Source organism: Angustibacter aerolatus (genome assembly GCF_054776675.1).
The window spans coordinates 1-55,762 of record NZ_BAAHBM010000001.1; the positions used below are offsets into that span (position 1 = coordinate 1).

The following is a 55,762-nucleotide window of genomic DNA, read 5'->3' on the forward strand; positions in this document are numbered from 1 at the left end:
CGCTGCGCCAGCCGGGCGGCGAGCCGCGGCGCCGGAGGTGGCTGCGACGTCGGCGGGTTCGGCACGCCCGGACCCTATCCGCCGGGCGCGCGCCCCGGTCGCCCGGCGGGAACGCCCGGCCGCCCGCCGTGGTTCGGTAGGGCGTGACCTCGACGACGTCCGGCACCGCCCGCCGCGCGCGGGTGCGCGCCCCCGAGCTGACCGGCCGCGGCTGGCTGAACACCGGCGACCGGCCGCTGACGCTGGCCGGGCTGCGCGGCAAGATCGTGCTGCTCGACTTCTGGACCTTCTGCTGCGTGAACTGCCTGCACGTGCTCGACGAGCTGCGGCCGCTGGAGGCCGAGTACGCCGACGTGCTGGTGACCGTGGGCGTGCACTCGCCGAAGTTCGAGCACGAGGCGGACGCCGACGCGCTGGTCGCCGCCGTCGAGCGGTACGACGTGCACCACCCGGTGCTCGACGACCCGGAGCTCGGCACGTGGTCGGCGTACGCCGCGCGGGCCTGGCCGACGCTCGCCGTGGTCGACCCCGAGGGCTACGTCGTCGCGCAGCTCAGCGGCGAGGGGCACGCGCACGGGCTGCGGGTGCTGCTCGACGAGCTGGTCGCCGAGCACGAGGCGAAGGGCACGCTGCACCGCGGCGACGGCCCGTACGTACCGCCGCGGCCGCCGGCGACCGCGCTGCGCTTCCCCGGCAAGGCGCTCGCGCTGCCCGGGGGCGCCCTGCTGGTGAGCGACACCGCGCACCACGAGCTGGTCGAGCTGGCCGGCGACCTCACCACCGAGGTGCGGCGGTTCGCCGCGGGCGGGCAGCCGCAGGGGCTCGCGCTGCTGCCGCCGGACGTCGCGGAGCAGGTCGGGTACGACGTCGTGGTGGCCGACGCGGGCGAGCACGTGCTGCTCGGCCTGCGGCTGGCCGACGGCGACGTCCGACGGGTCGCGGGCACCGGGGTGCAGCTGCGCGAGCGGGCCGGGGCCGGTGCCGCGCTGCAGCAGCCGCTGTCGACGCCGTGGGACGTCGCGTGGTTCGACGGGCAGGTCGTCGTGGCGATGGCCGGCACCCACCAGCTGTGGGCGTTCGACCCGGTGGCGGGGACGGTCGGCGTGCTCGCCGGCACCAGCGCCGAGGGCGTGCGCGACGGGCTGGCCGCCGACGCGTGGTTCGCCCAGCCGTCGGGCCTGGCCGCCGACGGCGACGTGCTGTGGGTCGCCGACAGCGAGACGTCGGCGCTGCGCTCGGTGCGGCGCACCGACGCCGGCCTGGAGGTGCTGACGGCGGTGGGCACCGGCCTGTTCGACTTCGGGCACGTCGACGGGCCGGCCGGCGAGGCGCTGCTGCAGCACCCGCTCGGCGTCACGGTGCTGCCCGACGGCTCGGTCGCGGTGAGTGACACCTACAACGGCGCCGTCCGCCGCTACGACCCGGCGGTGGGCGAGGTCAGCACGCTGGCCCGCGACCTGCGCGAGCCGAGCGACGCGGTGGTCGAGGTGGTCGGCGGCGAGGCGCTGCTGGTGGTCGTCGAGTCGGCCGCGCACCGTCTGGTGCGGGTGCCGCTGCCGGTCGCCGCGCAGCGGGTGGACGGCGGGGCGCGGCGCACGCAGCGCCCGGTCACCGAGCTGTCGCCCGGGGCGCTCGACCTGGTGATCGGCTTCGTGCCGCCGACCGGTCAGGCGCTCGACGACCGGTGGGGCGACCCGACGCGGCTCACGGTCAGCGCCACCCCGACGTCGCTGCTGGCGGAGGGCTCGGGCACGGCGCCGGGCCTGCGGCGCGGGCTGCGGTTCGCCGACGGCCCGCGCGAGGGGGTGCTGCACGTGAGCGTGCAGGCCGCGGCGTGCGACGCGCACGGCGACGACGGCGAGGTGCCCGAGGGGGCGGCCTGCCACCTGTACCAGCAGGACTGGGGCATCCCGGTGCGGCTGGTCGAGGGTGCGGCGTCCGAGCTGGTGCTCGACCTGCGCGGCACCTGACCGCCCCGGAGACGGCACGAGGGGCCGGCGCACAGTGCGCCGGCCCCTCGTGGCACCCCCGAGGTGCGGTCGGTCAGAGCGTGTCGCGGCCGTCGTACACGCGGCGCTCCTCGACGACGGCGGCGTCGTCGCGGACGACGCGGCGTCGTCGCGGCGCGAAGATCAGCGCCGTCATCGCGAGACCGATGACGCCCACCACGACGAGGATCCAGCCGATGGTGTTGATGTCGATGCCCGACACGTCGGCGCTCACCGCCAGCGCCAGGACCAGTCCGACGGCGATGAGGAAGATGCTCGCACCGATGCCCATCGTGAACCTCCAGGGGTCGAGCGGACCGTGCTGGCCCGCATGCGCCCCCTAGTGAGGCACACCGGCGTCGCGCCCGCGAGTCGGCGTCACCCGTCCGGGGGAGCGCCTAGAAGGCGTCCTCGGGCACGTCCATCAGCGAGTTGTCGACGGCCTCGGCGATCGCGCGCTCGGCCGAGAGCCGGGGCAGCACGGTGCGCGCGAAGAAGCGGGCCGCGGCGACCTTGCCGGTGTAGAACGCCCGGTCGGCGGTCGACACCTCGCCCTGCAGGGCGGCCAGCGCCACCTCGGCGTGCCGCAGCAGCAGCCAGCCGACCACCAGGTCGCCGGTCGCCAGCAGCAGCCGCGAGGTGTTCTGCCCCACCTTGTAGAGGTTGGTGACGTCGCCGCCGTGCCGCGCGTCGGACGCCATGAGCGACTCGACCATCGTGCCGACGATGCCCTGCACGTCCTCCATCGCCCGCCCGAGCAGCTCGCGCTCGGTCGCCAGCGCCCCGTTGCCGGCGTCGCCCTTGGCCGTCTGCAGGATCTGTGCCGAGAGCGCCCCGAGCGCCTGACCCTTGTCTCGCACGATCTTGCGGAAGAAGAAGTCCTGGCCCTGGATCGCGGTGGTGCCCTCGTAGAGCGTGTCGATCTTCGCGTCGCGCACGTACTGCTCGACCGGGTAGTCCTGCAGGAACCCCGAGCCGCCGAAGGTCTGCAGGGACTCGGTGCCGAGCAGCACCCAGGCGCGCTCCGAGCCGCAGCCCTTCACCAGCGGCAGCAGCAGGTCGTTGACCCGCGCCGCGAGGTCGGCCGGCGAGCCCGCCTCGAACGCCTCCGACCCGCCGGCCGCGTGACCGGCCACGTCGACGGCGTCCTGCTGGCTCGCCGTGTAGAGCACGAGTGCGCGCAGCCCCTCGGCGTACGCCTTCTGCAGCATGAGCGAGCGGCGGACGTCGGGGTGGTGGGTGATCGTGACGCGTGGCGCGGCCTTGTCGGTCATCCGCGTCAGGTCGGCGCCCTGCACCCGCTCCTTCGCGTAGTCGCGGGCGTTGAGGTAGCCGGCTGACAGCGTCGCGATGGCCTTCGTGCCGACCATCATCCGGGCGAACTCGATGATCTTGAACATCTGCGCGATGCCGTCGTGCACCTCGCCGAGCAGCGTGCCGACCGCCGGGATGCCGTCGACCTCGCCGAACCGCACCTCGCAGGTCGTCGAGACCTTCAGGCCCATCTTGTGCTCGACGTTCGTGACGAACGCGCCGTTGCGCTCGCCCAGCTCGCCGGTCGCGAGGTCGACGTGGAACTTCGGCACGATGAACAGGCTCAGGCCCTTGGTGCCCGGCGCGGCGCCCTCGGGGCGGGCGAGGACGAAGTGCACGACGTTGTCGTAGACGTCGGCCTCGGCGCTGGTGATGAACCGCTTGACGCCGGTGACGTGCCAGGTGCCGTCGGGCTGCTGCACCGCCTTCGTGCGGCCGGCGCCGACGTCCGACCCGGCGTCCGGCTCGGTGAGCACCATCGTGGCGCCCCAGCGGTGGTCGACCAGGTGCTGCGCCAGCTGCTTCTGTGGGTCGGTGCCCAGCTGGTAGAGCACCTTCGAGAACGCGAAGCCGGCCGAGTACATGTGCACGCCGGGGTTCGAGCCCAGCACCAGCTCGGCCATCGCCCAGCGCAGCGACGGCGGCACGACGGTGCCGCCCATCTCGGCCGGGATGTCGGTGCGCCACCACTCGGCGTCGAGGTAGGCGCGGTACGACGACTTGAAGGCCTCGGGCAGCTGCACGGTGTGCGTCGCCGGGTCGAACACCGGCGGGTTGCGGTCGCTGTCGAGCAGGCTCTCGGCGAGCTCGTGCTCGGCGAGCCGGGCCACCTCGCGCAGCATCTCGCGCGCGGTGTCGGCGTCGACCTCGTCGTACGGGCCGCTGCCGAGCAGCTCCTGGCGACCGAGCACCTCGAAGAGGTTGAACTCCAGGTCGCGCACGTTCGCGATGTAGTGGCCCATCGGAGCGGTCCTCTCGAGCGTCGTCGCACGTGGGGCCGGCGTGGTTACCGGCGAGTAGCCTCCATGGTGCTACTGGCCGGTAACAAGTGCAAGCCCCTCGGCGACGGCCGGGGCCGACCGGTGCCGCGGGGTCAGGGCAGCCGTCGCGCGCGGCGCACCCGTGCCCCGGCCAGCGCCGGGTCCTGCGGGACGGCGGCGTGCAGCACGACCGGGCCGACGCGCAGCCGGCCGGACGTCGTGGGATCGGCGCGCAGCCCACCCCGCCCGCGCAGCGCGTCGCGGGCCCCGGGTGCCAGCCGGTCGTCCATCCAGGCGCACGGCGAGGTCTCGCCCGCCGCACGGAACGACACCGGCCCCGCCCCGGCGTCCAGCATGAACTCGGTGTGCCGCAACGCGTTCAGGTCGATGCCGCGCACCACCACGTTGCGTCGCGTCAGTCGCGCATCGAGGCTGCCGCGAGCCAGGCCGAGCTCGTCCTCGACGGCCTCCAGCGCCTCGGCCGCCACGAACGACACCGACGACGCCAGCCGCGACACCTTGCCGTAGAACCGGTCGCCGACGATCCCCTGCCCGGCCACCACCTCGACCTCGTCCGGGTACGACGTCGGGTACGGCCCCACGCCGTCGCGCGGGTCGGGCGAGTGGAACCAGTAGTTGTGCCCCGGCGACACCACCAGCGCCTCGATGCTCGGGCCGCTCACGCCGTCCAGTGTCGCCCACCGCGCCGCCTCGCCGGTGTGCGCTAGCCCCGTTCAGTCGGCTGCGGCACCGTGCGAGGGGCTTGCTCGCCCAGGGGACGGTGCGCACGCCGCAGGAAGCCCGACTCCAGTCTGCGCGAGCCACGTTCAGTCGGCTGCCGCACCGTGCGAGGGGCTGCCGCACCGTTCGAGTGGCGCGCACGCCCATGGAACGGTGCCCGAGCCCACTGAACGTGGCTCGCGCCGACCCGAGCCGTCAGGACTTCAGCTCGTTCAGCGCCGACTCCTTGTGCGCGGCCTGCTTGCCGGTCTTCTCGGACTCGACGATGTAGGCCGGCTCGTCGTCGGACGCCTTGAACTTCTGACCGTCGAACTCGAAGTCCTTCGTCTTCTGCTCGACGACCTTGCCCTGGGTGCGGCCCTGCGACGTGCCCCAGCTGACCCGTGTGCCCTTGCTGATGCTCATGCCGGCGACGCTAGGACGGCGGCGCGGGCCGCGCAGGATCAGGCGCGGTCGAGGCGGGCGCGCAGGCCGGTGGCCCGGGCCGCCGGGTGCTGCGTCGCGGCGACGACGGCCTCGGGCGAGCCGACGAGCCGCACGTGCGAGCGGGCGCGGGTGACGGCGGTGTAGAGCGTCTGGCGGGTGCCGAGCGGCGAGCCGGCCGGCGGCAGCACGACGGTCACCCGCTCGAACTGGCTGCCCTGGCTGCGGTGCACGGTCATCGCGTGCACCGAGCGGACGTCGGCCAGCCGCACCAGCGGCACCCGGATCGGCGTGCCGCCGCGACCGAAGACGGCGACCAGCCCGTCAGGGCCGTCGACCACGACGCCGGTGTCGCCGTTGTACAGGCCCGCGTCGTAGTCGTTCGCCATCACCAGCAGCGGCTCGCCCAGGTACCGGCCGTCCGGACGCCGGGTGACGGGGTGGTCGAGCGCGACCCAGGCGGCGGCGAGCTGTCCCCAGCGCTGCACGCCGCGCGGCCCGAGCCGGTGCGCGCACAGCAGCCGGTGCTGCTCGAGCGCCTGCACGGCCGCCGCCGCGTCGCCGCGCACCGCCGCCGCGTGCAGCGCGTCGCCCCCGGCCCGGACGTCGGCCCGCACCCCGGCCAGGTCGGCCGGCGTCGGCTCGGCGACGTCGGCCACCGCGACCAGCTCGACCCCGTCGGCGTCGAGCAGCATCGCGAGCGCGTCGTCGTCGGCCCCGGCCTGCACGGCCCGCGCCAGCTCACCGATCGCGCTGGTGGCGTCGAAGCGGTGGTTGCGGCGCAGCACGGCGACGCCGTCGCGCACCCTGGCGCCCGCGGTGTCGGGGGCGACCTCGCCGTCGACCTCGGGCAGCAGCACCGACAGCGCCGCCCGCTGCGCCGCGGTGCGCGCGACCTGCTCGCCGACCAGGTCACCGAGCACCGCGCCGACCTCGACCGACGCCAGCTGGTCGGGGTCGCCCACCAGCACCAGCCGCGTGCTCGGGCGCAGCGCCTCGAGCAGCCGGGCCATCAGCGTGAGCGACACCATCGACGTCTCGTCGACCACCACGACCTCGACCGGCAGCCGGTTGTCGCGGTGGTGCCTGAAGCGGCTGCGCGCACCCGGCCGCCAGCCCAGCAGCCGGTGCAGCGTGGTCGCCGGCAGGTCGACCGCCGCCGACCGGTCGGGCTCGGGCAGGGTGGCGGTCGCCGACCGCACGGCCTCCTCGAGCCGGGCGGCGGCCTTGCCGGTGGGCGCGGCGAGCGCCACCCGCCACTCGGGGTGCTGCTCGCGCAGCAGCGCCAGCACCCGCGCCACGGTCGTGGTCTTGCCGGTGCCAGGGCCGCCGGCCAGCACGCTCACCCGCGACTCCGCGCAGACCGCCGCGGCCAGCTGCTGGTCGGACTCGTCGTCGCGCGGGAACAGCCGCCGCAGCCCGGCGGCCAGCCGCTCGGCGTCGAGGTCGGCGGGCGGCTCGGCGGTGCGCGCCAGCAGCTCGTCGACCACCAGCTGCTCCTGCCGCTGGTAGCGGGTGAGCCACACCTGACTGCCCTCGACGTGCAGCGGGCCGCCGACCAGGGGGCTGGCCGCCACCCGCGCCGTCCAGTCGTCGCCGGGCCAGGCGAGCTCGGCCGGCTGCTCGGCGCCCGGTGCCGGCACCAGCCCCGTCGCACCCGCGGGGGCGGCATCCGCCTCGAGGTCGCGGCTCGTCGTCTCGCGGGCGGTGCTCAGGTCGAGCACGACGGACCCGGCACGGGTGCTGCGCACGGTCAGCGCGACGGCCAGCAGCACGGCCTCGTCGGGCTCGCCGCCCAGCCGGCCCAGGCGCTGCGCCACGTGCACGTCGGCAGCGCTCAGCACCCCGGCCCGGTTGAAGGCGGCGAGCAGGCCGGTGGCGCGGCGAGCGACCGTGGCGGAGCGCAGCTCGGGCGCGGACGCCGTCATCGCGCGCCCGCCAGCAGGTCGGAGGCGCCGACGACCAGGCCGGTCGGCGGCTGCCAGGTGAAGACGCCGGTCGGCGGCAGGTCGGCCGGCGGCTGCGGCCCGGGCATCCCGCGCAGGAACAGGTAGAGCACGCCGCCGAGGTGGCGGGCCGGGTCGTAGCCGGGCTGCCGCCAGCGCAGGTAGCGGTGCAGCGCCACGCTGTAGAGCAGCGCCTGCAGCGGGTAGTGCGCCTCGATCATCGCCACCTCCAGCGCCTCCGGCCGGTAGTGCCACAGCGTCAGCGGCTCGTCGCGCGGTGCCAGCCGGTTGGTCTTGTGGTCGACCACCACGAACCGCGGCCCCGAGCCGTCGTCGATCCGCAGCACGGCGTCGATGCTGCCGTTCAGGTAGCCGCGCAGCGGCACGTCGTCGAGCTCGGCCAGCGCGTCGGCGTACCCGGCGAGCAGGCCGCTCGGCACCTCGCGGCGCCACAGCGGCACCAGGTCGCGCAGCAGCGCGGTGCCGGTCGGCTGGTCGCCACCGGTCAGGGGCAGCTCGAACGCCAGCTCGGCGAGCTGGTCGCGGGGGGCGACGTCGAGCAGCGACCGGCCGCCGGTCAGCGGGCCGAGCGAGGTGGTGGCGGCCAGCTCGACGGCGTCGGCGAGCAGCTCGACGCCGGGGATGCCCGCCCGGCCGGCCTCTGCGACGACGTGCTCACGCAACGCGCTCGCCCCGTGCTCGGCAACCGACTCGAGGGCGGCGTGCACGGCGGTGCCGAACCCGGTGCCGCCCGGCAGCTCGGCCCACGGCGACGGGATCGCCCGCAGCGCGTCGTCCGAGGCGGGTGAGCGGACGTCGTCGTCGGCGTCCGCCTCGTCGTCGGTCTGCGGCTGCTCGGGCTCGCTGGCCACCGCGGGCTGCAGCTCGTGCGCCGCGGCGGTGAGGGCCGAGTACGACGTGCGCCGCCAGTCGGTGTCGAGCGGGCGGTCGAGCACGGCGACCTCGAGCTCGGGGACCGGTGCGCCGGACGGCGGGAGCGCGGCGGGCGGCCGCGGGCGCACCACCTCGACGTCCACCTCGCCCGCCCCGCGCGCGGCTCGCGGGCGCAGCGCCTGCAGGGCGGCGTCGTCGCCCGGCACGGCGACCTCGTGGTCGGGCACCGGGCCGTCGCCCGGCAGCAGCAGCCGGTGCAGCGCGGACGTCGAGGTGTTCGTCGACGGCGCCCACCACAGCAGCAGCTGCGACTGCGCACGGGTCAGGGCGACGTACGCCAGCCGCAGCTCCTCGTCGGCCTCGTCGGCGTCCTGCTCGCGCACGTGCCGGCCCCACTCCGGCGACCCCTCGCCGCCGACGTCGAGCAGGCGGCGTCCGTCGTCGCCGTGGAACCGCGCGGTGCCCGGGCGCAGGCGGGGGTAGCGGTCCCAGGCGAACGGCACCAGCACCACCGGGAACTCCAGGCCCTTGCTGGTGTGCACGGTCATCACCTGCACCGCGGCCGCGTCGGTCTCGAGCCGGCGGCTGCGCTCGAGCCCGCCGCTGGTGCCGGCCTCGAGGCGCCGCCGCCGCAGCCAGGTGAGCAGGGCGGTCAGGCCGAGCTGGCTCTCGACGGCCGCCTCGTGCAGCGTCTGCGCGACGTGCCGCAGGTCGGTGAGCAGGCGTTCGCCGCCGCGCTGGGCGAGCACCCGCGGCTGCAGCCGACCCGCGGTCGCGACCGCCTCGAACAGGGCGGCGACCCCGCGCTCCTCCAGCAGCTGGGCCCAGGCCCGCAGCAGCAGCGACAGGTCGTCGGCGAGCGCGTCGCCCCGCAGGGCCAGGTCGGCGGCGGTGGCACCGACGAAGCACCCGAGCGCCAGCCGCCGCACCCGGGTCGTGCGGTGCGGCTGCTCGAGCGCTTCGAGCAGCAGCTCCCACTCACCGGCCGCCTGCGTGTCGAACACGCTGCTGCGGGTGGTCAGCACCACGGGGACGCCGGCCGCCTCGAGCGCCGTGCGCACCTTCTGGGCCTGCGGGTTGGTGCGCACCAGCACCGCGACGTCGCCGGGCAGCAGGGGTCGCTCGCCGCCGTCGCGCTCGTGCACCACCCGCTGCTGCAGCAGCTCGACGACCTCGACGGCGAGGTCGTCGGCCACCGCGGCGCGGGCTCGGTCGACCCGCGCCAGCCCCTCGTTCGACAGCGGCAGGCCGTCGCGCGGCAGCACGCGCAGCCGCACCGGTGCGCCCGGGGTCACGAGCCGCCCGGGGTGCGCGCCGGCGACCGGGTCGACCCGGATGCGCTCGTCGCCCAGCGCCAGGCCGCCGACCAGCGCGTCGAGCCCGGCCAGCAGCGCCGCGTCGCTGCGGTGGTTCGTGGGCAGCGTCGACCGGGTGCCGGCCGCCTCGCGCGCGGCGAGGTAGGCGTGCACGTCGGCGCCGCGGAACCCGTAGATCGCCTGCTTGGGGTCGCCGATCAGCACCAGCGTCGCCCGCTCGTGGAACGCGTCGCGCAGGATCTGCCACTGCACCGGGTCGGTGTCCTGGAACTCGTCGACGAGCACCACCGGGTAGCGGGCGGCCAGCCGCTCGCGCGCCCCGAGGCCGGTCACCGGGTCGCGCAGGGCGTCGGCCAGCCGGCGCAGCAGGTCGTCGTAGTCGACGAGGTGCAGCCGGTGCTTGCGCACCTCGAGCTCGGCTCGGACGGCGGCGGCGACCCGGGCGCGCAGCGCGGGCAGGGGCGGGACGCCGGGCGCCGACGGGTCGGGCAGCAGCGCGGTGGTCGGGTCGCGGGTGGCGTCGTGCGCGAGCTGCACGAAGCGCTCGCGGGTGAGCTGCGGCGGCTCGGCGCCGGGCTGGCCCCACTTGCGCAGGTAGAGGTCGTCGGCGATCTCGGTGACCAGGTCGTGCACGTCCTCGACCAGCTCGGCGCCCGGCTCGTGCGCCGACGCCGTGCCCAGCGCCGTCAGCACCTGCTGGCAGAACCCGTGCGTCGTGGTGACCGTCGCCGCGTCGAACCCGGCCAGCGCGCGCTGCAGCCGCAGCCGGCGCTGCTGCACCACCTCGGGGCGCGCGTCGAGCAGGTGCGCCAGCAGGGCGTCGGCGCCGGCGGGCCCGCCGCGCTGCAGGCCGTCGCGCGCCTGCAGCAGCGGCGCGAGCACCCGCTCGCGCAGCTCGCGGGTCGACTCGCGGCTGAAGCTCACGACGAGCAGCTGCTCCATCGTGGCCACGCCCTCGGCGACGTACCGGGCCACCAGCGCGGCGATCGTGTACGTCTTGCCCGTGCCGGCGCTCGCCTCGAGCAGCGTGGTGCCGCGCGGCAGCGGACCGAGCAGGTCGAAGCCGCCCGGGGCGGTGGGCGGCGCGCTCACGGTCGGTCCCGCTCGTGCGCCTGCAGCCGGTCCCACAGCCGCCGCGACAGCAGGCCGAAGCGGTCGGTCTCGTCGGTGGGCCAGCCCGCGCCGGTCTCGCCGGCAGCCGGCGGCTGCGCGGTGAGGACGTCGAGCGCCGGCTCGGCGCCGTGCAGCAGGGCGTGCTCGGCGTCGGCCCCCTCGCCGGGGAACCGCCCGCCGTCCCACTCCTGTGCGGCTGCCAGCCGGGCGCTCGCGACCGAGCTGCCGGTGCCGCGCCGCCGGGTCGCGGCGTACCGCTCGGCGGTCTTCAGCGGCAGCGGCAGCGGCGCGTGCAGACCGGCGCGGTAGAGCCCCACCATCTCGTCGAGCGCCGCGCGGGCCTCGGCGGCGTCGAGCGGGCCGAGGCAGCTGCGGGCGGGGCCGCGCGAACCCCGTCCGACCGTCATCGCCTGCCACGGCCGGGTCGGGTCGTGGACCGCGAGCACCACCAGCTGCACCCAGGCGGCGAGCCGGTGCCGCGGGCCGAGCCGCGAGTACGAGACGGCGAGCAGCGTGTCGCCGTGCACGCCGGTGACCGTGCCGGTCAGCGCGTGGCCGTCGCCCAGCGGCAGGTCGACGTCGACCGCGACCGGGTCGTGCTGCCGGGCGTCGGCGGTCGCCTCGACCAGCCGGTCGACGTCGTGGCCGATGCGCTGCAGCGCGGCCTGCCCGAGCGGCCCCGGGGGCAGGTCGCCGCGCAGCAGCTCGAGCCGCACGCAGTCGGCCACCGGCACGCCGCGCAGCCGCGCGTCGAGCACGCGGTCGCCGATCGCCCAGGTGTCGAGGCCGCCGAGCTCGACCGGCAGCACGTCGCTCGGGTCCTCGTCGGGCTGGGTGAGCGCCACCTGCAGCCGCTGCCGCAGGAACCCGCGCGCCGGGTGCTGGAGCAGGCGCAGCAGCTCGACGAGCTCGACGTCGCCGGCCGGGTGCGGGTCGAGCGGCGCCGGCAGGAACGGCGGGAGGGGTGCGCGCTCGCGGCCGGCCGCCGCGGCCCCGTCGGCCGCGGCCCGGTCGAAGCTGAACGGCCCCGGACGACCCAGCAGGCCCGACCGGAAGTTGCGGACGTCGAACGGTTGCAGCGGGTGCCTGACGACGACGGTCGAGCGGCCGGGTTCGCCCGGCGTCCCGCACGCGCTGCGGTCGACGGCGTCGAGCAGCTCGGCCAGCGGGACGGCCGGTGGCACCGGCTGCCCGGTGCGCTCGTCGGCACCGGTGTAGAGGACGACGAGGTGCTCCTGCGCGGCGGTCAGGGCGTCGAGCAGCAGCTGCCGGTCCTCGCTGCGACCGTCGCGCTCACCCACCCAGGGGTCGCGCGCCAGCACGTCGTCGCCGTCGCGCGTGCCCTGCCGCGGGAACGCGCCGTCGTCGAGCCCGAGCAGCACGACCACCCGGTGCGGCACCGAGCGCATGGGCACCAGCGTGCAGACGGTGAGGGTGCCGGTGCGGAAGCTCGCCCGGGTGGGGCGGCCGGCCAGCAGCTCGGCGAGCACCGTGCGGACGTCGTCGAGCGTCAGCAGGGCGGGCGCGTCACCTGCCGCACCGGCCAGCGCGGCGAGCTCCTGCTGCAGCTGCAGCCGCTGCCAGGCCTCGTTCCACGGCTCCAGCGCCAGCCCGGTGACGGCCTGCTCGAGACCCTCGGCCCACTCGGCCACGGTGTGCGTGCCGGCGAGCAGCTCGCTCGCGGCGTCGAGGCGGTCGACGAGCTCGGCCAGCCGGCCGGCCAGCTCGACGTCGCCGCTGTCGACGTCGTCGACCGGGGCGACGCCCTGCCACGCGGTGTCGCCGCCCTCCATCGCGACGCCGAGCAGCAGGCGGTCGAGGCCGACCCGCCAGGTGCCCTGGTCGAGGCCCTCGAGCTGCCAGGTGCCGCGGTGCTCGCCGTCGAGACCCCAGCGGACGGCGGCGCCGGCCACCCAGTCGCGCAGCCGCTCGAGGTCGTCGTCGTCGAAACCGAACCGGCGGCGCACCGCGGGGTCGCCGGCCAGGTCGAGCACCTGCGGCGCGGTGAGCCGCGCCGTGCCCAGCTCGAGCAGCTGCGACAGCACGGCGAGCAGGCCGTTCGTCTGCCGCAGCGCCCGGTCGGCCAGCCGCACCCGCAGCCGCGAGGCGGGGTGGCCACGGGTCTCGCTGCCGTCACCGAGCGCGAAGGCCGCGGCGACCACCGGGGCGAAGGCCTCGACGTCGGGGCACATCACCAGCACGTCGCGGGGCTCGAGGGTCGGGTCGTCGGCGAGCAGGCCCAGCACCACCTCGCGCAGCACCTCCACCTGGCGCACCCGGCCGTGGCAGGCGTGCACCTGCAGGCTGCGGTCGCCCGGTGCGAGCGGCGCCGGGGCGTCGGGCACCGTGTCGGTGGCCAGCTCGTGCTGCAGCCGACCGAGCAGCGTCGCGGGGGCGGGCGGCCCCTCGTGCAGCTCGGTTCGGTGCCCCGGGGCGACCTCGCGCAACACCTGCTGCAGCTCGCGGACGTCCCGGCCGAGGGAGGCCAGCAGCGGGTTCGTCAGCCGCTCGCCGCCCTCGTCGTCGGCCCGGCGGCGCACGGTCGGGCCCGCGGCCACGACGTCCCACGCCGCGGGGGAGGCGTGGTGCAGCCACACGTGCACGTCGCGGTGCTCGGCGAGCGCGGCCAGCACCTCGGCGCGCGCCCGCGGCAACCGGCTCGCGCCGAAGACCGACAGCCGCGGTGGCAGGTCGACCAGACCGGCGTCGCGGCGCAGCGCCTCGACCGCGGTGCCCAGCAGCTCGGCGGGGGACGGGCCGAGGCGCTCGCGCAGCCGCCGCCACACCTGCGGCTGCCACAGCAGGTCGGGGGCGACGGGCCGGCCGGAGCCGTCGTCGTCGCCGCCCGCGGCCCAGGCGCGCACCAGCTGCGGGCGCGACCACCCGTAGTCGTCGAGCAGCCGGGCGATGCGCTGCACCACCGCGAGGCGGCGCGACCCGGTGCCGCCGGGACCGCCGAGGTGGTGGCGCAGCGGGCCGAACCACTCGTCGTCCGACCGCGCCGCGTCGTCGAGCACCGACAGCAGCGACCAGGTGGAGCGGGCCGGTGCCCAGGCTCCGACCGCCTCGCGGTGCACGTCGGACGCCGCCGCGACCGCGCCGTCGAGCACCTCGGCCGGCGAGGGGAAACGGACGTTCGCGCAGACGCCGTCGCCGTCGGCCGCCCCGAGCACGTGGCTCAGCCGCTGCGCCAGCCAGCGCTCGACGCCCTTCGCCGGCACGGCGACGACCTCGCCGGCGAAGGGGTCGACGAGCGGGGCGCGCAGCACCTCGGCCAGCGCCGAGGCGAGCGCGCTGCCGCTGGCGGACCGGTGGACGACGAGCACCCGCGAAACGTACCCGCCGGCGCCGACAACCCGGCGGGGAACCCGCGGACCGCGACCGGGGCGCCCTCGGACCGTCGTCCGACCGGCCGTGCAGGTCAGGACAGTTGTCATGCTGAGGGTGTCGTCAGCGCGACGTCCGAGTACTTGCTATCCTGCACGGGTGCAGCACGCGAACCCCGCCGGCGCGACGGACTTCTGGTTCTCCGCGCGCAAGGCGGTGTCCCTGATGGAGCGCATCGCCGACCGGACGGCCCGCAACGAGCTCGGCATCGGCTTCACCCAGTACCTCGTGCTGAGCGTCGTCGACGACCGGCCCGGCGAGTTCAACCAGCAGGCCGTGGCCGACCGGCTGGGGCTCACCAAGGGCACGGTCAGCCGGCAGCTCGAGCTGGCCTCGGCCGCGGGGCTGCTCGTGCGCTCGCCGTCGCCCACCTCCCGGCGCGACTGGCTGATCTCGCTCACCCGCAAGGGCCGCGAGCTGGTGCGCCTGGGTGCGCAGACGCTGCCCGAGGCCCAGGGACGGGTCTTCGCCGAGGTCGACGACGCCGAGCTGCGCACCAGCATCGACCTCCTGCACCGACTGGTCGACCGGCTCGACGCGTAGGGCCCTGCCCTCGGCCGATCGGACGTCGCAGGCGCCCCGAGTTGCATCTGGCGTCCGGCTTGCGTAGCGTCGTCCGTGGTTGCAGTTGTGTTCCTCGCTTTCGTTGTCGCAGACGCCCGCTTGGATCTTCCAAGTCGGGCGTCTTCTCGTTTCAGGGCAGTGCCCTCCTCGCAGACGTCGGATCTCATCTCGGCAGCCCACGACGACAGGTCGTCGTCGTGCCCGCTCCTGTTGGAGGACGCATGTCGCAGGGTTCCGTGAAGTGGTTCAACGCCGAGAAGGGCTTCGGTTTCATCGCGCAGGACGGCGGCGGCGCCGACGTCTTCGTGCACTACTCGGCCATCGCGTCGGACGGCTACCGCTCGCTCGACGAGAACCAGCGCGTCGAGTTCGACGTGACGCAGGGCCCCAAGGGCCCGCAGGCGGAGAACGTCCGCCCCGTCTGATCCACGCACAGCACGTCCACGGGGTCGCTCGGTTTCGAGCGGCCCCGTGGTCGTCTCCGCTCGACGAGCGCAGGGCACCGCCCGCGTGCACGGCCGCATGACCGCGGCGAACGAGGGTAGGAGAACCCCTGTGAGCACCGTGATCCCGACCAACCCGTCCGCGCCTGCTGCGGTCGGCTCCCGACCCCGTGACCGGCAGGTGAGCTCGTACGCCGACCTGTCGCGCCGGGTCAAGGCCGCCGGCCTGCTGAACCGCCGCCGCGGCTGGTACGTCGGCCGCATCGCCGCCGTCGCGCTCGCGCTGGCCGGCGTCGTCGCCGGCGTCACGCTCCTCAATCACTCCTGGCTGGTGCTGCTGCTCGCCGGCGCGCTCGCGCTGGTGCTGACGCAGTGCGCGTTCCTCGGCCACGACGGCGCGCATCGGCAGATGTTCGGGTCGAACCGGGCCAACGAGATCGCCGGCCGGGTGCTCGCCGCCGGCGCGGCCGGCCTCAGCTACGGCTGGTGGATGGGCAAGCACAGCAAGCACCACCAGGCGCCGAACCAGCTCGGTGTCGACACCGACGTCGAGTCGAAGGTGCTCTCGTTCCACGACGAGGCCGCCGACGGTCGCCGCGGCGTGCTCAAGTGGGTCACCCGCCGTCAGGGCTGGCTCTTCTTCCCCCTGCTGCTGCTCGAGGGTCTGAACCTGCACGTCGACAGCATGATGACGCTCACGGCCCGCACGTCGGTCAAGCGCCGCTGGGTCGACCTCGCGCTCATCGCCACGCACTGGGCGCTGTACCTGACGTTCCTGTTCCTGCTGCTGCCCCCGGGCAAGGTCGCCGCCTTCGTCGGCGTGCACCTCGCCGTCCTCGGCGTGTACATGGGTGGGGCGTTCGCGCCGAACCACACCGGCATGCCGATCGTCGCCCGCGGCGCCAAGCTCGACTACCTGCGCCGCCAGGTGCTGATGTCGCGCAACGTCAGCGGCGGCGCGCCGGTCAGCTTCCTCATGGGCGGGCTGAACTACCAGATCGAGCACCACCTGTTCCCGAGCATGCCGCGGCCCAACCTGCACAAGGTGCGGCCGATGGTGCGCGACTTCTGCGCCGAGCACGGGATCGATTACACCGAGACCACGCTCCCCGGGGCCTACCGGGCGATCGTCGCCCACCTGAACGAGGTCGGCCTGCGCGCCCGCGACCCGTTCACCTGCCCGGTCGCGCAGCAGCTGCGCACCTGACCCGTCGGCGGTCGGCGCGGTGTGCTGGGATGACGCCGTGCCGACCTCACGACCGCTGCGCAGGCTGGGCTTCCTGACGATCGGCCTGTTCGACCCCGACGACCCCGCGCGCGGGCACGAGGCGACGCTGGCGATGATCGAGCTGGGTGAGCGCCTCGGCTTCGACAGCGCCTGGCTGCGGCACCGGCACCTGCAGCACGGCATCTCGTCGCCGGTCGCGGTGCTCGCCGCCGGCTCGCAGCGCACCAGCCGCATCGAGCTGGGTACAGCGGTGACGCCGCTCGGCTGGGAGAACCCGCTGCGGCTCGCCGAGGACCTCGCCACCGTCGACGTGCTGTCCGGCGGCCGGGTGAACCCGGGCATCAGCGTGGGCCCGCCCATGCACTACGACCGCGTGCGCCCGGCGCTCTACCCCGACACCGGCGACGCCGAGGACTTCTCCTACGAGCGGGTGCGCCGGCTGCTGGGTCACCTGCGCGGCGAGCCGGTCACCGAGGGTGGCCCGCGCACCGAGGGCTTCGAGGTGTTCTCCGACCGCGTGCAGCCGCACTCGCCCGGCCTCGGCGACCGGGTCTGGTACGGCGGCGGCAGCCTCCGGTCGGCGGCCTGGGCGGGCGAGCAGGGACTCAACCTGCTGACCAGCAGCGTCGTGAAGGCGGAGGAGTCCGAGGACTTCGAGCAGGTGCAGCTGGCCCAGGTGCGGGCGTTCCGCGCCGCGCACCCCGCCGGCGAGGCGGCCCGCGTGTCACAGGGCCTCGTGGTCGTGCCCACCGACAGCGCCTCGCCCGCGCAGCGCCGTCGCTACGAGGGGTACGCCGCCGCCCGGCTGCCGCGCACGACGTCGCCGCAGGGCCCGGCACGCATGCTCTTCGCCCCCGACCTCGTCGGCCCGAGCGAGCAGGTCGCCGAGCGGCTGCAGGCGCACGCGGCGTTCCGCGAGATCGACGAGGTGGCGTTCGCGCTGCCGTTCACCTTCGAGCCGGACGACTACGAGCAGATCCTCACCGACGTCGCCCGCCTGCTCGGTCCCGCCCTGGGGTGGACGCCGGACGCGTAGGCCCTGCGCCGGGTACGGTCCGGTCCGTGCGGAGAGCCTGGCGCTTCTGGAAGGTACGTCCCTGGGCGCTGCTGCTGAGCGCCCTGGTCTTCGCCGGCCTGAGCTACGTGCTGTACCGGCTGCTCGGTGAGGTGCACGCCCTGCGGCGCGCCGTCACGAGCACGGTGGTCTGGACCGTGCTGTGGGGGCTGGCGCTGCCGCTGCTGGTCGCCCGGCCGGCTCCGGACGACGCAGAGCACGACCCTGCGCTCCACGAGGCGGACGAGGCGGACGAGCTGCCGCGCACCTGACGGCGCGGCGTCACTCGTCGGGCAGCAGCAGCTCGAGGCCGAGCCAGCGGGCGAGGTCGGCGATCTCGTCGTGCACCGACGCGCGCACGGCCGCGGTGAACGGCGCGTCCTCGTGCAGGGCGTGCACGCGCAGCACCCCCTCCTTGCGGTCGGCCTTCGCGTCGAGCTTGCCGACGAGCCGGTCGCCGACGAGCACCGGCAGCGCGAAGTAGCCCCAGCGCCGCTGGGCGGCCGGCTTGTACATCTCCAGCTGGTAGTCGAAGCCGAACAGGTCGGCCATCCGGGTGCGGTCGTGCACGAGGCGGTCGAGCGGCGAGATCAGCGCCGTGCGACCGCGGAACGGTGCGCCGTCGAGCAGCTCGGGGTGCACCCGCCACTCGCCGCGCACGCCGTCGACGACCGCCGGCTCACCCACGACGCCGACGTCCCACGGCTCGCCGGGCATCTGCGTGGTGCGGGCGCGGGCGATGCCGAGCGACCGCAGCCGCAGGTCGCGACGAAGACGGGCGGCCTCGTCGTACGACAGGTCCGGCCCGTCGGGGTGCACGCGTTCGGTGAGGTCCCACAGCCGGTCGCGGCCGCGGCGGCCGACGACGGCGACCTCGCCGCGCGCGACCATGAGGTCGAGCAGCTTCGCCACGTTCTTGTCGTTCGTCCAGCCCGTCGACCGCCAGGGCCGCGCGCAGGTGTCGGGCAGCTCGCGCGTGCTGAGCGGGCCGCCGGCGCGCAGGCGGTCGAGCAGGTCGCGGCGGCAGGCGTCGTTCGCCTCGACCCACTCGCGCAGGTGCACCTGCCACTCGCGCAGCTCGCCGGGGCCGGGCCAGGCGGCCATCTCCGGGCGGAGCATCGCCATGTCCTCGGCCGGTCGCACGTACCCCAGGTGCTCGACGAGCGCGCCGCCGTCGAGCAGGGCGCGCAGCTCGAGCGGGGAGTACCCCGAGCCCAGCCGGCTCCAGAGCACCAGGTCGGCGTTCGGTGCGACCGCCGCCGTCGGGTCGAGCTGCAGCACGGTGAGGCCGCGCGCGACCTCGAGGACGTCGGCAGGTCGAGGCAGCGCGAGCAGCTGGGCGCGCACCGCGAGCCGTCGGGCGTCGCGCTGCGACAGGCGGTGGACCCCGGTCACGTGCCGACCCTAGGGTCCACCGCCGACGGGCGTCAGCCCTGCAGCGCCTCGCGCACCGCGGCGTCGAGCGGCGTCAGGGGGTGGCCGACCAATCCGGTGAGCACGGCGGGGTCGACGGCCAGCTCGCCGTCGCGGATCGCCCGGTCGACGTCGGCGAAGATCGTGGGCAGCGGGTCGGGCATGCCGGAGCCGGCGAGCACGTCACGGAAGCCCTCGACCGGCAGGTCGGTGTACGTGATGGTCTCGCCGGTGGCCGCCGAGATCGCCGCGGCGACCTGCTCGAGGGTCACCGGCTCGCCGCCGAGCTCGTGCACCCGCCCCCGCTCGGCCGGGTCGAGCAGCACGGCGGCCGCGGCCTCGGCGTACTCGCGGCGCAGCGCGATCGACACGCGGCCCTCGCCTGCGGCGCCGACCAGCCCGTGCTCGCGCAGCGTGTCGACGCGGCCGGTGTAGTTCTCCACGTACCAGGCGTTGCGCAGCACCGTCACGGTCAGGCCCGAGGCCGCGAGCACCTCCTCGGTGCCGCGGTGGTCGGCGGCGAGCAGCATCGACGTCGTGTCGGCGTACGGCGCCGAGGTGTAGACGACGTGCCGGACGCCGGCGCGCTCGGCCGCCTCGATCGCGTTGCGGTGCAGCGCGACCCGGTCGCCCTCGACGACCGACACGATCAGCACCTGCTCGGCGCCTGCGAAGGCGGCGTCGAGCGAGGCCGGGTCGGCGTAGTCGGCGGCCGCGACGCGCACACCGCGCTCGGCGAGGTCGGCGAGCTTGTCGACCGACCGGCCGGTGGCGGTGATCTGCGCGGGGTCGTGGCCGCGGTCGAGCAGCGTGGTGACGACGAGGTGGCCCAGGTGGCCGGTGGCGCCGGTGACGACGACGGACATGCGTGCTCCTGCGAGGTCGTTGGGCCGCTGCCGGCCCGCTCGAACCCGTCAACCCTCGCGGGTGGAGGCCGCTTCCCGCTGCCGCACGGGCACTTCGAGGTGCCTGAGGCACCGGTGGGTCAGTGCAGCCGCACGTCGACGTCGAGCTGCAGCGCCACGACGTCGCCGAGGTCGATCTGCTCGGCCCGGCGCGCGGCGTCCTTCAGCGGCACGACGTACCCGCCGGCACGCGGCCACAGCGACGTCGTCCAGGTGGTGCGGCCGAGCCGCACGGCGACCGGGATCATCCCCCAGCCGTAGCTGACGAGCTCAGAGACCTCGGCCAGCTGCTCGCACTCCGCCTCGGGCACGGCCGCGAAGTGGTAGGGCGCGGGACCGCGCCACTCGAACACCTCTGCCTCGAACCGCAGTCGCACGGTTCGAGGCTAGAGGGTCCGCAGTGCTCAGCGCGTGAAGAGCAGGATCACGATGCCCGTGACGACGAGCGAGATGACGAGTGATCCCAGGCAACCGATGCGGTTCGAGAAGAACAGCATCGGTCAGCGGTTGCGCGGCGCGTCGTAGGCGTCGCGGCTGCCCGACTTGGCCAGGCCGCGCGACACCAGGTAGCCGATGGTGAGGAACGTGATGAGCTGCAGGGCGCGGTCGGCGCTGAAGGGGTCGGCGCTGCCCTTGCCGTTGTCGCCCACGACGAGTGCCGTGATGATCACGGCGACGACGGCGGCGAGGTAGATGAACAGCTCGCTCGTCTTCGTCGAGGCCTTGGTCTCGGTCGTGAGGCGCCGGGTGGTGGCGTGGTCGGTGTGCTCGGCGGCGTGGGTGGTCGCCATGGTGGGACTCCTTGCGGTGTGGTGTCTGCGGGACGGACGGGCGGCGTTCGAGCCGGCCCCTGGCCCGTCGTCGAGGCACTGCTCGCCTCGACACCGGTCGCGCGGATCGCGCAACTCGTGCTCTTGACAGTGGCGCGATCCGCGGGATCGCGCGCGCTGGAGCGGGTGCGATCTCAGTGGACCTCGACGACGTCCGCGCCGAGACCGGTCGCGAGCGCCGTCCCGAGCAGTGCGCCCGGTGTGTACGAACCAGGTGCGGCGGCGCCGGCCGACAGGCGGCGGGCGACCTCGGCGGCGACCGCCGAGGTGAACGCCTGCGCGTCACCCAGCCGCAGCCAGACCTCGCGGGTGCTGCCGTCGTCCCACTCGGCGCGGGCTCGACCCCACGAGAACTCGCTGGGCCGTTCGCGCTCGGGCAGCGGCAGGCGGGCCAGCCGTCGGACGGCGAGCTCGCGCAGCGGGTTCGAGCGCAGCGCCACCCCGAGGGCCGGGAAGGCCGCTCGCAGCAACGGGCTCGCGGGCAGGGCCGACGTCGCGGCCACGACCTCGGGTGCGCCGGTCGCGCGCCACGCCGCGAGCAGCTCGCCGCTCGGCAGGGCCGACGTGGTGACCGTGTCACCGGACGGCGTGGAGAACCGCTGCCGGTCCCCGGCGACGGCCGCGCGCACCAGCCGCCCGCCGTGCACGCGGCGTCCGCCGTCGGGGGCACCGTCGAGGATGATGCCGGCCAGCGCCTCGCCGACCACGCCGCCGGGGGAGGCGAGCGACGCGATCGCGTCGACCCGCACCCGCGCGGGCGGCCGGCGGCCGGCTGCGACGAGCAGCGCCGCGGTCTCGGTGGCCACCACCCCGAACCCCGCGCCGGTCACCAGGGTGCTGCCGTCGGCGAGGGCGCGCTCGTGCTGGTCGAGCACCGCCTGGGTGCCCGACAGCTCGTTGCCCAGGTCGAGGTAGTGCGTGCCGGGCGGGAGGGCCGCGACGACCTGCGCCGCCGTGCGGGCGAACGGCCCGACGGTGCTGACGACGACGCGAGGGGCCGCACGGTGCAGCCGGGCCAGCTGCTCGTCGAAGGGCGCAGCGACGACCTCGGCGCCGGACAGGCCGGCGGTCAGGTCGGCCAGACGATCGCCGTCGCGGCCGACCAGCACCACGTGGTGACCGGTCTCGTGCAGACGGCGGGCGATGCCGCGCCCCGACCGGCCGGTCGCGCCCAGCACCCAGATCTGCTCGTCCACGGGGGTTCCTCTCTCGCGACGACACTGCGTGTCATCACCCTACCGCTGATGACACGTCGTGTCATCTAGGATCGGGTCATGAGCCGCTGGGAGCCGGGTGCGCGCGAGCGGCTCGAGCGTGCCGCGCTCGACCTGTTCGTCGAGCACGGCTTCGACGACGTGACGGTGCCGCAGATCACCGCCCGCGCCGGGCTGACGACGCGCACGTTCTTCCGTCACTTCGCCGACAAGCGCGAGGTGCTCTTCAGCGAGGCCGACCGGATGCCCGCCCTGGTCGCCCAGCTGGTCGCCGAGGCACCCCCCGAGCGGTCACCGGTCGACGTCGTCCGTCTCGGGCTGCCCTCGGTCGCCGAGGCCTTCGAGGGGCGCCTCGAGCAGCTGCAGCGGCGAGCGACCGTGGTCGGCGGGCACGACGGGCTGCGCGAGCGCGAGCTGCGCAAGATGGAGGCTCTGGTCGAGGCGATCGCGAGCGCCTTCCGCGACCGCGGTGTCGAGCCGCTCACCGCGGCCGTCGTCGCCGAGACCGTGGTGGGCGTGGTGAAGGTCGCGCTGCGCCGCTGGATCGACTCCGGCGGAGCCGAACCGCTGGCCGGCACCATGCAGACGGCGCTGCAGCGGGTCGGTTCGTCGTTCGGGCCGCCGCAGGCCGCCGACTAGCCTGAGCGGACGCCGGTCATCAGGAGGGCCCGATGTACACGCCTGCCGCCTTCGCGACGTCGCCCGAGCAGGCGCTCGCGTTCCTGCAGGCTGCCGACTCGGGTGACCTCGTCTCGCTCGGTCCCGACGGGTTGCTCGCCACCCCGCTGCCCCTGCTGCACCGGCCTGGCGCGGACGGCGGGCTCGGGCACGTCGTCATGCACGTGGCCCGCACCAACGCCCACTGGCGGCACGCCGACGGCGTCGACGGGCTGCTGATCGTGCGCGGCGTCGAGGGGTACGTCAGCCCGAGCTGGTACGCGAGCAAGGCCGAGCACGGCCGCGTCGTGCCGACCTGGGACTACGAGGTCGCCCACGTGCGCGGGCGCCTGACGGTGCACGACGACGTCGGGTGGTTGGCCGAGGCGGTGCGCGGGCTGACCGAGCGCCACGAGTCGCGCCGCGCCGAGCCGTGGGCGGTCGACGACGCGCCGGCCCGCTTCGTCGAGGGGCAGCTGCGCGCGATCGTCGGGCTGGAGCTGGCGGTCGAGTCGGTCGAGCTGAAGCTGAAGCTCAGCCAGAACCGCCCGGCCGCGGACGTCCGGGGGGTCGTCACCGGGCTCCGGGCCGACGGCCGGCACCCGCTCGCCGACGCCGTCGCCGAACGGCTCGACGACTAGGCCAGCCGGGTGCGGACGGGCGCGGCCGCTCAGAGCGACTCGCCGCCCGCTGTGCAGCCCCTGCAGTCACGACGACGACGGAACAGCTCGAGGTGCCGTCGCTGGTCACGGAGTTCACCCGTGGGCTCTGACCCCCTCGCAGGGGCGGGCGCGCGCACCCGGACGGCACCCAGACGGATCTCACCGCCGCGCGCCACCGCCCAGCACGCGATCGGTTGCTGCACCGGCTGCGCGACGAGGACCCGGGGCGCTGGACCCACGCGACGACCGCAGCCGGGCACCCGGGCCTCAGGGCCGTCCCGTGGGCCTAGGCTCCGCAAGTGGCCGAACCGGTGGACCTGCGCTCCGCGCTGCGTGGCGTGCTCGACGCGGTGGAGGACGCCTCGCCGGTCGACGCGGTGCAGGCCGCGACCCGCGAGCTGGCGGCCGCGCTCGGCGCGTCGTCCGCGTCGTTCCTGATCGCGGACCTGTCCGGACGGGCGCTGGTGCGGATGTCGCACGTCCGGGCCGGGGAGGAGTCGCCCGGCGACGGCGGCGAGCGGCGCGACGACGAGGAGCGGGCGGTGCGGGTCGGGCTCGACCGGGGGCCGGCGGGTCGGGCGTTCCGCGAGCAGGCCGTGCAGACGCTGCCGCCGGGCTCGGCCGACGGCGCAGGTCGCACGAGCGACGACGGCTGGACGGTGCTCGCCCCGGTCACCGAGCGCGGTGAGGCGCTGGGCCTGCTCGAGCTCGTCGTGCCGGCTGAGCCAAGCCCCGACACGGTCGCCGAGATCGCCCGTACCGCGCACCTGCTCGGCTTCGTCGTCGTCGCCAGCCGGCGGCACACCGACCTCTTCGAGTGGGCGCAGCGCAGCACCCCGTACTCGCTGTCGGCGGAGATCCAGCGACGGCTGCTGCCGGCCGGCTACACCTGCGAGACGGGGCAGTTCACGCTGTCGGCGTGGCTCGAGCCGTCGGCGAGCGTCGGCGGCGACACCTACGACTACAGCCTCGCGCGCGACGTGCTGCACCTGTCGATGACCGATGCGATGGGCCACGGTGTCGACAGCTCGCTGCTCGCCACGCTGTGCGTCGGCAGCCTGCGCTACGCCCGGCGGCACGGTCTCTCGCTGCCCGAGCAGGCCGCGGTGGCGAACGAGGCGCTGTGCGCGCAGCGGACGTCGGTGCCCGGCGACGGGTTCTGCACCGGCCTGCTCGGTCGCCTCGACCTGACCGACGGCGTCCTCGAGCTGGTGAACGCCGGCCACGTCGCGCCGTACCTGCTGCGCGACGGGGCAGCCGTCACCGTCGACCTGGCGCCGGACGTGCCGTTCGGCCTCTTCGCCGAGACCCGCTACCAGGTGCAGCGCCAGCAGCTGCGGCCGGGTGACCGGCTGGTGCTGGTGACCGACGGCATGCTCGAGCGCAACGCGGCCGCCCTCGACCTGCCGGCGGTCATCGAGTCGACCGCCGACGCGCACCCGCGCGAGGCCACCCGCGCGCTCACCGACCTGGTGCTCGACGCCACCGGCCACGCGCTGTCGGACGACGCCACGTTGCTGGTACTCGACTGGCACCCCGAGCACGGCCGCGACCGCGACACCCGGTCCGGCACGGCCGTCTGACGCACTCGACCTGTCTCCGCGTCAGGACGTCATCGCGGTCATCCGGATCGAGACGAGCACGCCCGGCAGCTCGACGCCCAGCCGGGCGACGTAGCGGGTCGGCGGGTCGGTCGGGAACGCGCGGGCGTACTCCTCGTTCAGCCCGGCGAAGTCGGCCGGGTCGGCCAGCAGCACGCCGACCTCGACGACGTCGTCGTACCCGGCGCCGCCCGCCTCGAGCACGGCCAGGCAGTTGGCGACCGCCTGTCGGGTCTGCTCCTGGATGGTCGGGCCGGCGAGCCGGCCGGTCGCGGGGTCGGTGCCGGTCATCCCCGACACGTGCACGTGCGCCCCGACCCGGACGCCCTGGCTGAACAGCGGCGAGCCGGGTGCGCGGTCGGTGCGGATCAGCTGACGTCCCATGACGGCATCATGCCGAGCGACGCACCCACCTGACGAGGATCTGCCGCCGTCTCAGCCGCCCGTGCGCAGGCCGCGGTCGACGAAGGCGATCAGCCAGTCGAAGCTGTCGTCCACGTCGGTGTCGAGCTGGAACGCCGTCGACACCTCCAGCGTCACGAAGCCGTGCAGCAGGCTGCGCAGCATCCGGAGGGCGTGGACCTGCTGCGCGGGGGGCAGGTCGTACCCCCGCAGCACCGCCGCCAGACACTCGAGGGTGCGCCCGCTGGACGCCACGAAGGGGTCGTCGGGGCCGGTCGCCCGGGCCTCGTTCGCCGCGGCGTACCGACCCGGGTGGTCCTTGACGTAGCGGCGCAGGGCCTGCGCCGCGGCCGACAGCGCGTCGCTGCCGGAGCGACCGCGGATGGCGTCGCCGACGGCGTCGCTCACCTCGTCCGCCGCGAGGACGGCGATGCGGTGCAGGAGGTCGGCCTGCCCGGCGACGTGCTTGTAGAGGGACGGCGTCCGCACCCCCAGCCGCTCGGCGACGGCGTTCATGCTGAGCCCGGCCGTGCCCAGCTCGTCCGTCACGGCCGCGCCGGCACGGGTGACCGCCGCGGCGTCCAGGCCCGCCCTAGGCACCGGCGGCCTGCCCTGCCGCGGTGTCGCGGGGGAGCGTGCGCTGCAGGAACGGCAGCACCAGGGCGAGCACCTGCTCGGGGGTCTCGGCGTGCGGGTAGTGCCCGGCGCCGTCGACGACCGCGACCTCACCCAGGCCCTCGGGCAGCTCGGCGACGACGCGCTCGCCCTCGGCGCGGGGGTCGGCCCAGTCGGGGTCGAGGCTCCCCTCGATCACCAGCACCGGGCACCGGACGTCGGGCAGCCGCGCCCCGGCGTCCGCCGGACTCGACTTCGCCATCGCCTGCAGCACCTTCATGCGCTCGGGCTCGGCCATCAGCGCCTCGATGTGCGCGCGCTCGGCGGCCCAGTCGGCGGGCTTGGTCGGGTAGGCCAGCTCGAGGTACCGCATCCAGGCCGGCAGGCTGCCCAGCAGCAGGGTGCGCGCCAGCAGGCTGCCCGAGCTGCGGTACCGCTTCGAGCGCAGCAGGCCGCCGAGGTCCGTCGACTGCTTGCGGGTGAACGGCGCGAGCTCGACCAGCCCGGCGACCAGGTCGGGTGCGGTGGCGGCGGCGATCGTGGCGGCGCCCCCGCTGATCGACTGCCCGACGACCACGGCCCGTTCGCCGGGGCCGGTGAGGTGCCGGGCCAGCGCGACCAGGTCGCCCGCGAGGTCGGTGCGGCTGTAGCCGTCCCACCCGGTGCTCGACTCCCCGCAGCCGCGCAGGTCGGCGTTCGCGACGCGGTACCCGGCCGCGACCAGCCCCGGCACGAGGTGGCGGTACGAGCGGCGGCTGTCGCCCATGCCGTGGGCGAGCACCACCAGGGGCCCGTCACCGGCGACGTCGTACGCGATGCTCCCGCCGTCGAGGGCGAGGTGCTGGGTCTGGGTCATGACGTCTCCTGATTGGCTAAGGGCAGTAGCCAAAAGCTATACCGATTAGCCAACGCTGGTCAACCCTGCGGGAGGGACTCGCCGTGAGCGCCTCGGGTGCGCTAGGACGTGCGGGTGCAGACGAGTGGACGGGACGCCGAGCTCGAGGCCGAGCTGCGCGAGACGCTGCACCACCGGGTGCGGCCGATGCGCGGACGCGACCCGCGCGAGCGCGGCCGCTCGACGTCGCCGCTCGAGTTGCTCTACGACCTGACGTACGTGATCGCCTTCGCCGCCGCCGCCGAGGAGCTGGCCCGGCACCTGAGCGAGGGGCGCGCCGGCCCCGCGGTCGGCGCGTACCTGTTCGCGGTGTTCGCGATCACCTGGGCGTGGACGAGCTTCACCTGGTTCGCGTCGGCGTACGGCAACGACGACGTGCTGTTCCGCGTCGCCACGATCGTGCAGATGGTCGGCGTCGTGGTGCTGACCTTCGGCCTGCCGGTGGGCTTCGAGGCTGCCGCCGAGGGCGAGAGCCCGAACAACCTGCTGCTCGTCGTCGGGTACCTGGTGATGCGGGTGCCGCTGCTCGCCCTGTGGCTGCGGGCGGCCCGCGACGACCCCGCCCGACGCCGGACGTCGGTCGCGTACGCCGTCGTCATCGCGGCCGCCCAGCTGTGCTGGCTGGCCACGGCGCTGCTGCACCTGCCGGTCGCGGTCACGGTCGCCGCCCTCGTGCTGCTCGCCGCCGCCGAGCTCACGGCACCGGTGCTCGTCGAGTCGCGCTTCGGCCGGCCCCCGTGGAACGCCGGGCACGTCGCCGAGCGGTTCAACCTGCTGACCCTCATCACCCTGGGCGAGGTGGTCGCCGCGACGACCCGCGCGGTCGGTGCGCTCGTCGGCGAGCAGGGGTGGTCGCCGTCCGCCGTGCTGCTCGCGGCCAGCGGCCTGGTGCTCGCCGCGGCGCTGTGGTGGGCGTACTTCCTCATCCCGTCGCGCGCGGTGCTCGAGCGCTGGCCCGACCGGACGATGGCCTGGCGGACGGCGCACCTGCCGCTCTTCGGTGCGATCGCCGCGGTCGGCGCCGGGCTGCGGGTCGCCGCGACCGCCGTCGAGGAGGAGCGCCTCTCGCTGCTGCAGATCGCGCTCGCCCTCGCCGTGCCGGTCGCCGTCGTGCTGGTCACCGTGTTCGTCACCTGGAGCGTGCTCATGCGCTCGCACGACCTGACGCACGTGCCGCTGTTCGTGCTGTCGGTGCTGCCCGTCGCCGCCGCCGTCGTGGTCGGTGCGGCGCACGGACGCGACGACCTCGTCGAGGCGGCCGGCGCCCCCGGGTTCGGTGCGCTGGTGACCGTCGTCGCGCTGGTGACGCTCGGCGCGGTGATCGAGGTGGTCGGCCACGAGGCCGTCGGCCTGCGCCACACGCTGCGCGCCGTCCGGCACCGGGAGTGGGAGCCTGCTGGGAGCGGGTGACGGGAATCGAACCCGCACTGTCAGCTTGGGAAGCTGATGTTCTACCATTGAACTACACCCGCACGGCCCCGCTTGGGGAGCGCGCGACGAGTCTATACGACCCGGCGTTACGCTCTGGCCGTGCTCCTCTCCGACCGCGACATCCGTGCCGAGCTCGACGCCGGACGCGTGGTGCTCGACCCCTTCGACCCGTCGATGGTGCAGCCGTCGAGCGTCGACGTCCGGCTCGACCGCTTCTTCCGGCTGTTCGACAACCACAAGTACCCGGTGATCGACCCGGCGCAGGAGCAGCCCGACCTGACGCACCTCGTCGAGACCGAGCAGGACGACGCGTTCGTGCTGCACCCGGGCGAGTTCGTGCTCGGGTCGACGTACGAGCAGGTGACGCTGCCGGACGACGTGGCGGCGCGGCTCGAGGGCAAGTCGAGCCTGGGGCGGCTGGGGCTGCTGACGCACAGCACCGCGGGCTTCATCGACCCCGGGTTCAGCGGCCACGTGACGCTCGAGCTGAGCAACGTGGCGACGTTGCCGATCATGCTCTGGCCGGGCATGAAGATCGGGCAGCTGTGCTTCTTCCGGCTGAGCAGCCCGGCCGAGCACCCCTACGGCAGCGAGCGGTACGGCTCGCGGTACCAGGGGCAGCGCGGGCCGACGGCGAGCCGGTCGCACGCGAGCTTCCACCGCACGCAGGTCTGACCGGGGCCTCGTGGCGCTGTTCGGGTGGTTGCGCCGCGGCCGCGTCGACGAGCGGCTGCGGACGCTGCGCGACAGCCACCTGCTGCTCGTGCCCTCGACCACGCCGGTGCGGGTGGTCGACGCGCTGCTGCGGGCCCGCGTGCCCGACGCCCGGCTCGCCGAGCAGGGGCGGGTGCGGCTCGGGCGCGGCGCCACCATCAGCGGTCCGCACGCGCTGTCGCCGCGCGAGGCCAAGGCGGTGCACGTGCCGACGCGCTGGTCGGTGGCCTACGCGGTGACCACCGAGGCGCAGCGCGACGCGGCAGCCTTCGACGACATCGCCGACCCGCAGATGCGCGCCTGGTGGATGCGGGCGTTCCCCACCGGCAAGCCCTACCGCGACGAGGGCGACGCCGTGGCGCTGGCGCTCGCGATGGCCCGCCGGGTCGGTGGCGCGCTGCGCGTCGCCGGCTCGCACGCCGTGCTCGCGCCCGACCCGCGCCAGCGGCTCGACCTCACGGTGTGGTCCGGCTTCTGGCTCGACCCCGACCACGTGCTCGACCTGCTGGCACCCGTCCTGCCCGGAGCCCGCGTCGACCTCGGCGGCAGCGACTGGACCGGTCCGACGCAGGTGCACGACGCCCCCTGGGACGTCGACCCGCACGATCCGCTCGGGCTCGACCTGCAGGCCGCGCTCAGCGTCGACGACACCCAGACCATCCGCGCGGTCAGCGACCAGACCGACGCACACGCCGTCGTCCGGCCGGACGTCGTCGACGGGTTCCTCGTCGAGGCCGACGACGCGCTGTCGGTCGAGGTGTGGCAGGAGGACGTCGTGCCCGAGTGGGTGCGCGCCCGGGTCGAGCACCAGCAGCTCGTGCCCGGCGGCCCGGCGGTCTGCTATGCGGTGCGGTGGACGCCGTCCGACGTGGTGGCGCTCGAGTCGGAGCTGCCGCCCCCCGAGCTGGCCGACGAGCGCGAGCGGGTGCGCCGGCGGGTGCGGCTCGCCGCCCTGGCGCTCGCCGAGGCCACCGCCGGCGTGGTCACCGACGACGGCGGCTTCGAGGTCGACCGCTACACGCTCTGACCCCGACGCCCTCCGAACCTCGTGCCGAGATGCGAGTAGTGGTTGGGACCGGCGTCGCCCGGTCAACCACTGCTCGCATCTCGACAGGGGTCAGACCGGTGCGGGCTCGGGCTCCTGGCCGCGGCGGACGGCGGCGAGCAGCATCTGCGCGATGTCGACCACCTCGACCTCCTCGCGCGCCGCGCCGTCGGCCTGCGCGGCGGCCAGCCCGTCGCTGAGCATCACGCGGCAGAACGGGCAGCCGATGGCGATCTTGTCAGCCCCGGTGGCGACGGCCTCGGCGGTGCGGTTCGTGTTGATGCGGGTGCCGAGCGTCTCCTCCATCCACATGCGCGCGCCGCCCGCGCCGCAGCAGAACGACGTCTGCCGCGACCGGGGCATCTCGCGGTACTCGACGCCGGGCACCGCGCCGATCAGCTCGCGCGGCGGCTCGTAGACGTCGTTGTGCCGGCCGAGGTAGCAGGGGTCGTGGTAGGTCACCGACGTGCCGCCGGCGGTCACGCCGTCCTTCGCCGCGGGGGCGCCGGCCGGCGGGGCGACGGGCACCAGCTTCTTGTCGCGCACCAGCGCGTTCAGCAGCTGCGTGTGGTGCACGACCTCGTAGCGGCCGCCGAGCTGCGGGTACTCCTTCGAGAGCGTGTTGAAGCAGTGCGCGCAGGTGACGACGATCTTGCGCGCCTCGAGCTCGTTCAGCGTCTCGACGTTGGCCTGCGCGAGCATCTGGAACAGGAACTCGTTGCCGGCTCGGCGGGCCGGGTCGCCGGTGCACTGCTCGCCGTCGCCGAGCACCGCGAAGTCGACGCCGGCGGTGTGCAGCAGTTCGGCGACCGCCCGCGTCGTCTTCTTCGCACGGTCCTCGAACGCCCCGGCGCAGCCGACCCAGAACAGGTACTCGACGTCGGCCAGCGACTCGACGTCCTGACCGACCTGCTTCACCTCGAACGGCAGGTCCTTCGCCCAGTCGAGACGGGCGCGGGCGTTGACGCCCCACGGGTTGGCGTTGTTCTCCAGGTTCTTGAACAAGCCGTTCAGCTCGTTGGGGAACGCCGACTCGATGAGCACCTGGTAGCGCCGCATGTCGACGACGTGGTCGACGTGCTCGATGTCGACCGGGCACTGCTCGACGCACGCGCCGCAGGTGGTGCACGACCACAGGACGTCGGGGTCGATGACCGCGCCGCCCGCGTTGTACGCGCCGAGCGGGTCGCCGGCCGGGTCGTAGCCGGTGCCGCCGACCAGGGCGAGGTTCAGGACGTCGACGTCGGCGTGCGGGTCCTGCCCGCCGCCCGCCGTCCGGTCGGTGAGGTCGGACCTCGCGGAGCCGGCGAGCGCCTGCAGGTACGGGGCCTTGTCGTGGGCGTGGTCGCGCAGCGCCATCACGAGCAGCTTCGGCGACAGCGGCTTGTCGGTGTTCCAGGCCGGGCACTGCGACTGGCAGCGGCCGCACTCGGTGCAGGTCGAGAAGTCGAGCAGGCCCTTCCAGGTGAAGTCCTCGACCTTGCCGGCGCCGAGCGCGGCGTCCTCGTCCAGCTCGTCGACGTTCTCGAAGTCGACCGGCACGCCGCGGACCGCGATCGGCTGCAGCGCACCGAGCGACGTCCGGCCGTCGGGGTGGCGCTTGAACCAGATGTTGAAGAACGCCAGGAACCGGTGCCACGCGACACCCATGGTGGCGTTCAGGCCGATGGTGATCGCCCAGGCCATCGAGATCAGGATCTTGATCGTCGCGACCGCGACGACCGCCGCCTCGAGCCGGCCGGCGTCCGAGCCGAAGAGGCCGCCGAGCCACGCGGTCAGCGGGAAGTGCAGCGCGGTCGCCCAGTCGTCGCCGTCGACGCGGCCGAGCGCGTACTCGAGCGCCCGCAGGGTCAGCACGCAGAGGACGACGCCGAGGATCGTCAGCTCGACGTAGTACGCCTGCCAGAAGGTCGAGCCGTAGAAGCGCGAGCGCCGGCCGTCCGCGCCCGCGCTGCGACTGGGCTTCTTCGCCTGGCGCAGCGCGATCAGGTAGACGATACCCAGCAGGCTGACCCAGGCGACCACCTCGCCGAGCCACTCGAACGGGATCCAGTGCCCGACCACCGGCAGCACGAAGTGCGGGTCGAAGAGCTGCCCGTAGGCGGTCACCAGCGAGAAGAACAGGACGCCGAACGACACCATCACGAACCAGTGCGCGACCGCGACGACCGGCAGCTTCGCCATCCGGGTGTGCCCGAGGAACTCGCGAAGCAGCGTGCGGGTGCGGGCGACCGGCGAGCCGGTGCGGGTGGGGTCGGGCTGCCCGAGCCGCACCGTCTGCACGAAGCCGGCCGCGGTGCGGGTCAGGAGGCCGAAGCCGACGACGCTGGCGACCAGCGACACGGCGATGGCGGCGGTCTGCATCGATGCTCCTCGGGCTCCGGTGGCCGAACCCGGGCACTCTACGTGGCGGTAACTTGCCGCGGCGCCAGGTGTGACCAGCGTGACCCGGTCAGGGCCGCGCGCCCGCCTTCGTCAGCAGCTCCATCAGGCGGGCTCGCTCGGCCAGGGTCAGCCGGCCGACCGTGTCGACCAGCACCTCGTCCGCCAGCTCCTCGCCGGCCTCGAAGGCAGCCGCCCCGGACGGCGTGACGCGGTGTCGCACCGCCCGGCCCGGCCCGTCGCGGCGCTCGAGCAGCCCGCGGGTGATCATCCGGCTGGCGAGCGTGCCCATCGACTGGTCGGTCTGGAAGGTCAGCACCGCCAGGTCGTGCAGGGACGCGTCCGGCTGCTCGTGCAGGTGGCGCAGCACGTCCCACTGGGCCAGCGACAGGTCGACCGTCGCCAACCGGCGGTTCATCTCGCGGTGGTGGCGCCACTGCAGGCGCTTCACGGCGAGCCCGACGTCCTGCAGGGTCACGGCCACCTGAGCAGCCTAATGCAGCTTGTTGAGATCAGGAGGCTGATCTAAGGTTGCTGATATGAGCACTCACCACCTGCGGGTCCCAGGCGTCGGCGACCTCGACCTCACCGCCACCGAGCGAGGGAGCGGGCGTCCCGTGCTGCTGCTGCACGGCGGCGGCGGCCCGGGCGCCGTCGAGCCCTGGGCCGACCGGCTCGCCGCCGCCCACCCGGCCCGCGTGCTGGTGCCCACGTACCCCGGGTTCGAGGGCACCGAGCGGCCCGAGTCGCTCGACGGCGTCCGCCCGCTGGCCGCGGTGCAGGTCGCGCTGCTCGAGGCGCTCGACCTGCGCGACGTGCTCGTCGTCGGCAACTCCATCGGCGGCTGGGTCGCCGCCGAGGTCGCACTGCTCGGCTCGGAGCGGGTCACCGGGGTGGTGCTCGTCGACGCCGTGGGCGCCGACCTGCCGGGGCACCCGGTCGCCGACTTCTTCTCGCTCACGCCGGCCGGGCTCGCGCAGCGCAGCTACCACGACCCGGACCGGTACGGCGTCGACCCGGCCGTGCTGCCGCCAGAGGTGCGCGCCGCGATGGCCGCGAACCGCCCGGCGATCGCGGCCTACGGTGGTGACGGCATGGTCGACCCGACGCTGCTCGACCGGCTGACCGCCGTCCGCACGCCGACGCTCGTCGTCTGGGGCGAGGCCGACCGCATCGCCGACGCCGAGGTCGGCCGCGCCATGGCCGCCGCGGTGCCGGGAGGCCGCTTCGAGCTGGTGCGCGAGTGCGGGCACCTGCCCCAGATCGAGCAGCCCGACGTCCTCGTCGACCTGGTCCGGCGCTTCGTCGACGAGCTGCCGCCGCGCTGCTGACCGCACCGTCCCGGCACCAGAGCCGCGCGGGCTGCCGCAGGGCAGGAACGTGGCAACGGCCTTCGCTGGGGCGGTGCTGGTTGCCACGATGCTGCCGCCTCCGGTCCGCGGGCCGAGCTCAGGCGGGGGGACGGCCGCCGATGCGGCGGGTGAGCTCGGCCGCGGCGGCACGCACCCGCTCTGCCAGGGCCTCCCGGTCGATCCTCGGCAGGTCGTCCGGGAACGTGGTGGCCAGGCCGGCGGCGGGGTGCCCCGCGTGGTCGAGCACCGCGGCGCCGACCGACGCCAGACCCGGCGTGACCTCGCCGTCCTCGACCGCGTGCCCGCGGGCCCGGACGTCGACGAGCAGCCGCCGCAGGGCGCTCGGTGAGGCGGGGCCGGTGCCGTGCCGCAGCACGAACGCCTCGCGGCCCGGGAACAGCGCCCGCACCTGCGCGGCGGGCAGGGCGGCGAGCATCGACCGGCCGCTGGCCGTGAGCTGCGCGGGCAGCCGCACCCCCACGTCCGTGACCAGAGGGGGTCGTCCGGGTGCCCGTTCCTCGACGACGTAGAGCACCTCGCGGCCGTGCAGCACCGCGAGGTGCGCGCCGTGGCCGGTCGCGTCGACGAGCCGGGCGAGCAGCGGGCGGGCGAGCCGGGCCAGTGGCGCCTGGTGCGTGTACGCCGAGCCGACCTCGAACGCCGCGACGCCGAGCCCGTACCGACGCTCCTCGGGCAGGTGCACCACGAAGCCGGCGCGCTGCAGCACGGCCAGCAGGTGGTACGTCGTCGAGCGGGGCAGACCGAGGTCGGCGGCGATGCGTCCGGCGGGGATCGGCCCGGCGTGCCGCGCGAGGTGGGTGAGCACCTGCAGCGTCTGCTCCGCCGCCGGTACGCTGCTCGACCCGCTCATCGGAGGTCACCGTGCGCGCCCTGCACCTGTCGTCGTTCGAGCGCGATGCCGCGGCCCTGGTCGACGTGCTGCGCACCGGCCCGCTGCAGGCGCCCGTGTCCTCGTGCCCCGGTTGGGACCTGGCGGGGCTGGGCGCGCACGTCGGCCAGGTGCACCGCTGGGCGGCCGCCGCCCTGAACGGGCAGCAGGCACCGGACGAGGCGCCGGCGGCGGACGACGTCGACGTCGCCGCGTGGGTCGAGGAGGGCGCGGGCGAGCTGCTGCGGCTCATGACGGCGGCCCCCGACGACGCCGCGTGCTGGGGGTTCGGCCCGCCGCCGCAGACCGCCGGGTTCTGGGTGCGGCGGCAGGCGCACGAGACCGCGCTGCACCGGTGGGACGCGCAGGTCGCCGCCAGACGTCCCGCCGCGCTCGACCCGGTGCTGTCGTGGGACGGCGTCGCCGAGGTGGCCGAGGTCTTCTACCCCAGGCAGGTCGCGCTCGGACGCCGGGCACCGCTGGGCGCCGCGCTCGAGCTGGTCGCCGCCGAGGGCGAGGTCGTGGTCGGCGAGGGCCCGCCGGTCGCCCGGGTGCACGGGCCGTCGTCCGCGCTGCTGCTCGTCGTGTGGGGGCGACGTCGCGCCATCGACCTCGTCGCCGACGGCACGCTGCGCGCCGAGGGCGACGCGGCGACGGCGCGGCGGCTGCTGTCGGAGCAGCTCGTCCCGTAGCAATCGGAGCACGTGTCTGGGATATCAGACAGATAGGTGCCGACGACAGCCCCGCGCTCGTCGTCCGGGCGGTGCACTGGACGGCATGACCAGCACGCTGCCCACCACCCGCCAGGTCGTCGTCGGCACCGGCCCCCTCCGGCCGGACGACGTCGTCGCGGTCGCGCGCGACGGGGCCGGGGTGCGCGTCGACCCCGCGGCGCTCGCCGAGATGGCCCGCAGCCGGGCGGTGATCGAGGCGCTCGCCGACGACGTCGAGCCGCACTACGGCGTGTCGACCGGCTTCGGCGCCCTCGCCACGACGCACATCCCGGCCGAGCGGCGGGCCCAGCTGCAGCGGTCGCTGGTGCGCTCGCACGCCGCCGGTTCCGGGCCCGAGGTCGAGCGCGAGGTGGTGCGGGCGCTCATGCTGCTGCGCCTCTCGACGCTGGCGACCGGACGCACCGGTGCGCGGCCCGTCGTCGCCGAGACGTACGCGGCGCTGCTCGACGCCGGCATCACCCCGGTGGTGCACGAGTACGGCTCGCTCGGCTGCTCCGGAGACCTGGCGCCGCTCGCGCACTGCGCGCTCGCGGTGATGGGCGAGGGGCAGGTGCGCGACCCGCACGGTGCGCTGCGGCCGACCCTCGACGTGCTGCAGGAGAGCGGGATCGAGCCGGTGCAGCTCGCCGAGAAGGAGGGGCTGGCGCTCATCAACGGCACCGACGGCATGCTCGGGATGCTGGTGCTGGCGCTGCACGACCTGCGGCAGCTGCTGACCACGGCCGACGTCGCCGCCGCGATGTCGGTCGAGGCGCTGCTCGGCACCGACGCCGTCTTCGCCGCCGACCTGCAGGCGCTGCGCCCGCACCCCGGCCAGGCCGCCAGCGCCGCCAACCTGCGCGCGCTGCTCGCCGGCAGCCCGATCATGGCGAGCCACCGCGGTCCGGAGTGCACCCGCGTGCAGGACGCCTACTCGCTGCGGTGCGCCCCCCAGGTGCACGGCGCGGCGCGCGACACGGTCGCGCACGCGGCGTCCGTCGCCGCGCACGAGCTGGCCTCAGCGGTCGACAACCCGGTCGTCACGCTCGACGGCCGGGTCGAGAGCAACGGCAACTTCCACGGCGCACCGGTCGGGTACGTGCTCGACTTCCTGGCGATCGCCGTCGCGGACGTCGCGTCGATGAGCGAGCGGCGCACCGACCGGTACCTCGACCGCTCGCGCAGCCAGGGCCTGCCGCCGTTCCTGGCGCACGAGGCCGGCGTCGACAGCGGCCACATGATCGCGCAGTACACGGCGGCGGGGATCGTCAGCGAGCTCAAGCGGCTCGCGGTGCCGGCGAGCGTCGACAGCATCCCGAGCTCGGCCATGCAGGAAGACCACGTCTCGATGGGCTGGGCGGCGGCCCGCAAGCTGCGCCGCGCGCTCGACGGGCTCACCCGGGTGCTGGCGGTCGAGCTGCTCACCGGCGCCCGGGCGCTCGACCTGCGAGCACCGCTCACCTCTGCAGCCTGCACCGGTGCCGTGCTGAACACGTTGCGCGACAACGGCGTCGAGGGGCCGGGCCCGGACCGGTTCCTCGCCCCGGAGCTCGAGCTCGTCGTCCAGGCGGTGCGCGACGGCGACGTCCTGGCCGCCGCGCAGTCCGGCACCGACCACCAGCTCGCCTGACCCAGCCACCCACGTCAGCCCGACCCGAGGAGACCACCATGGACGGCGCCCGTCCGGTCCGCGCCCCGCGCGGCACCACCCTCACCGCCCGCAGCTGGCAGACCGAGGCCCCCATGCGGATGCTCATGAACAACCTCGACCCCGAGGTGGCCGAGCGCCCCGACGACCTCGTCGTCTACGGCGGCACCGGCCGGGCGGCCCGTGACTGGCGCAGCTACGACGCCATCGTGCGAACCCTCACCACGCTGTCGGACGACGAGACGCTGCTCGTGCAGTCCGGCCGGCCCGTCGGTGTGATGCGCACCCACGAGTGGGCGCCGCGCGTGCTGATCGCCAACAGCAACCTGGTCGGTGACTGGGCGACCTGGCCGAGGTTCCGCGAGCTCGAGCGCCAGGGCCTGACGATGTACGGGCAGATGACCGCCGGGTCGTGGATCTACATCGGCACCCAGGGCATCCTGCAGGGCACCTACGAGACGTTCGCCGCGGTCGCCGCCAAGCGGTTCGGCGGCACGCTCGCCGGCACGCTCACGCTGACCGGCGGCTGCGGCGGCATGGGCGGCGCGCAGCCGCTCGCCGTCACGCTGAACGGCGGCGTCTGCCTGGTGGTCGACGTCGACGGCACGCGGCTGCAGCGGCGGGTCGACCACCGCTACCTCGACGAGGTCGCCGACTCGCTCGACGACGCGATCGCCCGCTGCCTGGCTGCGAAGCGGGACAAGAAGGCGCTCAGCGTCGGCCTGGTCGGCAACTGCGCCACGGTGCTGCCCGAGCTGCTGCGCCGCGGCGTCGAGGTCGACGTCGTCACCGACCAGACCAGCGCGCACGACCCGCTGTCGTACCTGCCCGAGGGCGTCGAGCTCGGCGACTGGCCCGACCTCGCCGACCGCAAGCCCGAGGAGGCGACCGACCGCGCGCGCACCTCGATGGCCAAGCACGTCGAGGCCATGGTCGGGTTCATGGACGCCGGCGCCGAGGTGTTCGACTACGGCAACTCGATCCGCGACGAGGCCCGGCAGGGCGGCTACGACCGCGCGTTCGCCTTCCCCGGCTTCGTGCCCGCGTACATCCGGCCGCTGTTCTGCGAGGGCAAGGGCCCGTTCCGCTGGGCGGCGCTGTCGGGCGACCCGAAGGACATCGCGGCCACCGACGCCGCGGTGCTCGACCTGTTCCCGGAGAACGACCACCTGCAGCGCTGGATCCGCGCGGCGCAGGACCGGGTCGCCTTCCAGGGCCTGCCCGCGCGCATCTGCTGGCTCGGGTACGGCGAGCGCGACAAGGCCGGCCTGAAGTTCAACGAGATGGTCGCCTCCGGTGAGGTGTCGGCCCCGATCGTCATCGGCCGCGACCACCTCGACGCCGGCAGCGTCGCCTCGCCCTACCGCGAGACCGAGTCGATGGCCGACGGCTCCGACGCGATCGCCGACTGGCCGCTGCTGAACGCCCTGGTCAACACGGCGTCCGGCGCGAGCTGGGTGTCGATCCACCACGGCGGCGGCGTCGGCATCGGCCGTTCGATCCACGCCGGGCAGGTCAGCGTCGCCGACGGCACCGAGCTGGCGGCCGCGAAGCTCGAGCGGGTGCTGACGAACGACCCCGGCATGGGCGTCGTCCGGCACGTCGACGCGGGCTACGAGGAGGCCGACGCGGTGGCGGCCGAGCGCGGCGTCCGGGTGCCCATGCGCGAGGGCGACTGACCTCGTGCCCCGCCCCTTTGCGCACCCCAGCCCGGTTTGCGCGGCTCAGCCCGCTGACGGGGCCTCGCCGAGCGGGCTGACGTGCGCAAACCGGGCTGACGCGCGGAAAGGGGGTGCGGGTCAGGTGACGTCGGCGACCGTGGCGTCGAGGGCACGGACGACGTCGTCGGCCTGCAGCACCACGCCGACGCCGTGCGCGCCGGCGCCGAGCCCCACCTCGCGGCCGGCGGCGGAGGCGTCGACGACCACGGGCCAGGCGCGGGTCGAGCCGAACGGGGTGATGGTGCCGCGCTCGTACCCGGTGACCTCCAGCGCGGTGGCGGCGTCGGGCATCGACATGCGCTTGACGCCGAGCAGGGCGCGCAGCTTCGGCCACGAGATCTCGCGGTCGCCCGGCACCAGCACGAACAGGAAGTCGTCGTCGCCGCGGCGCACCACGATGCTCTTGAGCAGGTCGCGCGGCTCGAGACCGCGCACCGCCGCGGCCTCGGCGAGCGAGCCGACGCGGCCGTGCGACACCACGCGGTACGGGATGCCGGCGGCGTCGAGGGCTGCGACGGCTCGTTCGTGGCTCATGGCAGCACAGCCTAGGCTCGCCGCGTGACGGCCACGGAGGTGCTCGGCGAGCTGCACGAGGTGGGCCGGGCCGCGAGCGGCGGCTACCGTCGCTTCGCCTGGACGCCGGACGACGCGGCCCTGCGCGAGTGGTTCACCGCGCGGGCCGAGTCGCTGGGGCTCGACGTCGTGCGCGACCGGGCCGGCAACCTGTGGGCCTGGTGGGGCGACCCCGACGTCGACGGCCCGGGCGTGGTCACCGGCAGCCACCTCGACTCGGTGCCCGACGGCGGCGCCTACGACGGGCCGCTCGGGGTGGTGTCGTCGCTGCTCGCGGTGGAGGCGTTGCAGCGCAACGGCTTCACGCCGTCGCGTCCGATCGGGGTCGCGTGCTTCGGCGACGAGGAGGGTGCGCGGTTCGGCATCGCCTGCGCCGGCTCGCGGCTGCTGACCGGTGCCCTCGACGCCGACCGGGCTCGGGGGCTGCTCGACGGCGAGGGCACGACGATGGCCGAGGCCATGACCACCGCCGGGCTCGACCCGCGGCACGTGGGCCGCGACGACGAGACGCTGCGCCGCGTCGGCACCTTCGTCGAGCTGCACGTCGAGCAGGGCCGCGGGCTGGTGCACCACCACGCGCCCGTGGGCGTCGGCAGCGCGATCTGGCCGCACGGACGCTGGCGGCTCGACCTCGCCGGGCGCGCCGACCACGCCGGCACCACCGCGCTGGCCGACCGCGTCGATCCGGTGCTCGACCTCGCCCGCGCGGTGCTGACCGCCCGCTCGGCCGCCGCCCGGCACGACGCGCTGGCCACGATCGGCAAGGTGCTGGTGCTGCCCAACGGCGTCAACGCGATCCCGTCGTCCGTCACCGCCTGGGTCGACGCCCGCGGTGCCGACGAGCCGCGGGTGCGGGCGGTGCTCGCCGACCTGGCCGACGCCGGGCTCGACCCGGTCGAGGAGTCGTGGACGCCGCGCACGCCGTTCGACGCCGACCTCACCGCGGGTCTGGCGCGGCTGCTCGGTGACGTGCCGGTGCTCGAGACGGGGGCGGGTCACGACGCCGGGGTGCTGGCGCTGGCCGGCGTCCCGACCACCATGCTCTTCGTGCGCAACCCGTCCGGCGTCTCGCACTCCCCGACCGAGCACGCCGAGGCAGCCGACTGCGACGCCGGGGTCGACGCGCTGCGGACCGTGCTGGAGCACCTGGCCGGGCCCCGATGACGACGTACTGGTGCGCGCAGGCGTGGGTGGGCGACGGCCCGGTCGCCGGCGTCCGCATCACCGAGGACGCCGGTGTGATCACCGCCGTCGAGAGCGGAACCGTTGCGACACAAGGCGACGAGCGACTCGACGGCCTCGTGCTGCCGGGGTTCGCGAACGCGCACTCGCACGCCTTCCACCGGGCGCTGCGCGGCCGCACCCACGACGAGGGCGGCACGTTCTGGACCTGGCGCGAGCGGATGTACGCCGTGGCGGGGCGGCTCGACCCCGACGGCTACCTGGCGCTGGCCCGGGCGGTCTACGCCGAGATGGCGCTGGCCGGTGTCACCTGCGTCGGCGAGTTCCACTACCTGCACCACGCACCCGGCGGGGTGCGCTACGCCGACCCGAACGCGATGGGCGAGGCGCTGCGCCAGGCCGCCCGCGACGCCGGGCTGCGCATCACGCTGCTGGACGCCTGCTACCTCAGCGGCGGTCTGACGAGCGACGGGCACCTGCCCCTCGACCCGGTGCAGCAGCGGTTCTCCGACGGGACGGTGGAGGGCTGGGGCGACCGCGCGATGGCGATGGTGCCGGACGCCGGGCTGCGCGTCGGGGCGGCGATCCACTCGGTGCGGGCGGTGCCGCGCGAGCACCTCCGCACGGTCGCGAAGGCCATGCCCGGCGCGCCGCTGCACGCGCACCTGTCGGAGCAGTACGCCGAGAACGAGGCGGGGTTCGGCTACTACGGCCTCGGTCCCACCGAGCTGCTGGCGGCCACCGACGTGCTGGGCCCGCGCACCACCGTCGTGCACGCCACGGTCAACCCGCACCTCACGCTGCTCGGCAGCACCGGCACCCGGGTCTGCTTCTGCCCGACCACCGAGCGCGACCTGGCCGACGGCATCGGCCCGGCGCGGCTGCTCAAGGACCACGGCAGCCCGCTGTGCCTCGGCAGCGACCAGAACGCGGTGGTCGACCTGCTCGAGGAGGCCCGCGCCCTCGAGATGCACGAGCGGCTGTTCACGTTGCAGCGCGGGGGGTTCACGTCGTCCGAGCTGGTCGACGCGCTCACCGTCGACGGGCACTCCTCGCTCGGCTGGCCCGAGGCGGGTCGGCTCGAGGTCGGCGCGGTGGCCGACCTGGTGGAGGTCGACCTGCACTCGGTGCGCACCGCCGGAACCGTTGCGGCGCAGGCGGTCTACGCCGCGACGGCGAGCGACGTGCGCACGGTGGTGAACGCCGGGCGGGTCGTGGTGCGCGACGGCGAGCACGTGCTGGGCGACGTCGCGAGCCTGCTGCGCCAGGCGATCGAGCCGATCTGGAGGGATGCGTGACGAGCACCCTGGTGACCGACGTCGCCGAGCTGGTGACCAACGACCCGCGGCTGGGCGACGGGTCGGCGCTCGGCCTGCTCACCGACGCCGCGCTGGTCGTCGAGGGCGGCTGGGTGGCCTGGGTGGGGCCGCGGCACCAGGCCCCCGCGGCCGACGCGTCGGCATCGGTCGGCGGGCGCGCGCTGGTGCCGGGCTTCGTCGACTCGCACGCGCACCTGGTGTTCGCCGGCGACCGCTCGCGCGAGTTCGAGGCGCGGATGACCGGCACCCCGTACGACGGCGGCGGCATCGCGACCACCGTGGCGGCCACCCGCGCCGCGCCCGACGAGGTGCTGCTCGCCCGGCTGCGGGCGCTGGTGGCCGAGATGCGCGCGCAGGGCACCACCACCGTCGAGGTGAAGAGCGGGTACGGGCTCGACACCGCCCACGAGGCGCGCAGCCTGCGGATCGCCCGCGAGGTCACCGACGAGACGACGTTCCTCGGCGCGCACGTGGTGCCGGCTGGTGTCGACCGTCGCGACTACCTCGACCTGGTGACCGGCGAGATGCTCGCGGCCTGCGCGCCGCACGCCCGCTGGGTCGACGTGTTCTGCGAGCCCGGCAGCCCGCACGCCTTCGACGGCGACGAGTCGCGCGAGGTGCTGACGGCCGGCGCTGCGGTGGGGCTCGGCGTGCGGGTGCACGGCAACCAGCTGACGGCCGGTCCCGGCGTCCGGCTGGCGGTCGAGCTCGGCGCCGCGAGCGTCGACCACTGCACCCACCTGACGGCGGCGGACGTCGACGCGCTGGCCGGGTCGCCGACCGTGGCCACGCTGCTGCCCGGCGTCGAGTTCTCGACCCGTTCGCCGTACCCGGACGCCGCGGCGCTGCTGCGCGCCGGGGTGACGGTCGCGCTCGCCAGCGACTGCAACCCGGGCAGCTGCTTCAGCTCGTCGATGCCGTTCGTCATCGCGCTCGCGGTCCGCGAGACCGGGATGTCACCGGCCGAGGCGCTGTGGGCGGCGACGGCCGGGGGCGCCCGGGCCCTGCGTCGCACGGACGTCGGGCACCTGGGGGTCGGCGCGCGCGCCGACCTGACCGTGGTCGACGCGCCGACGCACCGCCACCTCGCCTATCGGCCGGGGGTGCCGCTCGCGCGGGCCCTCGACCTGGGGTCGGCCGAGGGGGTCAGCTGACCTCTTCCATGTCAGGGGGCAGGTGCCCGCTGGAGTGCCGGTAGTACTCGGCGGCCTTGCGCGTCCAGGCCATGCGGGCGAGCTGGATGATCGCGCCGCTCACGGCCGCCCACGCCACCGCCTCGAGCACCTGCACGTTCGGGCTCGCGGGGTTCACCGGCGGCGGGTTGCCCGTCGCCTTCTCCCAGCCGGTGTTCAGCACCTTGCGGGCGCCGATGCCGGCGGCGATCGCGCCACCGGTGCCGAGCAGCTTCCACACGAACGATCCCATCCCGACAGCGTGCCGCAGAACGGCCGGGACGGCACCCGCTAGAAGACGGCGGTGGCCAGCCAGCGCAGGACGGCGGCGACCGGGGTGCTGAGGACGGGGGCGGCCAGGCCGACCATGCCCACGACCACCAGCGCCGCCACGACCCGGGCCAGCAGCGAGGGCCGCCCCGCGCGGGGCTGGCGCAGCATCCGCAGCAGCACGCTGCATGGTGACACAGGCCCGCGGGGACGGGTGTAGCGTGCACCGCACACGACAGGGGAGCGCTTCGGCGCTGAGAGTGCGGGCGACCGCAGACCCTCGCACCTGATCCGGTTCGCACCGGCGTAGGGAGTCGAGTCATCTCGCCCGTGCCGTCGGCGTGCAGCCGCGCGCCGAGGGCGCGGGTCCCCCTCCGACCCTGGAGGGACACCGCATGACCACCAGCACCTCGCCCGACCCGCTGCGGCAGGACGCCGACCGCGACGCCGATCGACTCGCCGCCACCCGCCCGAGCGGCCCGCCGCGCACCGCGCTCGTCGTCGGCGCGGTCGCCGTCGTCGCCGGCCTCCTCATCGTGCTCGTCGGCCTGCCCGACAGCGGCTCGCTGTTCGGCACGCCGCTGCACGACCTGACCGTGCCGCTGGCGCTCGTCGTCGGCCTCGGCGGCCTGTGGGTGGCCGGCTCGCTCGCCGCGAACCGCGCCGGCTGGCGGGTCGTCGACATCGTCGTCGCCAGCGTGCTCGGCGTCGCCGGCGGCCTGCTCTTCGCCCTGTGGAACGCCAACTACGCCACGATCTCCGCGCCGCTCAGCGCGGTGCCCGCGGTCGCGCTGCTCGGCGGCGTCTGGCTGCTGCCCGCGGTGCTCGGCGGCCTGGTGATCCGCAAGCCCGGCGCCGCGACGTACGCCGAGCTGGTGGCTGCGGTGCTGTCGGCGCTGATCGGCAGCCAGTGGGGCTTCTCGGTCGTCTGGTACGGCCTGCTCGAGGGCCTCGGCGCCGAGATCGTCTTCGCGCTGCTGCTCTACCGCCGCTTCGGCCTGCCGACCGCGATGCTGGCCGGCGGCGTGACCGGCGCGGTCATCTCCAGCTGCGACCTGCTGCTCTCGTACCCGACGACGTCCGCCGGGTTCAAGACCGTGTACGCCGTCTGCCTGGCCGTGTCCGGCGCCGTGATCGCCGGACTCGGCTCGTGGGCGCTGACCCGGGCGCTCGCGGCCACCGGCGCGCTGGCACCGCTCGCGTCGGGCCGCACCGCCGCGCGCGTCTGATCGTGCCCTCGGCGCAGCCCGTGGGCCTGCGGGCCCGCGGGTGGGGGTGGCGGCACGCCGGGCGCCGGGCGTGGGCGCTGCGCGGCGTCGTGCTCGGCGTCGCGCCCGGCGAGCGCGTGCTGCTGCTCGGCCCCAGCGGCGCCGGCAAGTCGACGCTGCTGCAGGCGATGGCCGGGCTGCTCGGCGAGCCCGAGACCACCGGTGCCGACGGGGTGCACGAGCACGAGGGCGGGGGCGAGTCGACCGGGGAGCTGCTGCTGGACGGCGTGCCCGCCGCACGCGCGCGCCTCGAGGGACGGGCTCGCGCCGGCCTGCTGCTGCAGGACCCCGACGCGCAGACGGTGCTCGCACGGGTCGGCGACGACGTGGCCTTCGGGCTGGAGAACCACGCCGTGCCGCGCGAGCAGATCTGGCCGCGGGTCGACGCGAGCCTGGCCGCCGTCGGTTTTCCCTACGCGCGCAACCGGTCGACGGCGCAGCTGTCTGGTGGTGAACGTCAGCGGCTGGCGCTCGCGGGGGTGCTCGCGCTGCGGCCCGGGCTGCTGCTGCTCGACGAGCCGACCGCGATGCTCGACCCGGCCGGCGGTGCCACGCTGCGGCACGCCGTCCGCGACGTCCTCGCGACCACCGGGGCGACCTGCGTCGTCGTCGAGCACCGGGTCGCCGAGTGGCTCGACCTCGTCGACCGGGTGGTCGTGCTGGAGGCGGCCGGCGGCGTGGTGGCCGACGGCGCACCCCGCGAGGTGCTGGCCGCCGAGGGTGCACGGCTCGCCGCACAGGGCGTGTGGGTGCCCGGCCGCCCGCCGTCGGTTCCCACCCGCAGCCGTCGGGGCGACGACCGCGGCACGCTGCTGCAGGCCGTCGGCGTGGCCGCCGGCCGACCCGGTGGCGCGACGGTCGTGCGCGACGTCGACCTGCGGCTGGCGCAGGGCCGCGCCACCGCCCTCGTCGGGCCGAACGGCGCCGGCAAGACGACGCTCGCCCACGTGCTGGCCGGGTTGGTGCCACCGGCCGCCGGGCGCCTCGACGTCGGCGACGCGCTCTCCCGCGGCCTGACCCGCCCCCCGCACCGCTGGCGACCGCGCGAGCTGGTGGCACGCGTCGGCACCGTCTTCCAGGAGCCGCAGCACCAGTTCGTCGCCGGCACCGTGGCCGCCGAGCTCGCCGTGGGGCCGCAGCGCACCGGTGTGCCGGCGCCCGAGGTCGAGCGGCGGGTCGCCGAGCTGCTGGGCCGGCTCCGCCTCGACCACCTGGGGCGCGCCAACCCGTTCACGCTCAGCGGCGGCGAGCAGCGCCGGCTCTCCGTCGCCACCGCGCTGGCCACCCGCCCCGGGCTGCTGGTGCTCGACGAACCGACGTTCGGGCAGGACGCGCTGACCTGGGCCGAGCTCGTGGCCCTGCTCGGCGAGCTGCTCGACGAGGGCGTGGGCGTGCTCGCCGTGACGCACGACGCCGCGCTGGTCGACGTGCTCGCCGACGACGTGGTGCCGATCGCCGCCGACCGCGCCCCGGGCCGGACGGCGGTGCCGACGTGACGCTGCTCGACCCGGCGACCGACCCCGGCCTCGACCTCGGGGCCCCGCTCGCCCGCGCCAACCCGGTGGCCAAGCTGGCCGCGTCGTCCGTCGTCGCGCTCGGGCTGCTGCTGAGCGTCGACCCGGTGACGGCGGGCGTCGCCCTCGCGCTCGAGCTGCTCGCCCTGCCCTGGTGCGGCATCCGGCCGCGCGCGCTGCTGCGGCGCAGCGCCGTCGTGCTGCTCGGTGCCGTGCCCGCGGGGGTGGCCGCCGCGGTGTTCGGCGAGGACGCCGGGGCCCGTCTGGCGGCGCTCGGACCCCTCGACGTCACGAGCGGCTCGCTCACCAGCGGGCTGGCGATCACGTTGCGCATCATGGCGATCGGGCTGCCCGGCATCGTGCTGCTCTCGACCACCGACCCCACCGACCTCGCCGACGCGCTGGCCCAGCGGCTGCACCTGCCGGCCCGGTTCACGCTCGCCGCGCTCGCCGCCGTCCGCCTGCTCGGGGTGCTGGTCAGCGAGTGGCGCTCGCTCACCCTGGCCCGCCGCGCGCGCGGGCTCGGCGGCTCCGGACCCGTCGGGGCGGTGCGCACCGCCGTCGGGCAGGTGTTCGCCCTGCTGGTGCTGGCGATCCGGCGGGCGGCGGTGCTGGCCACCACGATGGAGTCGCGCGGCTTCGGCGTCCGCGGCGAGCGCACGTGGGCCCGGCCCAGCCCGTGGGGGGTGCGCGACGCGGTGCTGGTCGCGGGTGCCTGCCTGCTCACGGTCGTCGCGATCGCCGCCGGGGTGCGCGCCGGCACCTGGCACCTGCTGCTCTCCTGACGGGACACCGGTGCGTGACGGCTGCGACACGATCGCGAAACACGCCTGGGGCACCGTGCAGGGCACGGGCTGCGGTGGCCCGTGCGACCGAGCGAAGAGGTGCCCGATGTCCGTGCAGTCCCTGTCTGAGAGCGCTCCCACCGACACCGGGCTGCCCGTCCGCGCGCGGCGCCTCGGGACCGACCCCCGCGACGCGCTCGCGCTCGCCCGCCGGCCCTGGACCCTCGAGACGGCGGCCGGCACGGTGACGGTGCGCGGCGCCGTCCCCGCCGACCTGCGCGGCGTCGCCCTCATGCACGGCCGGTGCAGCGCACAGACCCTGCTGCAGCGCTACCTGCGGGGCGGCACGGCCCCCTCGCTCACCACGATGAGCGCCCTGCTGCAGCAGCCGCTCGTGGTCGTGGCGCTCAGCGAGGCCGGAGACGTCGTCGGCCTGGCCAGCGGCAGCCGCCCGGCGCAGCTGCCCGGGCGCGACGCCGAGCCGGGCCGCACCCTGCAGCTCGGGCTCGTGGTGCCGGACGACGCGCAGCGCCTCGGCATCGGTCGGGCGCTCGCCGCCCACGTCGCGGCGTCCGCGGTGCTGCTCGGCTACCGCGACCTGGTGGCCGACGTCTCGGCGCAGGGCCTGCCGCTGCGGCGCATCCTCGACGGCATCGGCGACACCCGCTCGACCCGGCACCCCGGCGGCAGCCGGTTGCGCACCCGCGTCGACCGCTCGGTGCTCGGCGGGCTCGGCCCCACCCTCGGCGCCCTCGCCGGCTGACCGGCTCAACCGCGCGTCGGCCCTGCTTCCGCACGTCAGCCCGCTCGTCCCAGCCTCGCGGGCGGGCTGACGTGCGGGAACCGGGCTGACGCGCGGAGAGGTCAGGGGAGGCGGAGGTCGTCGAGCCGGTCGGACCAGGCGCGACGCAGACCGGTGGGCAGGTCGCCGTCCAGCGCCGAGGTCAGCAGGGCGAGCTGCTCGTCGTCGAGCCGCAGGGCCGGGACGGCGTGCCCCACCACCCGGGCGAACGACGCGCTGCGGCGGGCCGCCAGCGCAGGGGCGTCCTCGACGTACCGCTGCACCCACGGGCGCAGCAGCTGCGACTGCTCGGCCGACCAGAGACCGTGCGCCAGCGCCTCGAACACGCGGTTCGACACGGTCGGCTCCGACATCGCCGCCCAGGCCCGTTCCTTCGCCTCGGACGTCGGGCGCGCGGCCGACGCGGTGGCCGCGCCGAGGGTGCCGGCGAAGCTCGGGTCGCGCCGCCGCTCCTCGTCGACCAGCTCGTCGACGTCGCACCCGGTCTCGGCCAGCCGGTGCAGCAGCTGCCAGCGCAGCCGCGGGTCGAGGGCGACGCCGGTGTGCGTGCTGTCGGCGGCCAGCCAGCCGCGCAGCAGCACCTCGTCGCGCGCGGTGCGGGCCAGCCCCTCGGCCAGCACGATCGCCAGCTCGCCGCGCGAGCCGTCGTCGAGCGCGGCGCGGCAGGCACCCGCCACCAGGACGGCGGCGGCGGCGGCCCGGTCGGCCGGCACCCGCTGCGGCACGACGACGCCGAGGGTGCGGGTCAGCACGGCACGCACCAGCGCGACGTGCGGCTCGGCCGGCAGGTGCCGCCCCACGAGGTCGAGGTAGCCCTCGGCCGACGTCGCACCGGTGCGCACCCGGTCGAAGGCCGTGGCCCACAGCACCGCGCGCACCAGGTCGTCGTCGACGCTCGACAGCCCGGCCTCGACCGCCGCCCACGACGCGTCGTCGGTGACCGTGCGGGCGAACGTCTCGCCGTGGCTGTTGGGCACCACCACGAGGCCGGCCAGCTCGGGCAGCGGCACGGGTGCGCCGTCCGGCTCGACGTCGACCGTGCGCGACACGGCCTCGGTCAGCCTGCCGTCGTCGCCGACGCGGAACCCGGTGAGTCGCAGGCGGTGCGGGCGCTCGCCGTCGCGCACGAGCGTCGGCACGCCGTCGGTGTCGGTGACCCGCAGCGTGTCGAAACCGCTGCGCCGCAACCACACCCCGACCCAGCCGCGCACGTCGCGGTCCGACACCTCGTCGAGCGAGGTCACGAAGTCGGCGAGCGTCGCGTTGCCGAGGCGGTGCCGCGTCAGGTGCGCGTTGACGCCCGCGAGGAAGGTCTCGTCGCCGAGCCAGGTGACCAGCTGCCGCAGCGCCGAGTTGCCCTTGGCGTACGAGATCGCGTCGAAGTTGGCGAAGGCGCGGGCGACGTCCGGCACGTCCTCGGCGAGCGGCGCGACCGGGTGGGTCGAGCGCCGCAGGTCGGCGTCGTAGGCGTTCGGCTTGCGCTGCGACTCGTGGGTGACGAGCGTGCCGGCGTAGCCGGCGGCGGCGTCGGCCACCCGGTAGCCCATGTAGTCGGCGAACGACTCGTTGAGCCAGGTGTCCTCCCACCAGCGCATCGTCACGAGGTTGCCGAACCACATGTGCGCCATCTCGTGCGCGATGACGACGGCGCGCTGCAGCGTCTGCTGGTCGGTGATCCGGCCGGGCGGCAGCATCTCGTCGCGGTACGTCACGCAGCCCGGCGTCTCGAGCGCACCCCAGTTCTGGCCGGGCGCGAGCACCTGGTCGTAGGAGTCGAAGGCGTACGGCTCGTCGAACAGCGTGGCGTAGTGGTCGAAGCAGGCCTCGGTGGTTCGCCGCAGCTCGTCGGCGTCGCGGTCGAGGTCGGCGGCCAGCGAGCGCCGCGCGTGCCAGCCGAAGGGCAGCCCGGCGTGCTCCCAGCGCACCGAGTGCCAGGGCCCGGCGCAGACGACCACCTGGTCGGGCGGGATCGGCGGGGTGGTCGCGAACCGCCGCACGCCGTCGGACGACGACACCTCGCGGCCGTTGGCCAGCACCGTCCACGCCGGGTCGGCGGTGACCTGCACGGTGAACGGCGCCTTGAGGTCGACCTGGTCGAAGCACGGGAAGACGCGCTGGCTGACGTCCATGCCGAGGTACGCCGAGGCGTAGGTCTCGCCGTCGACGGGGTCGGTGAACAGGTGCATGCCGTCGCCGTCGGTCACGTACGGCACGCGGGCCTCGACCACCACCGTGTGCCGGTCGCGCAGCCCGGTCAGCGGGATCCGGGCGCCGTCGTACGCGGGGTCGACCGGCTCGCCGTCCAGCTCGACGGTGACGTCGACGGCGTCGGCGAGCTCGAGGAACGTCTCGGCGGTGGTGCTGGCGAACCGGATCGTGGCGCGGCACCCGAACCGTCCGCTCGCCGGGTCGCGCAGGTCGAGCTCGAGGTCGTAGGCCACGTCGGACAGCGCGGCTGCGCGCGCACGCGCCTCGAGCAGGGTCAGGGACATGACCGCAGCATCTCCCGCGGAGGCGGGGCGCGCCCTCCGGGGCGCGGAGCGGGGGAGCGCCGGTCCCCGGATCGACCGGGCCTTCACCCGGCGCGTCGCGGCGCGCAGGGTTGAGCCATGACCGACACGCAGATCGCACTCGTCACCGGCGGCAACCGCGGCCTCGGCCGCTCGGCCGTGCTCGCCCTCGCGGCCGCCGGCACCGACGTCGTCCTCACCTACCGCTCCGGAGCCGACCAGGCGCAGGAGGTGGTCGCGGCCGTGCAGGCCCTGGGGCGCACCGCCGTCGCGCTGCAGCTCGACACCACCGAGGTCGAGACGTTCGACGACTTCGCGGCCGCCGTCCGCGCCGCGCTGCAGGAGCACTGGGGCCGCACCGACCTCGACGCCCTGCTGAACAACGCCGGCGTCGCGGGCCTCACGCCGATGGGCGGCACCACCGCCGACGACGTCCAGCGCCTCTTCGACGTGCACTTCAAGGGCGTCTTCCTGCTGACCCAGGTGATGCTGCCGCTGCTGGCGGACGGCGCGCGCATCCTGAACGTCTCGACCGGCCTGACCCGGTTCACCGGCGGTGCCGGCCCGTACTCGGTGTACGCGTCGATGAAGGGCGCCGTCGAGGTGCTCACCCGCTACCTGGCCGCCGAGCTGGGCCCGCGCGGCATCACGGTGAACGCGATCGCCCCCGGCGCCACGGCGACCGACTTCGGCGGCGGGTCTCTGCGCGACGACGCCGCGGTGCGTCAGCACATCGGCAGCGTCACCGCGCTCGGGCACGTCGGCGAGCCGGACGACGTGGGCGCGGCGATGGCGACCGTCCTCGGCGACGGGATGCGCTGGGTGACCGGGCAGCGCATCGAGGCCAGCGGTGGCCAGGCGCTCTGAGGGAGAGTGGTCACCGTGATGGACCGCGCCCAGCTCGCCGACCTGCTGCGCACCCGCCGCGAGGCGCTGCAGCCCGAGGACGTCGGGCTGCCGCGCGGCCCGCGGCGGCGCACCTCGGGCCTGCGCCGCGAGGAGGTCGCCGCGCTGTGCGGCATGTCGGCCGACTACTACGGCCGGCTCGAGCAGCAGCGCGGGCCGCAGCCGTCGGAGCAGATGCTCGGGGCGATCGCCCGCGGCCTGCGGCTGACGCTCGACGAGCGCGACCACCTGTTCCGGCTGGCCGGGCACCACGCGCCGGGGCGGGTGCCGCGCAACGACCACGTCAGTCCCGGGCTCATGCGGGTGCTCGACCGCCTGCAGGACACCCCCGCGGTGGTGATGAACGGGGTGGGCGAGACGCTGCTGCAGACCTCGCCCGCGGTCGCGCTGCTCGGTGACCAGACGCAGCACACCGGCCTCGCCCGCAACGTCACCTACCGGTGGTTCACCGACCCGAGGGCGCGCGCGATGCACCCGGAGGACGAGCACGAGCGGCACGCGCGCGCGTTCACCGCCGACCTGCGCGAGGCGTACGCCCGCCCGGAGACGCGCGACCGGGCCACCGAGGTGGTCGAGGCGCTGCTCGCCACCAGCCCCGAGTTCGCCGGGTTCTGGGCGGCGCACGAGGTCGGCCGCCGGCGCAGCTCGGAGAAGACCTTCGTGCACCCCGAGCTGGGCCGGATGCAGCTGTTCTGCCAGCTGCTCTTCGACCTCGACCTCGCGCAGGCGCTGCTGGTGTTCACCGCGACGCCGGGCAGCGAGAGCCACGAGAAGCTGCAGCTGCTCTCGGTGATCGGCGCCCAGCGCCTGGGTTGACGCCGGCCGCTAGCTGGGCTCAGGCGGCGGCGTCGCGCGCGAGGTCGGCGCGCTCGAACTTGCCTGCCGGCACGTCGTCCGCGCTGGCTGCCGCGACGATCGCATCGGTGCCCTCGGTGACGGTCTGGTGGCCGCTGTTGCCGTTGAGGTCGGTGGCCGTGTAGCCGGGGTCGACCGCGCGCACGCGCACCGTGGGCAGCGCCCGGTCGTACTGGTTGGCGATCATGTCGAGCGCCGACTTCGACGACTGGTAGACGAAGCCGGGCACGCCGTACTCGTCGCGGCTCGGGTCGTTGACGTGCTCGATGGTGCCGAGTCCGCTCGAGACCATGACGACGCGCGCCCGGCCGGACTCCTGCAGCAGCGGCAGGAACGCGTGGGTCACCCGCACCGGGCCGAGCACGTTCACGGCGTACGTCGGCAGCAGGTCGTCGGCGCGGGTCGCGGCGGTGTCGAGGACGTTCGTGTCGGCGATGCCGGCGTTGTTCACGAGGACGTCGAGGCCGGTGCCCGCCGCGCGGACGGTCGCCAGGGCGGCGTCGACGGACTCCTGGTCGGTGACGTCGAGGCGCACCGGGCGCAGGTCGGCGCCGGGCTGCTGGGTGCGGATGGTGTCGGCGGTGGTCTGCGCGGCCTCGACGGAGCGCGCGCCCATCCAGACGGTCCAGCCCAGGGCGGCGAGCCGGCGCGCGGTCTCGGCGCCGAGGCCCTTGTTCGCGCCGGTGATCAGGACGGTGGTGGTGTCGGTGGTCATGCCCCCACCGTGCGGTGCGGACGGCAGGCGCACCAGGGCCTGTCGAGCGTGGGACCGGCGCTCCTACCCGGCCGCGCGCACCCCGAGGCATCCTGGTGGGGTGACGTCCAACCGCGCCGAGCTGGCCCGCACCCTCAGGCGAGCGCGCGGCCGGGTGCGACCCGAGGACGTGGGGCTGCCCGGGGGCGTCCGCCGCCGGGTCGAGGGGCTGCGGCGCGAGGAGCTGGCGATGCTGGCCGGCATCAGCGTCGACTACGTCGTGCGGCTCGAGCAGGGACGCGGCCCGCACCCGTCCGAGCAGGTCGTCGCCAGCCTGTGCCGGGCGCTGCGCCTCGAGACCGAGGAGCGGGACCTGGTGTTCCGTCTCGCCGGGCTCGAGCCGCCGCGGGCCGGGCTGATCGACCTGCACGTGCGCCCAGGCGTGCTGCGGCTGCTCGACCGCTTCACCGACCTGCCGACGATGCTGCTGAGCGCCAAGGGCGACGTGCTCGCCTGGAACGCGGCGTCCTGCGCCCTGCACGGTGACTGGACGACGCTGGCCCCCGAGCGCCGCAACCACGCCCGGCAGGCCTTCCTGCCCGACCCGTCCGAGCCGGCCCGCACGCCGGCGGGCGGGCCCCCGGAGGAGCGGCTCGCCGCGAGGGTGAACGTCGTGGCCGGGCTGCGCAGCGCCGCCAGCCGCTACCCGGCCGACCCCGACCTGGGCCGGCTGCTCGACGACCTCAGGGCCGGATCGGCGGAGTTCCGCGAGCTGTGGGACGACGGCGTCACCGGCGTCTGGCGGCACCGCACCAAGACCCTCGACCACCCGGTGGTCGGGCCCCTGACGCTCGAGTGCGACACCCTCGTGGTGCCCGACGTCGACCAGACGCTGCACGTGTTCTCGGCCGCGCCCGGCACCCCGGCCCACGACGCGCTGGCGCTGCTGCTCGTCGTGGGCACCCAGCAGCTCAGCGGCTCGCGCTGACCTCCTGCGCCTCGGGCGCCGCAGCGGTCGGCTGGCTGATCCGCACGTGGTTGCCGAACGGGTCGCGGATGCCGAAGTCGGTGCCGTAGGGCTGCTCGACCGGCTCCTGGGTGATCTCGACCCCGGCGTCGCGCAGCGCGGCGAACGTCGCGTGGACGTCCTCGCTGAGCAGGAACAGCCCGCCCAGCGCGCCCTTCGTCACGAGCTCGCGCACCTGGGCCGCGGTCGCGTCGTCGTGCTGCGGCCCGCCGACGAGCTCGAGGAGCAGCGCGGTGTCCTGCCCGGGCACGCCGATCGTGAGCCAGCGCATGAAGCCGAGGTCGATGTCGTCGCGCACCTCGAAGCCGAGGTGGGTCGTGTAGAAGTCGAGCGCCTCGTCCTGGTCGAGCACCGGGACGGAGCGGATGTGCAGCGAGGTGATGTGGTTCGTGGTCATGCCGACGACGCTAGCCAGCGCCCGGGGCCGGCTGCTTCTCCGAAACCGGCGTCCCGGGTGCGGCCGCCGCCACGCGCGGCCGGGTCCACGCCGCGACGAAGCACGACGGCACCGCGACCGGGGCGTGCCGCGCGCGGAACTCGGTCGGTGAGCAGCCGACGACCACGCTGAAGGTGCGGCTGAACGTGCCGAGGCTGGCGAAGCCGACGTCCCACGCGACGTCGGTCACCGGCCGGTCGGTCTGGCGCAGCAGCGTCATCGCCCGCTCGACGCGCCGCCGCTGCAGGTAGCGGTGCGGGGTCTCGCCGTACACCGACCGGAAGACCCGGCCGAACCGCGAGACCGACAGGTGGGCGAGCGCCGCCAGGTGCGGCACGTCGAGCGGCTCGGCGTAGCGCCGGTCCATCTCGTCACGCGCCCGCAGCATCCGGCGGTTGAGGTCCTCCTGCGGCGTCAGGTCCACGCTGCCCCCCGGCGTCAGGCGACGAACACGCAGAACGGGTGGCCGCTGGGGTCGGCGTAGACCCGCAGCGGCTCCTCGTCGTCGCCGGACCGGTCGAGGCGCAGGGTCGCGCCGAGGGCCAGGGCCCGCTCGTGCACGGCGTCGAGCTCGTCGACCGACGTCACGGTGGTGTCGAGGTGCAGCTGCTGCGGCACCCCGGCGTCCGGCCAGGTCGAGGCGGGCAGCTGGTCGACCTTCTGGAACGCCAGGCCGGTTGGTCCGGACGCCGGGCGCAGCACCAGCCAGTCGTCGCCGCGGGGGTCGGGCTCGCCGTCGGCCGGCAGCTCGTCGCCGTCGCGGTACTCGAGGCCGAACAGCCCGCGGTAGAACTCGGCCAGCCGCCGCGGCTCGGTGGTGTCGAGCACCACCTGGCGGATCGTCGGCACCACGGGTCGCGGCTCGTCGCTCGTCATCGCGGCAGGCTCCCACCGCCCGGCGCCACCGGCACCTCGACGGACCGGAGGCGGGTGGCCGCGAGCAGCCCGGTGAGCGCCAGCAGCGTGGTCGCGGCGGACAGCCAGACGAACAGCGCCCCGCCGTGGAAGCCGGTGCGCGCCAGCGCCGCGCCGGCCACGGCCGTCGCGAGCCCGATCCCGGCGGCCGACACCAGCTGCGCCGAGGCGCCCGCGCGGCCCCGCTCGTCCATCGCCGACGCCGAGATGATGAGCACCGACGACGTCGCCGTCGTGATGCCGACGCCGACCCCGGCCACCGCGAGCGCCACCAGCCCCGGCCAGACCGGCAGCGAGCCGAAGCCGAGCAGGCCGGTGCCGGCCAGCCCGACGACCAGGCAGGCCAGCCCGGCGCGGAGCATCCGCGGTCGCGAGCCGCCCACGTGCCCCTGCACCCACGACCCGGCGAACCAGAAGACGCCGACCACCGTCAGCGGCACGCCCGCGCCCGTCGGGGTCGCCCCGTGCACCAGCGTCAGCACCAGCGGGAGCCACAGGGTGCTCGCCGAGAAGGCGGTGCCACCGAGGCCGCGCACCGCGACGACGAGCGGCACCCCCGGGCGCAGCCGCAGGGTGCCCGGCGGCAGCACCCGCCACAGCCCGACCAGCGCCAGCGCGACGGCCGGCAGCAGCACCAGCCAGCGGCCGCGGGAGAGGCCGGCCGCCGTCAGGGCCGCGGCGAGCACCAGCGACCAGGTCAGCGCCGAGCGGCCGGACGTCGGGGCGGGGGCGCGGTGCGGGGCGCGCAGTCCGCCGCTGGTGAGCAGCAGCACCGCCGGTGGCACGGCGGCGACCACCGGCACGACGAACACCCACCGCCACCCGGCGTGCTCGGTCAGGGCCCCGGCGACGACCGGGCCGACCACCGAGGGCAGCACCCACGCCGCCGACAGCAGGGAGTACATGCGGGGCAGCAGCTCGTCGGGCAGCACGTCGGCGATGAGCACGGTGAGCCCGACGTCGACCAGTGCCTCGGCCACGCCGCTGAGCAGCCGCGAGCCCACGAGCACCGGCACGCCCTGCGCCGTCGCGGTCACGACCTGCGCGACCACGA

General features: G+C 75.4%; 53 protein-coding genes, 1 tRNA gene and 1 riboswitch (1 of these 55 cut by a window edge). Of the genes, 26 read left to right on the plus strand and 28 right to left on the minus strand.

Annotated elements, in window-relative coordinates:
• The first annotated feature begins 143 nt into the window (after positions 1-143).
• Positions 144-1,970 (plus strand): thioredoxin-like domain-containing protein, encoded by a 1,827-nt coding sequence (locus ACYVI6_RS00005; protein WP_460444397.1) that lies wholly within the window; start codon positions 144-146, stop codon positions 1,968-1,970.
• 73 nt (positions 1,971-2,043) lie between these two features.
• Here ACYVI6_RS00005 and ACYVI6_RS00010 read toward each other — a convergent pair whose 3' ends face one another.
• From ACYVI6_RS00010 to recC, 7 genes are all read right to left on the minus strand, one after another.
• Positions 2,044-2,280, minus strand: a complete 237-nt coding sequence (locus ACYVI6_RS00010) for a DUF6458 family protein (protein ID WP_460444398.1) — start codon at positions 2,278-2,280, stop codon at positions 2,044-2,046.
• 106 nt (positions 2,281-2,386) lie between these two features.
• Positions 2,387-4,264 (minus strand): acyl-CoA dehydrogenase, encoded by a 1,878-nt coding sequence (locus tag ACYVI6_RS00015; protein ID WP_460444399.1) that lies wholly within the window; start codon positions 4,262-4,264, stop codon positions 2,387-2,389.
• 131 nt (positions 4,265-4,395) lie between these two features.
• Positions 4,396-4,965: an MOSC domain-containing protein gene (locus tag ACYVI6_RS00020; RefSeq protein WP_284289067.1), complete on the minus strand. Its 570-nt coding sequence runs from the start codon at positions 4,963-4,965 to the stop codon at positions 4,396-4,398.
• Positions 4,966-5,218: 253 nt separating this feature from the next.
• On the minus strand, positions 5,219-5,428 hold the full coding sequence (locus tag ACYVI6_RS00025) for a hypervirulence associated TUDOR domain-containing protein (protein ID WP_460444400.1): 210 nt from the start codon (positions 5,426-5,428) through the stop codon (positions 5,219-5,221).
• 38 nt (positions 5,429-5,466) lie between these two features.
• Positions 5,467-7,374 carry an exodeoxyribonuclease V subunit alpha gene (recD, locus tag ACYVI6_RS00030; RefSeq protein ID WP_460444401.1) on the minus strand — a complete coding sequence of 636 codons (1,908 nt, stop codon included), beginning with the start codon at positions 7,372-7,374 and terminating at the stop codon, positions 5,467-5,469.
• The gene (locus tag ACYVI6_RS00035) at positions 7,371-10,694 is read right to left on the minus strand and encodes a UvrD-helicase domain-containing protein (RefSeq protein WP_460444402.1); all 3,324 of its coding nucleotides are present in this window, start codon (positions 10,692-10,694) and stop codon (positions 7,371-7,373) included. The genes recD and ACYVI6_RS00035 overlap by 4 nt, the downstream gene beginning before the upstream one ends.
• Entirely contained in the window at positions 10,691-14,041 is a 3,351-nt protein-coding gene (gene recC, locus ACYVI6_RS00040; RefSeq protein ID WP_460444403.1) for an exodeoxyribonuclease V subunit gamma, read from the minus strand. The genes ACYVI6_RS00035 and recC overlap by 4 nt, the downstream gene beginning before the upstream one ends.
• 160 nt (positions 14,042-14,201) lie before the next feature.
• On the opposite strand from recC, the gene ACYVI6_RS00045 reads away from it, so the two are divergent.
• The 5 genes from ACYVI6_RS00045 (at position 14,202) to ACYVI6_RS00065 (ending at position 17,663) form a co-directional block, all read left to right on the plus strand.
• Positions 14,202-14,645: a MarR family winged helix-turn-helix transcriptional regulator gene (locus ACYVI6_RS00045; RefSeq protein WP_460444404.1), complete on the plus strand. Its 444-nt coding sequence runs from the start codon at positions 14,202-14,204 to the stop codon at positions 14,643-14,645.
• Positions 14,646-14,887: 242 nt separating this feature from the next.
• Positions 14,888-15,091, plus strand: coding sequence for a cold-shock protein (locus ACYVI6_RS00050; RefSeq protein WP_284289081.1), 204 nt, complete (start codon positions 14,888-14,890; stop codon positions 15,089-15,091).
• 139 nt (positions 15,092-15,230) lie between these two features.
• On the plus strand, positions 15,231-16,316 hold the full coding sequence (locus tag ACYVI6_RS00055; protein WP_460444513.1) for an acyl-CoA desaturase: 1,086 nt from the start codon (positions 15,231-15,233) through the stop codon (positions 16,314-16,316).
• A 37-nt stretch (positions 16,317-16,353) separates the two neighbouring features.
• On the plus strand, positions 16,354-17,373 hold the full coding sequence (locus ACYVI6_RS00060) for an LLM class flavin-dependent oxidoreductase (protein WP_460444405.1): 1,020 nt from the start codon (positions 16,354-16,356) through the stop codon (positions 17,371-17,373).
• Between the two features lie 26 nt (positions 17,374-17,399).
• Positions 17,400-17,663 (plus strand): hypothetical protein, encoded by a 264-nt coding sequence (locus ACYVI6_RS00065; RefSeq protein ID WP_460444406.1) that lies wholly within the window; start codon positions 17,400-17,402, stop codon positions 17,661-17,663.
• A 10-nt stretch (positions 17,664-17,673) separates the two neighbouring features.
• Here ACYVI6_RS00065 and ACYVI6_RS00070 read toward each other — a convergent pair whose 3' ends face one another.
• From ACYVI6_RS00070 to ACYVI6_RS00090, 5 genes are all read right to left on the minus strand, one after another.
• Positions 17,674-18,786 carry a DNA glycosylase AlkZ-like family protein gene (locus ACYVI6_RS00070; protein ID WP_460444407.1) on the minus strand — a complete coding sequence of 371 codons (1,113 nt, stop codon included), beginning with the start codon at positions 18,784-18,786 and terminating at the stop codon, positions 17,674-17,676.
• 32 nt (positions 18,787-18,818) lie between these two features.
• Complete coding sequence (locus ACYVI6_RS00075; RefSeq protein WP_460444408.1) at positions 18,819-19,670, minus strand: SDR family oxidoreductase; 852 nt, start codon at positions 19,668-19,670, stop codon at positions 18,819-18,821.
• 119 nt (positions 19,671-19,789) lie between these two features.
• Positions 19,790-20,086 carry a DUF1905 domain-containing protein gene (locus ACYVI6_RS00080; protein ID WP_460444409.1) on the minus strand — a complete coding sequence of 99 codons (297 nt, stop codon included), beginning with the start codon at positions 20,084-20,086 and terminating at the stop codon, positions 19,790-19,792.
• A gap of 123 nt (positions 20,087-20,209) precedes the next feature.
• A complete protein-coding gene (locus tag ACYVI6_RS00085) occupies positions 20,210-20,500 on the minus strand; it encodes a hypothetical protein (RefSeq protein WP_460444410.1) in 291 nt (96 codons plus the stop codon).
• A 173-nt stretch (positions 20,501-20,673) separates the two neighbouring features.
• The gene (locus ACYVI6_RS00090; RefSeq protein WP_460444411.1) at positions 20,674-21,735 is read right to left on the minus strand and encodes a saccharopine dehydrogenase NADP-binding domain-containing protein; all 1,062 of its coding nucleotides are present in this window, start codon (positions 21,733-21,735) and stop codon (positions 20,674-20,676) included.
• A 78-nt stretch (positions 21,736-21,813) separates the two neighbouring features.
• On the opposite strand from ACYVI6_RS00090, the gene ACYVI6_RS00095 reads away from it, so the two are divergent.
• The 3 genes from ACYVI6_RS00095 (at position 21,814) to ACYVI6_RS00105 (ending at position 24,655) form a co-directional block, all read left to right on the plus strand.
• Positions 21,814-22,392: a TetR family transcriptional regulator gene (locus tag ACYVI6_RS00095; RefSeq protein WP_460444412.1), complete on the plus strand. Its 579-nt coding sequence runs from the start codon at positions 21,814-21,816 to the stop codon at positions 22,390-22,392.
• Positions 22,393-22,424: 32 nt separating this feature from the next.
• A complete protein-coding gene (locus ACYVI6_RS00100) occupies positions 22,425-23,051 on the plus strand; it encodes an FMN-binding negative transcriptional regulator (RefSeq protein WP_460444413.1) in 627 nt (208 codons plus the stop codon).
• Between the two features lie 320 nt (positions 23,052-23,371).
• Complete coding sequence (locus ACYVI6_RS00105; protein WP_460444414.1) at positions 23,372-24,655, plus strand: PP2C family protein-serine/threonine phosphatase; 1,284 nt, start codon at positions 23,372-23,374, stop codon at positions 24,653-24,655.
• Positions 24,656-24,676: 21 nt separating this feature from the next.
• Here ACYVI6_RS00105 and ACYVI6_RS00110 read toward each other — a convergent pair whose 3' ends face one another.
• Genes ACYVI6_RS00110 through ACYVI6_RS00120 form a run of 3 tightly spaced genes read right to left on the minus strand, consistent with a single transcriptional unit; the run spans position 24,677 to position 26,546 of the window.
• Positions 24,677-25,057, minus strand: a complete 381-nt coding sequence (locus tag ACYVI6_RS00110) for a RidA family protein (protein ID WP_460444415.1) — start codon at positions 25,055-25,057, stop codon at positions 24,677-24,679.
• Positions 25,058-25,108: 51 nt separating this feature from the next.
• Positions 25,109-25,675, minus strand: coding sequence for a WHG domain-containing protein (locus tag ACYVI6_RS00115; protein WP_460444416.1), 567 nt, complete (start codon positions 25,673-25,675; stop codon positions 25,109-25,111).
• Complete coding sequence (locus ACYVI6_RS00120; RefSeq protein WP_460444417.1) at positions 25,668-26,546, minus strand: alpha/beta fold hydrolase; 879 nt, start codon at positions 26,544-26,546, stop codon at positions 25,668-25,670. The genes ACYVI6_RS00115 and ACYVI6_RS00120 overlap by 8 nt, the downstream gene beginning before the upstream one ends.
• A 114-nt stretch (positions 26,547-26,660) precedes the next feature.
• Here ACYVI6_RS00120 and ACYVI6_RS00125 point away from each other — a divergent pair, with 114 nt between their 5' ends.
• Positions 26,661-27,995 (plus strand): low temperature requirement protein A, encoded by a 1,335-nt coding sequence (locus ACYVI6_RS00125; RefSeq protein ID WP_460444418.1) that lies wholly within the window; start codon positions 26,661-26,663, stop codon positions 27,993-27,995.
• On the opposite strand, the gene ACYVI6_RS00130 is transcribed toward ACYVI6_RS00125, so the two are convergent.
• Positions 27,987-28,057: transfer RNA gene (locus ACYVI6_RS00130), tRNA-Gly, on the minus strand. The genes ACYVI6_RS00125 and ACYVI6_RS00130 overlap by 9 nt on opposite strands.
• Before the next feature lie 58 nt (positions 28,058-28,115).
• Between ACYVI6_RS00130 and dcd the strand changes: the two genes are divergently transcribed.
• Together dcd and ACYVI6_RS00140 are read left to right on the plus strand one after the other, a co-directional pair.
• A complete protein-coding gene (gene dcd / locus ACYVI6_RS00135; protein ID WP_460444419.1) occupies positions 28,116-28,691 on the plus strand; it encodes a dCTP deaminase in 576 nt (191 codons plus the stop codon).
• Positions 28,692-28,701: 10 nt separating this feature from the next.
• Positions 28,702-29,757, plus strand: coding sequence for a hypothetical protein (locus ACYVI6_RS00140; RefSeq protein WP_460444420.1), 1,056 nt, complete (start codon positions 28,702-28,704; stop codon positions 29,755-29,757).
• Between the two features lie 90 nt (positions 29,758-29,847).
• Here the strand turns inward: ACYVI6_RS00140 and ACYVI6_RS00145 are convergent, their stop codons facing one another.
• Both ACYVI6_RS00145 and ACYVI6_RS00150 read right to left on the minus strand, forming a co-directional pair.
• Positions 29,848-32,139, minus strand: a complete 2,292-nt coding sequence (locus tag ACYVI6_RS00145) for a (Fe-S)-binding protein (RefSeq protein ID WP_460444421.1) — start codon at positions 32,137-32,139, stop codon at positions 29,848-29,850.
• 88 nt (positions 32,140-32,227) lie between these two features.
• A complete protein-coding gene (locus tag ACYVI6_RS00150) occupies positions 32,228-32,575 on the minus strand; it encodes a MarR family winged helix-turn-helix transcriptional regulator (protein WP_460444514.1) in 348 nt (115 codons plus the stop codon).
• A 121-nt stretch (positions 32,576-32,696) separates the two neighbouring features.
• On the opposite strand from ACYVI6_RS00150, the gene ACYVI6_RS00155 reads away from it, so the two are divergent.
• Positions 32,697-33,488: an alpha/beta fold hydrolase gene (locus ACYVI6_RS00155; RefSeq protein WP_460444422.1), complete on the plus strand. Its 792-nt coding sequence runs from the start codon at positions 32,697-32,699 to the stop codon at positions 33,486-33,488.
• A 118-nt stretch (positions 33,489-33,606) separates the two neighbouring features.
• Here the strand turns inward: ACYVI6_RS00155 and ACYVI6_RS00160 are convergent, their stop codons facing one another.
• Positions 33,607-34,380: an IclR family transcriptional regulator gene (locus ACYVI6_RS00160; RefSeq protein ID WP_460444423.1), complete on the minus strand. Its 774-nt coding sequence runs from the start codon at positions 34,378-34,380 to the stop codon at positions 33,607-33,609.
• An 11-nt stretch (positions 34,381-34,391) separates the two neighbouring features.
• Here ACYVI6_RS00160 and ACYVI6_RS00165 point away from each other — a divergent pair, with 11 nt between their 5' ends.
• From ACYVI6_RS00165 to hutU, 3 genes are all read left to right on the plus strand, one after another.
• Positions 34,392-35,090, plus strand: coding sequence for a maleylpyruvate isomerase family mycothiol-dependent enzyme (locus ACYVI6_RS00165; RefSeq protein WP_460444424.1), 699 nt, complete (start codon positions 34,392-34,394; stop codon positions 35,088-35,090).
• Positions 35,091-35,175: 85 nt separating this feature from the next.
• Positions 35,176-36,741: a histidine ammonia-lyase gene (hutH, locus tag ACYVI6_RS00170; protein ID WP_460444425.1), complete on the plus strand. Its 1,566-nt coding sequence runs from the start codon at positions 35,176-35,178 to the stop codon at positions 36,739-36,741.
• A 38-nt stretch (positions 36,742-36,779) separates the two neighbouring features.
• Positions 36,780-38,438 carry a urocanate hydratase gene (gene hutU / locus ACYVI6_RS00175; RefSeq protein ID WP_460444426.1) on the plus strand — a complete coding sequence of 553 codons (1,659 nt, stop codon included), beginning with the start codon at positions 36,780-36,782 and terminating at the stop codon, positions 38,436-38,438.
• Positions 38,439-38,558: 120 nt separating this feature from the next.
• On the opposite strand, the gene ACYVI6_RS00180 is transcribed toward hutU, so the two are convergent.
• Positions 38,559-39,014 carry an aminoacyl-tRNA deacylase gene (locus tag ACYVI6_RS00180; RefSeq protein ID WP_284289103.1) on the minus strand — a complete coding sequence of 152 codons (456 nt, stop codon included), beginning with the start codon at positions 39,012-39,014 and terminating at the stop codon, positions 38,559-38,561.
• A 24-nt stretch (positions 39,015-39,038) separates the two neighbouring features.
• On the opposite strand from ACYVI6_RS00180, the gene ACYVI6_RS00185 reads away from it, so the two are divergent.
• The 3 genes from ACYVI6_RS00185 to hutI are packed head-to-tail and all read left to right on the plus strand — an operon-like array spanning position 39,039 to position 42,708.
• Positions 39,039-40,217: an allantoate amidohydrolase gene (locus ACYVI6_RS00185; protein ID WP_460444427.1), complete on the plus strand. Its 1,179-nt coding sequence runs from the start codon at positions 39,039-39,041 to the stop codon at positions 40,215-40,217.
• Positions 40,214-41,533, plus strand: coding sequence for a formimidoylglutamate deiminase (locus ACYVI6_RS00190; protein ID WP_460444428.1), 1,320 nt, complete (start codon positions 40,214-40,216; stop codon positions 41,531-41,533). The genes ACYVI6_RS00185 and ACYVI6_RS00190 overlap by 4 nt, the downstream gene beginning before the upstream one ends.
• Positions 41,530-42,708: an imidazolonepropionase gene (gene hutI / locus ACYVI6_RS00195; protein WP_460444429.1), complete on the plus strand. Its 1,179-nt coding sequence runs from the start codon at positions 41,530-41,532 to the stop codon at positions 42,706-42,708. The genes ACYVI6_RS00190 and hutI overlap by 4 nt, the downstream gene beginning before the upstream one ends.
• Here hutI and ACYVI6_RS00200 read toward each other — a convergent pair.
• Both ACYVI6_RS00200 and ACYVI6_RS00205 read right to left on the minus strand, forming a co-directional pair.
• Positions 42,701-42,979 (minus strand): DUF4235 domain-containing protein, encoded by a 279-nt coding sequence (locus ACYVI6_RS00200; protein ID WP_460444430.1) that lies wholly within the window; start codon positions 42,977-42,979, stop codon positions 42,701-42,703. The genes hutI and ACYVI6_RS00200 overlap by 8 nt on opposite strands.
• Before the next feature lie 38 nt (positions 42,980-43,017).
• A complete protein-coding gene (locus ACYVI6_RS00205) occupies positions 43,018-43,179 on the minus strand; it encodes a hypothetical protein (protein ID WP_284289108.1) in 162 nt (53 codons plus the stop codon).
• A gap of 44 nt (positions 43,180-43,223) precedes the next feature.
• Positions 43,224-43,326, plus strand: a riboswitch (TPP riboswitch).
• Between the two features lie 65 nt (positions 43,327-43,391).
• Here ACYVI6_RS00205 and ACYVI6_RS00210 point away from each other — a divergent pair.
• The 4 genes from ACYVI6_RS00210 to ACYVI6_RS00225 all read left to right on the plus strand — a co-directional run bounded on the left by ACYVI6_RS00210 (position 43,392) and on the right by ACYVI6_RS00225 (position 47,326).
• Positions 43,392-44,225: an ECF transporter S component gene (locus ACYVI6_RS00210; RefSeq protein ID WP_460444431.1), complete on the plus strand. Its 834-nt coding sequence runs from the start codon at positions 43,392-43,394 to the stop codon at positions 44,223-44,225.
• Positions 44,226-44,227: 2 nt separating this feature from the next.
• Positions 44,228-45,760, plus strand: coding sequence for an ABC transporter ATP-binding protein (locus ACYVI6_RS00215; RefSeq protein ID WP_460444432.1), 1,533 nt, complete (start codon positions 44,228-44,230; stop codon positions 45,758-45,760).
• The gene (locus ACYVI6_RS00220; RefSeq protein ID WP_460444433.1) at positions 45,757-46,563 is read left to right on the plus strand and encodes an energy-coupling factor transporter transmembrane component T family protein; all 807 of its coding nucleotides are present in this window, start codon (positions 45,757-45,759) and stop codon (positions 46,561-46,563) included. Before ACYVI6_RS00215 ends, ACYVI6_RS00220 begins: the two co-directional genes overlap by 4 nt.
• A 106-nt stretch (positions 46,564-46,669) precedes the next feature.
• The gene (locus ACYVI6_RS00225) at positions 46,670-47,326 is read left to right on the plus strand and encodes a GNAT family N-acetyltransferase (protein WP_460444434.1); all 657 of its coding nucleotides are present in this window, start codon (positions 46,670-46,672) and stop codon (positions 47,324-47,326) included.
• 101 nt (positions 47,327-47,427) lie between these two features.
• Here the strand turns inward: ACYVI6_RS00225 and pepN are convergent, their stop codons facing one another.
• Positions 47,428-49,857 (minus strand): aminopeptidase N, encoded by a 2,430-nt coding sequence (pepN, locus tag ACYVI6_RS00230; protein WP_460444435.1) that lies wholly within the window; start codon positions 49,855-49,857, stop codon positions 47,428-47,430.
• A 117-nt stretch (positions 49,858-49,974) separates the two neighbouring features.
• Here pepN and ACYVI6_RS00235 point away from each other — a divergent pair, with 117 nt between their 5' ends.
• Together ACYVI6_RS00235 and ACYVI6_RS00240 are read left to right on the plus strand one after the other, a co-directional pair.
• Positions 49,975-50,742, plus strand: a complete 768-nt coding sequence (locus ACYVI6_RS00235) for an SDR family NAD(P)-dependent oxidoreductase (protein WP_460444436.1) — start codon at positions 49,975-49,977, stop codon at positions 50,740-50,742.
• 18 nt (positions 50,743-50,760) lie between these two features.
• Positions 50,761-51,597: a helix-turn-helix transcriptional regulator gene (locus ACYVI6_RS00240; protein WP_460444515.1), complete on the plus strand. Its 837-nt coding sequence runs from the start codon at positions 50,761-50,763 to the stop codon at positions 51,595-51,597.
• A gap of 19 nt (positions 51,598-51,616) precedes the next feature.
• Here the strand turns inward: ACYVI6_RS00240 and ACYVI6_RS00245 are convergent, their stop codons facing one another.
• The gene (locus tag ACYVI6_RS00245; protein ID WP_284289116.1) at positions 51,617-52,351 is read right to left on the minus strand and encodes an SDR family NAD(P)-dependent oxidoreductase; all 735 of its coding nucleotides are present in this window, start codon (positions 52,349-52,351) and stop codon (positions 51,617-51,619) included.
• 100 nt (positions 52,352-52,451) lie between these two features.
• Here ACYVI6_RS00245 and ACYVI6_RS00250 point away from each other — a divergent pair, with 100 nt between their 5' ends.
• Complete coding sequence (locus tag ACYVI6_RS00250) at positions 52,452-53,318, plus strand: helix-turn-helix transcriptional regulator (RefSeq protein ID WP_460444437.1); 867 nt, start codon at positions 52,452-52,454, stop codon at positions 53,316-53,318.
• Here the strand turns inward: ACYVI6_RS00250 and ACYVI6_RS00255 are convergent.
• The 4 genes in view from ACYVI6_RS00255 to ACYVI6_RS00270 are tightly spaced (at most 50 nt apart) and all read right to left on the minus strand, a layout consistent with a single transcriptional unit that may run on beyond the window.
• Entirely contained in the window at positions 53,302-53,754 is a 453-nt protein-coding gene (locus tag ACYVI6_RS00255) for a VOC family protein (RefSeq protein ID WP_460444438.1), read from the minus strand. The genes ACYVI6_RS00250 and ACYVI6_RS00255 overlap by 17 nt on opposite strands.
• A 10-nt stretch (positions 53,755-53,764) precedes the next feature.
• Positions 53,765-54,181 (minus strand): helix-turn-helix domain-containing protein, encoded by a 417-nt coding sequence (locus ACYVI6_RS00260; RefSeq protein ID WP_460444516.1) that lies wholly within the window; start codon positions 54,179-54,181, stop codon positions 53,765-53,767.
• Between the two features lie 50 nt (positions 54,182-54,231).
• Positions 54,232-54,669, minus strand: coding sequence for a VOC family protein (locus tag ACYVI6_RS00265; RefSeq protein WP_460444439.1), 438 nt, complete (start codon positions 54,667-54,669; stop codon positions 54,232-54,234).
• Positions 54,666-55,762, minus strand: partial view of an MFS transporter gene (locus ACYVI6_RS00270; RefSeq protein ID WP_460444440.1) — the 3' portion only. Its footprint extends 274 nt past the window's final position; the window shows 1,097 of its 1,371 coding nt (coding positions 275-1,371); its start codon lies off the right edge, out of view — the gene reads right to left on this strand; the stop codon is at positions 54,666-54,668. Before ACYVI6_RS00270 ends, ACYVI6_RS00265 begins: the two co-directional genes overlap by 4 nt.

Excerpts from the sequence above, each read along its gene's own strand:
- ACYVI6_RS00110 (WP_460444415.1), bottom strand. The coding sequence starts at position 25,057 with ATGGGACGTCAGCTGATCCGCACCGACCGCGCACCCGGCTCGCCGCTG.
- hutU (WP_460444426.1), top strand. The coding sequence starts at position 36,780 with ATGGACGGCGCCCGTCCGGTCCGCGCCCCGCGCGGCACCACCCTCACC.
- ACYVI6_RS00255 (WP_460444438.1), bottom strand. The coding sequence starts at position 53,754 with ATGACCACGAACCACATCACCTCGCTGCACATCCGCTCCGTCCCGGTG.
- hutH (WP_460444425.1), top strand. The coding sequence starts at position 35,176 with ATGACCAGCACGCTGCCCACCACCCGCCAGGTCGTCGTCGGCACCGGC.
- ACYVI6_RS00160 (WP_460444423.1), bottom strand. The coding sequence starts at position 34,380 with ATGAGCGGGTCGAGCAGCGTACCGGCGGCGGAGCAGACGCTGCAGGTG.
- pepN (WP_460444435.1), bottom strand. The coding sequence starts at position 49,857 with ATGTCCCTGACCCTGCTCGAGGCGCGTGCGCGCGCAGCCGCGCTGTCC.
- recD (WP_460444401.1), bottom strand. The coding sequence starts at position 7,374 with ATGACGGCGTCCGCGCCCGAGCTGCGCTCCGCCACGGTCGCTCGCCGC.
- ACYVI6_RS00050 (WP_284289081.1), top strand. The coding sequence starts at position 14,888 with ATGTCGCAGGGTTCCGTGAAGTGGTTCAACGCCGAGAAGGGCTTCGGT.
- ACYVI6_RS00015 (WP_460444399.1), bottom strand. The coding sequence starts at position 4,264 with ATGGGCCACTACATCGCGAACGTGCGCGACCTGGAGTTCAACCTCTTC.
- ACYVI6_RS00075 (WP_460444408.1), bottom strand. The coding sequence starts at position 19,670 with ATGTCCGTCGTCGTCACCGGCGCCACCGGCCACCTGGGCCACCTCGTC.
- ACYVI6_RS00180 (WP_284289103.1), bottom strand. The coding sequence starts at position 39,014 with ATGAGCCACGAACGAGCCGTCGCAGCCCTCGACGCCGCCGGCATCCCG.
- ACYVI6_RS00225 (WP_460444434.1), top strand. The coding sequence starts at position 46,670 with ATGTCCGTGCAGTCCCTGTCTGAGAGCGCTCCCACCGACACCGGGCTG.
- ACYVI6_RS00010 (WP_460444398.1), bottom strand. The coding sequence starts at position 2,280 with ATGGGCATCGGTGCGAGCATCTTCCTCATCGCCGTCGGACTGGTCCTG.
- ACYVI6_RS00245 (WP_284289116.1), bottom strand. The coding sequence starts at position 52,351 with ATGACCACCGACACCACCACCGTCCTGATCACCGGCGCGAACAAGGGC.
- ACYVI6_RS00025 (WP_460444400.1), bottom strand. The coding sequence starts at position 5,428 with ATGAGCATCAGCAAGGGCACACGGGTCAGCTGGGGCACGTCGCAGGGC.
- ACYVI6_RS00190 (WP_460444428.1), top strand. The coding sequence starts at position 40,214 with ATGACGACGTACTGGTGCGCGCAGGCGTGGGTGGGCGACGGCCCGGTC.
- ACYVI6_RS00240 (WP_460444515.1), top strand. The coding sequence starts at position 50,761 with ATGGACCGCGCCCAGCTCGCCGACCTGCTGCGCACCCGCCGCGAGGCG.
- ACYVI6_RS00095 (WP_460444412.1), top strand. The coding sequence starts at position 21,814 with ATGAGCCGCTGGGAGCCGGGTGCGCGCGAGCGGCTCGAGCGTGCCGCG.
- ACYVI6_RS00260 (WP_460444516.1), bottom strand. The coding sequence starts at position 54,181 with ATGCTGCGGGCGCGTGACGAGATGGACCGGCGCTACGCCGAGCCGCTC.
- ACYVI6_RS00265 (WP_460444439.1), bottom strand. The coding sequence starts at position 54,669 with ATGACGAGCGACGAGCCGCGACCCGTGGTGCCGACGATCCGCCAGGTG.
- ACYVI6_RS00120 (WP_460444417.1), bottom strand. The coding sequence starts at position 26,546 with ATGACCCAGACCCAGCACCTCGCCCTCGACGGCGGGAGCATCGCGTAC.
- ACYVI6_RS00085 (WP_460444410.1), bottom strand. The coding sequence starts at position 20,500 with ATGGCGACCACCCACGCCGCCGAGCACACCGACCACGCCACCACCCGG.
- ACYVI6_RS00100 (WP_460444413.1), top strand. The coding sequence starts at position 22,425 with ATGTACACGCCTGCCGCCTTCGCGACGTCGCCCGAGCAGGCGCTCGCG.
- ACYVI6_RS00145 (WP_460444421.1), bottom strand. The coding sequence starts at position 32,139 with ATGCAGACCGCCGCCATCGCCGTGTCGCTGGTCGCCAGCGTCGTCGGC.
- ACYVI6_RS00210 (WP_460444431.1), top strand. The coding sequence starts at position 43,392 with ATGACCACCAGCACCTCGCCCGACCCGCTGCGGCAGGACGCCGACCGC.
- ACYVI6_RS00200 (WP_460444430.1), bottom strand. The coding sequence starts at position 42,979 with ATGGGATCGTTCGTGTGGAAGCTGCTCGGCACCGGTGGCGCGATCGCC.
- ACYVI6_RS00235 (WP_460444436.1), top strand. The coding sequence starts at position 49,975 with ATGACCGACACGCAGATCGCACTCGTCACCGGCGGCAACCGCGGCCTC.
- ACYVI6_RS00150 (WP_460444514.1), bottom strand. The coding sequence starts at position 32,575 with ATGAACCGCCGGTTGGCGACGGTCGACCTGTCGCTGGCCCAGTGGGAC.
- ACYVI6_RS00155 (WP_460444422.1), top strand. The coding sequence starts at position 32,697 with ATGAGCACTCACCACCTGCGGGTCCCAGGCGTCGGCGACCTCGACCTC.